Source organism: Dactylosporangium darangshiense (assembly GCF_039537565.1).
Classification (GTDB): domain Bacteria; phylum Actinomycetota; class Actinomycetes; order Mycobacteriales; family Micromonosporaceae; genus Dactylosporangium; species Dactylosporangium darangshiense.
In genome coordinates this window covers 56,665-102,497 of sequence record NZ_BAABAT010000039.1, presented here as the reverse complement: position 1 = coordinate 102,497, position 45,833 = coordinate 56,665, and the positions used below count along the sequence as shown (strand labels likewise).

46 protein-coding genes (1 of these 46 running past the window's edge) are annotated in these 45,833 nt (G+C 73.2%); 24 read left to right on the top strand and 22 right to left on the bottom strand.

The window, feature by feature from the left end; genetic code table 11:
• The coding region (locus tag ABD901_RS44105) for a ricin-type beta-trefoil lectin domain protein (RefSeq protein WP_345137214.1) at window positions 1–617 on the bottom strand (617 nt) is incomplete at its 3' end.
• Between the two features lie 194 nt (window positions 618–811).
• Here ABD901_RS44105 and ABD901_RS44100 point away from each other — a divergent pair.
• Entirely contained in the window at window positions 812–2,176 is a 1,365-nt protein-coding gene (locus ABD901_RS44100) for a TIGR03086 family metal-binding protein (RefSeq protein WP_345137212.1), read from the top strand.
• On the opposite strand, the gene ABD901_RS44095 is transcribed toward ABD901_RS44100, so the two are convergent.
• The 5 genes from ABD901_RS44095 to ABD901_RS44075 form a co-directional block, all read right to left on the bottom strand.
• On the bottom strand, window positions 2,154–3,743 hold the full coding sequence (locus ABD901_RS44095; RefSeq protein WP_345137210.1) for an ABC-F family ATP-binding cassette domain-containing protein: 1,590 nt from the start codon (window positions 3,741–3,743) through the stop codon (window positions 2,154–2,156). The genes ABD901_RS44100 and ABD901_RS44095 overlap by 23 nt on opposite strands.
• Before the next feature lie 125 nt (window positions 3,744–3,868).
• Entirely contained in the window at window positions 3,869–4,774 is a 906-nt protein-coding gene (locus tag ABD901_RS44090) for a septum formation family protein (RefSeq protein ID WP_345137208.1), read from the bottom strand.
• Between the two features lie 4 nt (window positions 4,775–4,778).
• The gene (locus ABD901_RS44085; protein WP_345137206.1) at window positions 4,779–5,669 is read right to left on the bottom strand and encodes a septum formation family protein; all 891 of its coding nucleotides are present in this window, start codon (window positions 5,667–5,669) and stop codon (window positions 4,779–4,781) included.
• Between the two features lie 81 nt (window positions 5,670–5,750).
• Window positions 5,751–6,704 (bottom strand): 2-dehydropantoate 2-reductase, encoded by a 954-nt coding sequence (locus tag ABD901_RS44080; protein WP_345137204.1) that lies wholly within the window; start codon window positions 6,702–6,704, stop codon window positions 5,751–5,753.
• Window positions 6,701–7,423 carry a tyrosine-protein phosphatase gene (locus ABD901_RS44075; protein WP_345137202.1) on the bottom strand — a complete coding sequence of 241 codons (723 nt, stop codon included), beginning with the start codon at window positions 7,421–7,423 and terminating at the stop codon, window positions 6,701–6,703. Before ABD901_RS44075 ends, ABD901_RS44080 begins: the two co-directional genes overlap by 4 nt.
• Window positions 7,424–7,574: 151 nt before the next feature.
• Here ABD901_RS44075 and ABD901_RS44070 point away from each other — a divergent pair, with 151 nt between their 5' ends.
• The gene (locus ABD901_RS44070) at window positions 7,575–7,913 is read left to right on the top strand and encodes an STAS domain-containing protein (RefSeq protein ID WP_345137200.1); all 339 of its coding nucleotides are present in this window, start codon (window positions 7,575–7,577) and stop codon (window positions 7,911–7,913) included.
• A 1-nt stretch (window position 7,914) separates the two neighbouring features.
• Here the strand turns inward: ABD901_RS44070 and ABD901_RS44065 are convergent, their stop codons facing one another.
• The 4 genes from ABD901_RS44065 to ABD901_RS44050 all read right to left on the bottom strand — a co-directional run bounded on the left by ABD901_RS44065 (window position 7,915) and on the right by ABD901_RS44050 (window position 11,686).
• Window positions 7,915–8,568, bottom strand: coding sequence for a DUF3159 domain-containing protein (locus ABD901_RS44065; protein WP_345137199.1), 654 nt, complete (start codon window positions 8,566–8,568; stop codon window positions 7,915–7,917).
• Window positions 8,569–8,623: 55 nt separating this feature from the next.
• Window positions 8,624–9,823, bottom strand: a complete 1,200-nt coding sequence (locus ABD901_RS44060) for a polysaccharide lyase family 7 protein (RefSeq protein ID WP_345137197.1) — start codon at window positions 9,821–9,823, stop codon at window positions 8,624–8,626.
• A gap of 143 nt (window positions 9,824–9,966) precedes the next feature.
• A complete protein-coding gene (locus ABD901_RS44055) occupies window positions 9,967–11,058 on the bottom strand; it encodes an FUSC family protein (protein ID WP_345137195.1) in 1,092 nt (363 codons plus the stop codon).
• A gap of 154 nt (window positions 11,059–11,212) precedes the next feature.
• A complete protein-coding gene (locus ABD901_RS44050; protein WP_345137194.1) occupies window positions 11,213–11,686 on the bottom strand; it encodes a type II toxin-antitoxin system PemK/MazF family toxin in 474 nt (157 codons plus the stop codon).
• A 62-nt stretch (window positions 11,687–11,748) separates the two neighbouring features.
• On the opposite strand from ABD901_RS44050, the gene sthA reads away from it, so the two are divergent.
• From sthA to yidD, 5 genes are all read left to right on the top strand, one after another.
• The gene (gene sthA, locus ABD901_RS44045; protein ID WP_345137193.1) at window positions 11,749–13,152 is read left to right on the top strand and encodes a Si-specific NAD(P)(+) transhydrogenase; all 1,404 of its coding nucleotides are present in this window, start codon (window positions 11,749–11,751) and stop codon (window positions 13,150–13,152) included.
• Window positions 13,153–13,172: 20 nt separating this feature from the next.
• Window positions 13,173–14,753 (top strand): NTF2-like N-terminal transpeptidase domain-containing protein, encoded by a 1,581-nt coding sequence (locus ABD901_RS44040; RefSeq protein ID WP_345137191.1) that lies wholly within the window; start codon window positions 13,173–13,175, stop codon window positions 14,751–14,753.
• Window positions 14,754–15,035: 282 nt separating this feature from the next.
• Window positions 15,036–18,083 (top strand): putative bifunctional diguanylate cyclase/phosphodiesterase, encoded by a 3,048-nt coding sequence (locus ABD901_RS44035; protein WP_345137189.1) that lies wholly within the window; start codon window positions 15,036–15,038, stop codon window positions 18,081–18,083.
• 15 nt (window positions 18,084–18,098) lie between these two features.
• Entirely contained in the window at window positions 18,099–19,352 is a 1,254-nt protein-coding gene (locus ABD901_RS44030; protein ID WP_345137187.1) for an aminotransferase class I/II-fold pyridoxal phosphate-dependent enzyme, read from the top strand.
• A gap of 68 nt (window positions 19,353–19,420) precedes the next feature.
• Entirely contained in the window at window positions 19,421–19,852 is a 432-nt protein-coding gene (gene yidD, locus ABD901_RS44025; protein ID WP_345137185.1) for a membrane protein insertion efficiency factor YidD, read from the top strand.
• Here yidD and ABD901_RS44020 read toward each other — a convergent pair.
• Entirely contained in the window at window positions 19,849–20,631 is a 783-nt protein-coding gene (locus ABD901_RS44020) for a universal stress protein (protein WP_345137183.1), read from the bottom strand. The genes yidD and ABD901_RS44020 overlap by 4 nt on opposite strands.
• A gap of 188 nt (window positions 20,632–20,819) precedes the next feature.
• Between ABD901_RS44020 and ABD901_RS44015 the strand changes: the two genes are divergently transcribed.
• The 4 genes from ABD901_RS44015 to ABD901_RS44000 all read left to right on the top strand — a co-directional run bounded on the left by ABD901_RS44015 (window position 20,820) and on the right by ABD901_RS44000 (window position 24,496).
• Complete coding sequence (locus tag ABD901_RS44015; protein WP_345137181.1) at window positions 20,820–22,007, top strand: ROK family transcriptional regulator; 1,188 nt, start codon at window positions 20,820–20,822, stop codon at window positions 22,005–22,007.
• Window positions 22,008–22,045: 38 nt separating this feature from the next.
• On the top strand, window positions 22,046–22,795 hold the full coding sequence (locus tag ABD901_RS44010; protein ID WP_345137179.1) for an SDR family NAD(P)-dependent oxidoreductase: 750 nt from the start codon (window positions 22,046–22,048) through the stop codon (window positions 22,793–22,795).
• A gap of 104 nt (window positions 22,796–22,899) precedes the next feature.
• On the top strand, window positions 22,900–23,253 hold the full coding sequence (locus tag ABD901_RS44005; RefSeq protein ID WP_345137177.1) for a GlsB/YeaQ/YmgE family stress response membrane protein: 354 nt from the start codon (window positions 22,900–22,902) through the stop codon (window positions 23,251–23,253).
• A 418-nt stretch (window positions 23,254–23,671) separates the two neighbouring features.
• Window positions 23,672–24,496: a class I SAM-dependent methyltransferase gene (locus ABD901_RS44000; RefSeq protein ID WP_345137174.1), complete on the top strand. Its 825-nt coding sequence runs from the start codon at window positions 23,672–23,674 to the stop codon at window positions 24,494–24,496.
• A gap of 190 nt (window positions 24,497–24,686) precedes the next feature.
• Here ABD901_RS44000 and ABD901_RS43995 read toward each other — a convergent pair whose 3' ends face one another.
• On the bottom strand, window positions 24,687–25,019 hold the full coding sequence (locus ABD901_RS43995; protein ID WP_345137172.1) for a VOC family protein: 333 nt from the start codon (window positions 25,017–25,019) through the stop codon (window positions 24,687–24,689).
• Window positions 25,016–25,294 (bottom strand): ArsR/SmtB family transcription factor, encoded by a 279-nt coding sequence (locus ABD901_RS43990; protein WP_345137170.1) that lies wholly within the window; start codon window positions 25,292–25,294, stop codon window positions 25,016–25,018. The genes ABD901_RS43995 and ABD901_RS43990 overlap by 4 nt, the downstream gene beginning before the upstream one ends.
• A gap of 734 nt (window positions 25,295–26,028) precedes the next feature.
• Here ABD901_RS43990 and ABD901_RS43985 point away from each other — a divergent pair.
• Window positions 26,029–28,716, top strand: a complete 2,688-nt coding sequence (locus ABD901_RS43985; RefSeq protein ID WP_345137169.1) for a DEAD/DEAH box helicase — start codon at window positions 26,029–26,031, stop codon at window positions 28,714–28,716.
• A gap of 65 nt (window positions 28,717–28,781) precedes the next feature.
• The gene (locus tag ABD901_RS43980) at window positions 28,782–29,072 is read left to right on the top strand and encodes a peptidoglycan-binding protein (RefSeq protein ID WP_345137168.1); all 291 of its coding nucleotides are present in this window, start codon (window positions 28,782–28,784) and stop codon (window positions 29,070–29,072) included.
• 122 nt (window positions 29,073–29,194) lie between these two features.
• On the opposite strand, the gene ABD901_RS43975 is transcribed toward ABD901_RS43980, so the two are convergent.
• Window positions 29,195–29,941, bottom strand: coding sequence for a hypothetical protein (locus ABD901_RS43975; RefSeq protein WP_345137166.1), 747 nt, complete (start codon window positions 29,939–29,941; stop codon window positions 29,195–29,197).
• Between the two features lie 183 nt (window positions 29,942–30,124).
• Between ABD901_RS43975 and ABD901_RS43970 the strand changes: the two genes are divergently transcribed.
• Both ABD901_RS43970 and ABD901_RS43965 read left to right on the top strand, forming a co-directional pair.
• Complete coding sequence (locus ABD901_RS43970) at window positions 30,125–30,658, top strand: DinB family protein (protein ID WP_345137164.1); 534 nt, start codon at window positions 30,125–30,127, stop codon at window positions 30,656–30,658.
• Window positions 30,659–30,727: 69 nt separating this feature from the next.
• Complete coding sequence (locus tag ABD901_RS43965; RefSeq protein ID WP_345137162.1) at window positions 30,728–31,093, top strand: effector-associated constant component EACC1; 366 nt, start codon at window positions 30,728–30,730, stop codon at window positions 31,091–31,093.
• 27 nt (window positions 31,094–31,120) lie between these two features.
• Here the strand turns inward: ABD901_RS43965 and ABD901_RS43960 are convergent, their stop codons facing one another.
• Window positions 31,121–31,708 carry a dihydrofolate reductase family protein gene (locus tag ABD901_RS43960; RefSeq protein WP_345137160.1) on the bottom strand — a complete coding sequence of 196 codons (588 nt, stop codon included), beginning with the start codon at window positions 31,706–31,708 and terminating at the stop codon, window positions 31,121–31,123.
• Between the two features lie 35 nt (window positions 31,709–31,743).
• On the opposite strand from ABD901_RS43960, the gene ABD901_RS43955 reads away from it, so the two are divergent.
• Genes ABD901_RS43955 through ABD901_RS43945 form a run of 3 tightly spaced genes read left to right on the top strand, consistent with a single transcriptional unit; the run spans window position 31,744 to window position 33,774 of the window.
• A complete protein-coding gene (locus ABD901_RS43955) occupies window positions 31,744–32,649 on the top strand; it encodes a sigma-70 family RNA polymerase sigma factor (RefSeq protein ID WP_345137158.1) in 906 nt (301 codons plus the stop codon).
• A 27-nt stretch (window positions 32,650–32,676) separates the two neighbouring features.
• Window positions 32,677–33,165, top strand: a complete 489-nt coding sequence (locus tag ABD901_RS43950) for a hypothetical protein (protein WP_345137156.1) — start codon at window positions 32,677–32,679, stop codon at window positions 33,163–33,165.
• A 42-nt stretch (window positions 33,166–33,207) separates the two neighbouring features.
• The gene (locus ABD901_RS43945) at window positions 33,208–33,774 is read left to right on the top strand and encodes a hypothetical protein (RefSeq protein WP_345137154.1); all 567 of its coding nucleotides are present in this window, start codon (window positions 33,208–33,210) and stop codon (window positions 33,772–33,774) included.
• An 18-nt stretch (window positions 33,775–33,792) separates the two neighbouring features.
• On the opposite strand, the gene ABD901_RS43940 is transcribed toward ABD901_RS43945, so the two are convergent.
• Both ABD901_RS43940 and ABD901_RS43935 read right to left on the bottom strand, forming a co-directional pair.
• Window positions 33,793–34,575, bottom strand: a complete 783-nt coding sequence (locus ABD901_RS43940; protein WP_345137152.1) for an alpha/beta hydrolase family protein — start codon at window positions 34,573–34,575, stop codon at window positions 33,793–33,795.
• A 44-nt stretch (window positions 34,576–34,619) separates the two neighbouring features.
• Window positions 34,620–34,952 carry a winged helix-turn-helix transcriptional regulator gene (locus ABD901_RS43935; RefSeq protein WP_345137150.1) on the bottom strand — a complete coding sequence of 111 codons (333 nt, stop codon included), beginning with the start codon at window positions 34,950–34,952 and terminating at the stop codon, window positions 34,620–34,622.
• A 69-nt stretch (window positions 34,953–35,021) separates the two neighbouring features.
• On the opposite strand from ABD901_RS43935, the gene ABD901_RS43930 reads away from it, so the two are divergent.
• Complete coding sequence (locus ABD901_RS43930; protein ID WP_345137148.1) at window positions 35,022–35,489, top strand: group II truncated hemoglobin; 468 nt, start codon at window positions 35,022–35,024, stop codon at window positions 35,487–35,489.
• A gap of 76 nt (window positions 35,490–35,565) precedes the next feature.
• Here the strand turns inward: ABD901_RS43930 and ABD901_RS43925 are convergent, their stop codons facing one another.
• Complete coding sequence (locus ABD901_RS43925; protein WP_345137146.1) at window positions 35,566–36,474, bottom strand: GNAT family N-acetyltransferase; 909 nt, start codon at window positions 36,472–36,474, stop codon at window positions 35,566–35,568.
• 482 nt (window positions 36,475–36,956) lie between these two features.
• Here ABD901_RS43925 and ABD901_RS43920 point away from each other — a divergent pair, with 482 nt between their 5' ends.
• Entirely contained in the window at window positions 36,957–38,036 is a 1,080-nt protein-coding gene (locus ABD901_RS43920) for an RNA ligase RtcB family protein (RefSeq protein ID WP_345137143.1), read from the top strand.
• Window positions 38,033–38,701 (top strand): peptide chain release factor H, encoded by a 669-nt coding sequence (gene prfH / locus ABD901_RS43915; protein ID WP_345137142.1) that lies wholly within the window; start codon window positions 38,033–38,035, stop codon window positions 38,699–38,701. The genes ABD901_RS43920 and prfH overlap by 4 nt, the downstream gene beginning before the upstream one ends.
• Here the strand turns inward: prfH and ABD901_RS43910 are convergent.
• The gene (locus ABD901_RS43910) at window positions 38,643–39,416 is read right to left on the bottom strand and encodes a winged helix-turn-helix transcriptional regulator (protein ID WP_380139422.1); all 774 of its coding nucleotides are present in this window, start codon (window positions 39,414–39,416) and stop codon (window positions 38,643–38,645) included. The genes prfH and ABD901_RS43910 overlap by 59 nt on opposite strands.
• Before the next feature lie 81 nt (window positions 39,417–39,497).
• Here ABD901_RS43910 and ABD901_RS43905 point away from each other — a divergent pair, with 81 nt between their 5' ends.
• On the top strand, window positions 39,498–40,781 hold the full coding sequence (locus ABD901_RS43905; protein ID WP_345137138.1) for an MFS transporter: 1,284 nt from the start codon (window positions 39,498–39,500) through the stop codon (window positions 40,779–40,781).
• Here ABD901_RS43905 and ABD901_RS43900 read toward each other — a convergent pair.
• A complete protein-coding gene (locus ABD901_RS43900; protein WP_345137136.1) occupies window positions 40,750–42,165 on the bottom strand; it encodes an alkaline phosphatase PhoX in 1,416 nt (471 codons plus the stop codon). The two genes, ABD901_RS43905 and ABD901_RS43900, sit on opposite strands and share 32 nt — an antisense overlap.
• Before the next feature lie 106 nt (window positions 42,166–42,271).
• Window positions 42,272–42,898 carry an HAD-IA family hydrolase gene (locus tag ABD901_RS43895; RefSeq protein ID WP_345137133.1) on the bottom strand — a complete coding sequence of 209 codons (627 nt, stop codon included), beginning with the start codon at window positions 42,896–42,898 and terminating at the stop codon, window positions 42,272–42,274.
• A gap of 69 nt (window positions 42,899–42,967) precedes the next feature.
• On the opposite strand from ABD901_RS43895, the gene ABD901_RS43890 reads away from it, so the two are divergent.
• A complete protein-coding gene (locus tag ABD901_RS43890; RefSeq protein WP_345137131.1) occupies window positions 42,968–44,125 on the top strand; it encodes an ROK family protein in 1,158 nt (385 codons plus the stop codon).
• Between the two features lie 103 nt (window positions 44,126–44,228).
• Window positions 44,229–45,386 carry a trans-sulfuration enzyme family protein gene (locus ABD901_RS43885; protein ID WP_345137130.1) on the top strand — a complete coding sequence of 386 codons (1,158 nt, stop codon included), beginning with the start codon at window positions 44,229–44,231 and terminating at the stop codon, window positions 45,384–45,386.
• A gap of 38 nt (window positions 45,387–45,424) precedes the next feature.
• Here ABD901_RS43885 and lysS read toward each other — a convergent pair whose 3' ends face one another.
• On the bottom strand, window positions 45,425–45,833 hold the final stretch of the coding sequence (gene lysS / locus ABD901_RS43880) for a lysine--tRNA ligase (protein ID WP_345137129.1). It continues 1,250 nt past the right edge of the window; only the last 409 of its 1,659 coding nucleotides appear in the window; its start codon lies off the right edge, out of view; it ends in the stop codon at window positions 45,425–45,427.

The following is a 45,833-nucleotide window of genomic DNA, read 5'->3' as shown; positions in this document are numbered from 1 at the left end:
GTGGCGAACGCGGGGTACTTCTTCATCGCGTCGGTCAGTCCGGCGTAGGTGTAGAACGAGTTCCGGCTCGGGAACATCTGGTTGAACTGGGCCTCGCTGACCACGAAGCCGCTCGTCGACCCGCCGCTGCCGCCGCCGGGGACCGTCCATTTCTGGTTGGCGCCACCGCCGCAGGACCAGATCTGCAGCGGCGTGCCGTCGGCCGAGCTGGGGCCGGTGGCGTCGAGGCACTTGTTGGCCTGGGGGTTGACGATGTCGCGGGCGGCGTTGGCAACCCACTGCTGGGCGCCGGTGCCGTTGCAGTCCCAGAGCTGGACCTTGGCCCCGTCGGCCGTTGAGCCGCCGGAGACGTCAAGGCACTTGCCGAGGGCCCGGATCGTGCCGTCGGTGCCGACGGTCCAGCTCTGCGCGTTGGTGCCGTTGCACGTCCACAGCTGGACCTTGGTGCCGTTCGCGGTGTTGGCGCCGGAGACGTCGACACACTTGCCGCCGTAGCCGGTGATCGCGCCGGTGCCCGCGGCTGCCGCGGTATCCGGGATGAGGATGAAGGCGCCGAGGACGGCAGCGGCTGCCGCGACGAGCACCCGGCGCAGGCGCGCCGATCGTGATCTGTCCATGGTGATGCTCCTGGGTGAGGGAGTGGGCGGGACATGGACCCTGATCTCTTTGGGGGCTTTTTTCATATCGCAAAGTTAGTTAACTGTAAAGAGTCTTTCTTTTATCGGGTCTGGGAGTGGGGTTGACTCTCCCATCGTGGGAGACCCGATGGTTGGCGACGTGCCCGCCGATGACGCCGTCCTGATGAGCATCGGTGAGCTGGCGGAGCGGAGTCGCCGACGTGGCCGCACTGCACGCGGACGCGCTGGAGGCGCAGATACGCGCTCTGCGGGTGCATTGTGCGGTGCTGCGTTCGGTCGCCAACCGTGGTTCCACGACCGAGGAGCTTGCTGTCATGACCAAGCTGGCACGGCTGTCCGCCGCGCAGCGCAATGCGATCATTCACCAGTTCATCTCCGACGTGCTGGGCGACCTGGAGGCCCCGGGGTACCGGGAGGGCCTGCTGGCCGCCACGCCGGACCTGCCCGACGAACGGACCAACGAGCAGGTCGACGCCTGGATCGAACTGGCCGACATGCTCGACGATCCGCGGTTGCGCACGGCGATGCGCCGAATGGGCGAATACGCCGCACGGCACGCCCCCGGCCCGTACGACGACCGCGACGTGCGAGCGGTCGAGCAGGTGACCGACTTCTGGGTGCAACGGGTCACCGCGGCCATCGACGCCGGCATTGCCGCGGACTCGCCGACGGCCGACTCGATCGTGGCCGATGTCGTCGGCGCCTGGCTGCCCATGCAGGACGGCGGCGACCCGCGGCCGGGCGGTGACGGCGAGCACGCGCGGAGCCGGCTGCTCGAGCAGCTGGAGATGGCCGCCGATCCGAGCGCCGAACGGTACTGGCAGCTGCTGTGCATCATCAACGGCTGGCCCGTGCGACCGAGCCTGGCCACGGCCGGGCAGTGGCTGATGACCGCGCTGCGCGCCAACCCCGCGCCGGGCGTCCGCGCCGCGAGCATCTCCGCCGCCCTCGGGGACGTCGGCCAGCCCGATCCGTCAGCGGTGCTGGATGCCTACGCCCGGGTCCTGGCCGAGGTGGACACGATCGTGGCCGCGGTCACCGCCGACCGTTTCGACGACCACACGCCCTGCGCCGACTGGAACGTTCGCGCCCTGCTCAACCACCTGGTCTACGAGAACCTGATGTGGACCAGCCTGGCCGGCGGCAACCCCCGCAACGACTTCGCCGCCGACCACCTCGGCGATGACCATGTGGCCGCATTCCGCGCCTCGGCCGAGGCGGCGCTGACCGCCTTCCGCCGGCCCGGCATGCTGGCGCAGCGGTACGGGCCGGCCCCGGGGTGGCGACTCGTCGAACAGGTCGTCATCGAGATGCTCGTCCACGGCTGGGACCTGGCCAAAGCGACCGGCCGCCCCACCGACCTCGCTCCCGGCGCCGCCGCGACGACGCTCGCCGCGGTCCGCAAGATGTACGCGGAGCTGCCGCGAACGCCCGGCGGCTCGTTCGCTCCTGCCCAGCCGGTCCCCGACCGGGCGAGTGCCGCCGACCACCTCGCCGCGTACCTGGGCCGAGACGTCAACTGGACTCCCCCCGGCTGAGTTCCAGGTGCAGGGTCCGGCCGGGCCAGCGGGAACGCAACCAGCGGTCGTGACTGGCGACCACGAACGCGCCGGGGCCCGTGGTCAGGGCCTCCTCCAACTCGTCGCACAGGGCGGGGGAGAGGTGGTTCGTCGGCTCGTCCAGCAGCAACAGGTCCGGAGGGTCGGCGATCAGCAGGGCCAGGGCGAGGCGGCGGCGCTGGCCCACCGACAGGTCGCCGACCGGCCGTGCGGCGTCGCGGGAGGCCAGCAGGCCGAGCGTGCGTAGCGGTACCGACTCCGCCAATGCCGAACCGAGCACGGCCTCGTAGGTCTCCAGCGCGGTCCGGTCAGGGCGGTCGAACGTGGTGTCCTGGGTCAAAAGGGAGACCCGCAACGCGGGGCGGTGGTTGACGCCCGGCGCCGGCAGGCGGCCCGACAGGACGGCGAGCAGCGTCGACTTGCCGGTGCCGTTCGCGCCCGTGACGAGCAGGCGGTCGCCCGACGGGATGTCCAGGCGGTCCAGCGCGAGGCGGCCCGGGACCGAGACGTCGCGCAGCGAGACCAGCAGGCCGTCGGAGTGGGCGGTCAGCGGGCCGGGGCGGAAACGCAGCGGCGGCGGGGGCTTGCGGACCTGGTCGCGGGTCAGGGTGTCCAGGCGGCGGGTGGCGTTGCGGACGCGCCGGGAGATCTGGTGCTCCACCCGGCCCGTCGTGCGGCCGTAGTTCATCTTCTCGTTGTCGCGCTTCGGGCGGTTGTGCGCCACCTGGTGCGCGGTGACCGAGGCCGCCTGGCGCAGCGATGCCAGCTCCTCCTGCTCCTCGGCGAAGCGGCGTTCCCACCGCTCCCGTTCTGCGCGGCGCTCGGCCTGGTACGCGGTGTACCCGCCGCCGTAGCGGATCGGGCCGTCCACCGCCGGGTCGAGGTCGACCAGGTCGGTGCAGACGGCGTCCAGGAACGCGCGGTCGTGGCTGGCCAGGACGACCACGCCGGGCAGGCCGCGCAGCTGGTCCTCGAGGAACGCCGCGGCGTCGTCGTCGAGGTGGTTCGTCGGCTCGTCCAGCAGCAGCGCTGCCGGGCGGCGCACCAGCAGGGCCGCGAGCGCCAGACGGCCGCGCTGCCCGCCCGACAGCGTCTGCAGGGGCCGATCATGTGGTACCGCCGAAAGCCCGAGACCTGCGAGCACGATCTCGGCCCGCCGGTCGGCGTCCCAGGCCTCGATCTCCTGGGCGCGCTCCAGCAGCACCGCGTAGTCGTCGAGGCGGTCCTCGGCCAGGGCGGCGTCCAGGGCCGCCAGGCACGTGCGGGCCTCGCGCAGTGCGCCGGCGATGACGTCGCGGACCGCCGCCGACGGGTCGAACGGCATCTCCTGGTGCAGGTAGCCGAGGTCGGGCGGGCGTACGACGGTGCCGCCGTCGGGCTCGTCGGCGCCGGCCAGCAGGCGCAGCAGCGTCGACTTGCCGGTGCCGTTCTCGCCGATCAGGCCGATGCGACGGCCGGGCGCGGCGGTGAGGGACACCCCGTCGAGCACGCGGCGGGTGCCGAACGTGCGCACGAGGTCATGGGCGAGCAGGGGTGCGAGAGACAAGGAAGACCACCGGCGGGTAGACGCTTCCGCCCGCCGGGCATGAAACCTCGGACGCGGGCGCGGGAAGGGTCGGTGATCACATCGCCTTCGACGATAGCGGGCCCGTCCCGCGCCCGGCAACGCTATTACAGTGTGGCGTCGCCGATACCCTTGACCGACTTGCTGAGCTTGCGGCCGTGCAGGAAGAAGAAGCAGCGCGACGAGTGGTCGCCGGCCTTCCAGCCGGTGGAGCCGGCCGTGCGCCACCAGATGTAGTAGACGTCGCGCTGGCGGTTGTAGGCGGTGCGGGACATGCCCGTGTACTCGAGCATCTTCGCCTCGCACGCCTTGCCGAACAACTTTTCGTTGGCGGCGGTGTCGTTCGGGAACGCGGCGTCGGCCGGTGCGGTGACGTAGCCGGCGTACTCCAAGTCGTGCGGCTGCGTGCACGCGACCGGGTCGGCCTGGGCGAACAGGGTGTCGTTCGTGGCGCCCGAGGTGAGCGAGCAGCCGTTGGCCAGGGGGCCGCCGGGCGCGACCGCACCCTTGAACGTCTTGTCGAACGACTCGATCTTGTGGCCGTCGGCGCCCATGACGGCGACGTCGCAGTGGTACGTGCGCAGGCCGCCGAGCCACTGGGCGTACGTGGGCGGCTGCAGGTACAGGTACAGCCGCCCGGCGTGCCAGTCGCCGCCGAGGTACTTCGCGGCGGCCTCCTCGCACTGCGCGTACAGCGCCGCGAACTTGTCGCGGTCCGGGCGCTTGGCCTCCTTGGCCAGCTCCGCCGGCACCTTGCCGACGGCCACGATCTCGACCTGGTGCGGTCCGTCGCAGGGCACGACCGGCGCGACGCCGTCCCACGAGGAGACGTCCTGGTCCTTGTACCCGCCGGAGTTGTGGCACTCGCCGAGCACCGGCTCGGGTACCTTCGCCGCGGGCAGCATGGCCCAGTCGTCGCCGAGGTCGCCGTCGGTGCCCGCGGGCTGCCCGGCGCAGCCGGACAGGGCGCCCAGCACCAGTACAGCAGTCAGGGCGATGAGACGTCGTCGCACGGCGTCAGACGGCCACGTCGCCGGCGCCCTTGAGCGACCGGTTGATCTTCTTCTTGTCGATCATGAGGTAGCAGCGGGCGGTGTGGTTGCCGGCCGTCCACTCGTCCTTGTCGGCGGTCATCCAGTAGCCGTAGTACAGCGACTTCTGCGAGCTCCAGCTCGAGCGGCTCATGCCGATGAAGGCGAGCATCTTCGCCTCGCAGGCCTTGCTGAAGGCGTCGTCGACGGCCTTGCTTCCGGTGGGGTAGTCGTTGGTCGGGCTGCTGACGAAGCCGACGTACTCCACGTCGTGCGGGTCGGTGCACTTGGCCGGCGTGATGTCGTCCCAGCTGTCGTTCGTCGTGCCCACCTGGGTCCCGCAGGTCAGCCGCAGCTCGCCGCCGGAGGCCAGGGTGCCCTTCATGGTCTCCTTGCGCGGGTCGAAGATGCCCGCCTCGGTGCGCAGGGAGGCCACGTCGCAGCGGTAGAACCGCGCGCCGCCGGTCCACTGCCGGCTCGTCGGCGGGGTGACCTGCACGTACACCCTGCCGGCCTGCCACTCGGCGCCGAGGTAGTCCGCGACGGCCTTGTCGCAGTCCGTCCACGCGTCGGCCAGCTGCGACGGCGACGGCGGCGAGCTCGAGTTGGCGGCGGTGCCGGAGAAGTGGCCCACCTTCGCCGTCTCGAACGTGTGCGTCAGGTCGCACGTCGTCTGGGTCACGTTCGACGGGGTGAGGTCGCTGACCTCGGTCGCGCTCGTGGTCCAGCACGAGCCGGTCTCGGGCTCGGGGACCTTGGGCGCGCTCATCATCGCCCAGTCGTCGGTCAGGTCGCCGTCGCCGGCCTTGACGGCGCAGCCGCTCAGCGCGCCGCCGATGAGGACGACGACACATGCCAGTGCCGCAATTCGCTTCATTGATGCCTCCCCCGCAAATGATGCGAGGGGCACTATGTCAACTTCTCGGCCCAATAGGTATCAACCGAACAGTTGACCTTGTCAATCATGAGCCTTCTGGTACAGCCCGCGCTGCTCGGCGGCGAGCCGGGTGAGGCCCAGCAGTGCGTCCAGCGACGGCGTCGGCACGTCGAGCGCGCCGGCGATCTCGCGGACCGCGGTGAGCATCGCGTCGATCTCGAGCGGCCGGCCGGCCTCGGCGTCCTGCAGCATCGACGTCTTGAACGCGCCCAGGCGGCGGGTGACCGCGTTGCGGTCGACCGGGCTCTGCTCGATCGGGCAGCCGATGCGCGCACCGATCGCGGCCGCCTCGCGCATGACCGCGTGCGCGAAGCCGTTGACGAGCGGGTCGTCGAGGATGCGGTCGGCGGTCGCGCCCGTCAGCGCCGAGATGGGATTGACGGTCATGTTGCCCCACAGCTTGTACCACACGTCGCGCCGGACGTCGGCCGACAGCGTGACGTCGAAGCCGGACAGCAGCTCGGCCACGGCGTCCAGGCGCGCGCTGCCGCCGCCGTCGGGCTCGCCGAGGATGAGGCCGTTGCCCGCGGCGAGCGCGGCCTCGCCGGGCGCGGTCACGGCGGCGCTGAGGTGCACGACGCAGCCGATGACCCGGGACCGGTCGATCGTCGCAGCGATCGTGCCGTCGGGGTCGACGCTGCGCAGCGCCCGGTCCGGGAAGAACCACCACGGCACGCCGTTGAGCGCCGGCACGACGACCGTGCCGGGCCCGAGCAGCGGCTCGAGCGCCGGGGCGAGGCCGGGCAGGGCGTGTGCCTTGACCGTCAGGATCACCACGTCCTGCTCGCCGAGGTCGGCCGGGTCGTCGCTGGCGGTCACCGGCCGGACGGCACCGTCCAGCGACCAGCCGCGCTCGCGCAGCGCGGTGAGGGTGGCGCCGCGGGCCAGCACCGACAGCGGCCCGTCGATGCGCGCACCGAAGACCGCGCCGACGGCACCGGCGCCGACGACGCAGACCCGCCGCGGACCGCTCATGCCTGCGGCTCGAGCAGGTTGTCCTCGAGGCGGGAGTACACCGGGTCGGGCAGGCCGAGGTAGTCGCGCACCGAGCCGTGCCGGGCTCGCAGGTCGGCGAGGAACAGCAGCATCGCCTCGGCGGGGGAGAGCAGCCAGCGCTTCGGCATCTTCTCGATCTCCGGGTTGAGTCCGCGCAGGTACGCCAGGGTCCGCTCGGTCGCGGCGCTGGTGAGCGCGTAGTCCTCGGCGATGACCTCGTCGGGCACGCCGAGCGCGCCGAGGGTCACGGCCGACACCACGCCGGTGCGGTCCTTGCCGGCCACGCAGTGCACGACCACGGGCGCGTTGCCGGAGTCGGCGATCACCTCGACCGCGGCCGTGATTGCGGCGTGGCCGTGCTCGGCGAGGTCGAGGTAGCGGTTGGCGAGCCACCGCGCATCGCTGGGCTCGTCGTGGTCGGTCGCCTCCTCCCACTCCGCGTGCATTGGGTTGATGTGGTGGTACGTCATCCCGTCGAACGCGTGCACCCGCCCGTCGCGCTCGACCTCGCGCGGCCGGCGCAGGTCGATGACGGTGCGCACGCCGAGCGAGGTGAACGACGTCGCGTCGGCGGGGTCGATGCGGCTGAGCGAGTCGGACCGGTACAGCCGCCGCCAGCGCGTCGTGTGCCCGGTGCCGGTGGCGTAGCCGCCCAGGTCGCGGAAGTTGAACAGGTTGGGGTGGTCGTAGTTCCGCACGCTGCGACCTTAGCGTGCGGCCCGTGCGCGGGGTCACGCACGAATTCGTCCGGGCCGGGATGTCGGGCCGGGCGGGTGCGGGCGGTAACATGCCGCGTGTCCGGACGGGAGAGGGATCACGATTGACGCGCAGCAGGTCTCAGGGGCAGGCATGACCGACGGCATCGCGACCGGGACGGTCGGCGGGTGTGTCGTGGTCTCGCCGGCCGGTGCGCTGGACGTGGCCACCGTGCCGGAGCTGCACACGCTGCTGCACCGGACCCTCGACGACGGCGCGACCCGGCTGGTGCTGGACCTGTCCGAGGTCGACTTCATCGACTCGACGGCGCTGCGCACGCTGGTATCGGTGCACAAGCGGCTGCGCGACAGCGGCGGCTTCGCCATCGTCTGCCCGCACGCGCGCATCCGGCGGATCTTCGACCTGACCGCGCTGGACCGGGTGCTGATCCTCACCGGCACCGTCGACGAGGCGCGCGCCGCCCTGGAGTAGGTCAGCCGCGCTGTTCCTGCGGCTGCAGGACCCGCGGGTGGCGGATGCCCGGGTGCGCCTCCGGCAGCGTCCGGCGCAGCACCCACCAGCTGACCGCCAGGCACGCCGCCACGAGCGGCCAGGTGAGGATCGTCTGCGCGGCGGCGAGCCACAGCACCTGCCCCGCCCACCAGAGCGGGACGAAGACGATCAGGCGGGCGACGTACTGCAGGACCCACACCCAGCTGGCGCGCTGGTAGGCCCGCAGGAGCTCCGGGTCGGCTCGCCAGCGGGACTTCTGCCCCAGCACGGTGCCGACCACGAGGCCGAGGAAGGGCCAGCGGACCAGGATGCTCGCCGCCCACGCCAGCGCGCTGGCCGCGTTGGTGAGCACCCGGACGCCGAAGAAGTCCTCGGCCCGGCCGGTGCGCAGCGCCACCAGCGCGCCGACGCAGACGACGAGCAGGCTGACCACGGTGCCGATGGGGCGGCGGCCGGCGGCGAGGCGCCACGCGGCCACGCCGGCGCCGGCGAGGACAGCGACGCCGGCGCCCAGCGGGATGGACCGCCCGCCGGCGAGCCAGCCGGCGGCGAAGGCCACGACGGGTACCGCCGTCTCCACCGCCGACTGCCAGCCGCCGAGCAGTTCCCTCAGCGACTCACCCTCGCGCGTCATCTGTCCCCCGCTCCCCGGCAAATGTAGGTAAGCCTGCCCTATGCCGGGGCTTCGCTCAACTGTGGCTGACGGTGAGTGAGTAGAACTTCACCTTCGCGCCGTTGGTCGTGCTGTCGGACGAGGACTGGTTGTAGGAGCCGGCCTTGAAGTACATGCCGTACTGGTTGAACGACGACGGGATCGCGTAGCTCGTGGTGCTGCCGTTCACGGTCAGCTTGATCGTGTTGCCGCCGGAGATGGCGATCACGTAGCTCCACTTGGTGCCGAGCGGGACGTTGCCGACCGTGTGCAGCGTCTGGCCGCCGTCGGGGGAGTTCTCGGTGCCGAGGATGATGTCGCCGTTGGGCCGGTAGTACAGCTCCAGCAGCGGCTTCGTCGACGTCCCGCCGGAGCCCAGGTGCACCTGGCCGACGCAGACGTTCTTGGTCACCGACGGGATGCGCAGCGTCGCCGAGAGCTTGTGCGAGCCGGCCAGCCGCCAGTCCGCGGCGCTGCCGTTGGCGTTCATCTCGCGCAGTTCCGAGCGCGCGTAGTTCGAGTTCGGCGTGGTCACGCCCTTCTCGGGCGCCCAGAAGGTCATGGATCCGTCGTTCTTGTCCGTGAAGAAGTACGCCGGGTTGGTGTACCCGTTGGGCCCCTTCAGCTGCGCGGGCTGGATGGTGGTCGGCGCGCCCGGGCTGCCGACGGGCAGTTGCAGCTGCCAGATCGACAGGTCGAAGTTGCCGCCCGGTGCGACGTTCGGGTTCAGGCCGGTGGACGGGGTGGTGGGTGTGGTGGTACCCCCGGGCAGCGTCCAGGCCTGGTTGGCCGCGCCGGTGCAGGTCCAGATCTGCAGGCGGGTGCCATTGGCCGAGCTCTGGCCTGTGGCGTCCAGGCACTTGCCGGAGCCGGTGTTGACCAGCGCCGCGCCGTTGCTCGTCCACTGCTGGGCCGCGGTGCCGTTGCAGTCGTAGAGCTGGATGGTGGTGCCGTTGGCGGTGCCGGCGGCGGTGACGTCGAGGCACTTGCCGAGGGCGCGGACGGTGTTGTCGCTCGAGCCGACGGTCCAGCTCTGCGCGGCGCTGCCGTTGCAGTCGTACAGCTGCACGGCGGTGCCGTTGGCCGAGCTCGCGCCGGCGACGTCGACGCACTTGCCGCCGATGCCGGTGATCGGCCCGGCGCTCGCGGCGCTGGCGGCGTGGATGCCGAGGACGCCGAGCGCGCCGGCGACGGCGGTGGCGGTGAAGGCGATGAGCAGCTTGGAGCGGCGTTTCATGGGCGGTCCTAGCCGGGTCGGAATCAGGCAGAGTGGCTGCCAATAAACGCTTCCGTCTATGTCTTGTCAACCGCCGAGTCGCCGCCTTAAATCGTATATGCGCAGCTCACCCCACTTGTTAGGAAACTTAAATTAAGTTTCGCTTATCCGCGTGTGAGCGCGTCCGTGTCGATCAGCGCCGCGGCCACTTCCCCGGCGATGTCCTGGCGCAACTGGTCGAGCCGCCCGAGCAGTGACACCGAGTCGAGCACGGCCAGCGCGGTCGGGAAGGCGGCGTGCACCCGCTCGACGGCGGCGATCAGCCCCGAGCGCAGCGACTCGTCGTTGATCGGCTCGCCGTGGCAGCGCCGCTCCATCAGGTCGGCCAGCGTCCGCAGCAGCGCCTGCAGCGTGTCGCGGTGGAGGGCCGGCGGTGGTCCCGACCGGTCGTAGAGCCGGTCGACCGCCAGCGAGATCGCCCTCACCTGCAGGGTGATGCGCACCAGCCAGCCCTGCCGGCGGCGCAGCTGCGCGATGTCCCGCCGCAGGTGCGGCGCGAACACGTTGAACAGCGAGATCTCCTCGATCCCCGCGATGGCCGCGGCGACCTCGGCGCTGACCTCGTTGAGCGCCCGCGAGTCGCTGATCCACCCGTGGTACTCGTCCGGCCCGAGCTGCCGTTGCCGCTCCAGTTCGTCGGCGATGGTTCGGATCACGGCGCTCGTCCCGCTCGTCCAGCCGTCCAGGGCCGTGCGGATCTGTGCCACCCGCGGCCGCTCCGGGACCGCCACGGCGATCGCGAGCCCGACGAACGACCCGATGGCCACGTCGATGAAGCGCCACTGCCCGTACCCCTTGGCGACCGGCGCCAGCACGAGCACGACGAGCGCGGAGATAGTGAGCTGGTTGCGCGCGAGCGGCGTGTTCGTGATCTGCCGGGCGACGGCGAGCGCCGCGAAGAGGGCGAGCGCGAGTGACCACCAGCTCAGTCCGAGCAGCTGCGTCCAGACAATCGCCAGCGCCGTGCCGATGAGGTTGGCGAACAGCAGCTGCAGCCCGGTGGCGATCGACCCGTACACGCTGGCCTGCAGCGTCAGCACCGCCACCACGGGCGCGAACAGGACGGCGACGTTCTCCCCGAGCTGGCGGGCGAGCATCCAGGCGATCGTCCCGGCGGCCGTGGTCTTGATGACGGTGAGCCAGCTGGGCTTGCTCTTGGGCACGCTGGCGAGCAGAGCCCCGAGCGGCTCGGTCACGACAGCGTGCGGTCTACGCGGCGCCACCCTCCAATACTGTCAAACCCTGCTTTCCGGATAAGTCGGGCACTGCGTGCCGCGACTTATCCGATTTATACCCGGACGGGGCATAAATCGGCTCCCCCAACGCGAGCGCAGCGAGCCGGAAGAACAGTCAGGACCAGCCGTAGTTGGCGCGGAGCTCGGCGGCGACGCGGTCGAAACGGGTGCGGTCCAGCACGGCGCCCTCGCGGCGGATGCCGTCGGCGTCGACCGTCAGGACGCGGTCCAGGCGCACCCAGCTCGGGCGCTTCTCCCGGTCCCACGAGCCGGGGCCCAGCGCGAACCAGTTGCGCTGCCCGTCGCGCTCCGACTGGCTCGACAGCATCAGGCCGAGCACCGCCGGGCCCTTGCGGCCCACGACCAGGACCGGGCGGTCCTTGCCCTGCGACGGGTCGTCCTCGTACGCGACCCAGGTCCACACGATCTCGCCGGGGTCGGCGTCGCCGTCCAGCTGCGGGGAGTACACCAGCAGCTTCTGGGTCTCGTGGCGGCGCGGCGGGCCGGGGACGGGGTGCGGGGTGCGCGCCGGTGCGGGGGCGCGGCGCATGCCCAGCCGTGTTGCCACTGCCTGAAGAAGTCGTTTCACGCCGACGACCATAACCGCACGCGTCTTTACGCGTCGTGGGCGCGCCCTTCAGACTGTGGCCCATGTACGACTTCGATGTCCTTGTGCTCGGCTCCGGGCCGGGTGGGCAGAAAGCCGCGATCGCGGCGGCGAAGCTCGACCGCCGGGTTGCCGTCATCGAACGGCGCAACATGATCGGCGGGGTCTGCATCAACACCGGCACCATTCCGAGCAAGACGCTGCGCGAGGCGGTCATGTACCTGACCGGGCTCAACCAGCGCGAGATGTACGGCCAGAGCTACCGCGTCAAAGAGGACATCACCGTCGGCGACCTCGGCGCCCGCACCCAGCACGTGATCGGGCGCGAGATCGAGGTCATCCGCAGCCAGCTGGCCCGCAACCGGGTGCGGCTGCTGCAGGGCACCGGCACGTTCGTCGACCCGCACACGATCGCGCTCGAGGACGAGCAGGGGCGCGAGTCGCATGTGTCGGCGGACAAGATCATCGTCGCGGCAGGGACACGCCCGGCGCGGCCCGACAGCGTGGACTTCGACGACGTGACGATCATCGACTCCGACGGGATCCTCAACCTCGACAAGGTGCCGGGGTCGATGGTCGTGGTCGGGGCCGGGGTGATCGGCATCGAGTACGCGTCGATGTTCGCGGCGCTGGGCACCAAGGTGACCGTCGTGGAGCGACGCGAGCGCATGCTCGACTTCTGCGACCTGGAGATCGTGGAGGCGCTGAAGTACCACCTGCGGGATCTTTCGGTCTCCTTCCGCTTCCGTGAGTCGGTCGCGGCCGTCCAGCGCCACGAGCGCGGGGCCGTGGCGGTGCTGGCCAGCGGCAAGCGGATCGCCGCCGACACCGTCATGTACTCCGCCGGCCGCCAGGGCGCCGCCGACCTGCTCGGGCTGGACAAGGCCGGGCTGAGCGCCGACGCGCGCGGTCGCATCACCGTCGACGAGCACTTCCGCACCGAGGTACCGCACATCTACGCCGTCGGCGACATCATCGGCTTCCCGGCGCTCGCATCGACGTCGATGGAGCAGGGGCGCCTGGCCGCGCACCACGCGTGCGAGGAGCCGGTGCGCGGCATGCACGCGCTGCAGCCGATCGGCATCTACACCATCCCCGAGATCAGCTTCGTCGGTCGCACCGAGGACGATCTCACCGACAACAACATTCCCTTCGAGGTCGGCATCTCCCGCTACCGGGAGCTGGCCCGCGGGCAGATCATCGGCGACTCCTACGGGATGCTCAAGATCATTGTGTCGCCGGAGGACCGCAAGATCCTGGGCGTGCACGTGTTCGGCACCGGCGCGACCGAACTCGTCCACATCGGACAGACGGTCATGGGTTGCGGCGGGACCGTGGACTACCTCGTGGACGCAGTGTTCAACTACCCGACGCTCGCGGAGTCCTACAAAGTTGCCGCGCTTGACGCAATGAACAAGATGCGATCGGTATCGCGCTTGACTGCATGAGCAGGGTTAGGGTCGGGGCCGTGAGGAAGCTTCGGGGGACACTGCTTCTGCTCGCGGCCCTGGTCCTGGCCGTGCCCGCGCTCGTCGCATGCGACGACGACGGGCCGCCGACGGTCGACGAGCGCTTCGCCGCCTTCCTGGCCGCCTGGCGCAAGGCGGACTTCGCGGGTGTACCGGACCTGCTCTCGCCGCAGGGTCGGGCGCTGGACGCCGCCGGCGCGGGCGCGGCCCTCGCCTCCGCCGAGGGCGAGCTCGCCGTCAACCGACCGACCCTCACGCCGCACGGCAAGGCGGCCGTCGACCACGCGGACGCCACGCTGAGCGTCGGGGTGTCGTGGACGCTGCCGGGCGGGCGGACCTGGGCCTACGACACCACGCTGCGTGCTCGGCTGCTCAGCCGGCGGTGGCACGTGTACCTCGGGCCGGAGACCGTCCACCCCGGCCTGCAGACCGGTCAGCGGATGACGCTGCGCACCACGTCGGCCAAGCGCGGCGTCGTCGTGGCCGGCGACGGGACGCCGATCGTCAGTGACACGCCCGTGGTGTACGTCGGCGTCGAGCCCCAGCGCGTCCCCGACGTCGACGCCCTGGTCCAGCGGCTCGACATCGTCTTCAAGTCGGTCCGCGTCGAGGTCGACGTGCAGGGCCTGCCCGCCCGGATCAAGGCAGCCAAGCCGGATGCGTTCGTCGACGTCGTCACCCTGCGCCGCAGCGACTTCAACGAGATCTCCGCCGACCTCGACGCCACCGCCGGCGTGCGCACCCGCACGGGCACGCTGTCGCTGGCGATGACCCGCTCGTTCGCCCGCGGGCTGCTCGGCACGTCCGGGCCGGCCACGAAGGAGCTCATCGACGCGAGCAAGGGCGCGCTGCGGGCCGGCGACATCGCCGGCCTGACCGGGCTGCAGCGCACGTACGACGCCCAGCTGCGCGGCCGGCCCGGGCTCTCGGTGGTGCCGGTCGAGGCGCCGCCCGCCGCGTCGCCGGGCCCCTCGGCGTCGCCGTCGGCGCCGGTGCCGGCCGCCGCGGGCAAGGCCGGCGACCCGCTCTTCACCGCGCCGCCGCAGGACGGCGCCACGATCGCCACGACCCTCGACGTGCGCGTCCAGCAGGCCGCCGACGCCGCCGTGGCCAAAACGGCGAAACAGTCGGCGCTGGTAGCGATCCGCATCAGCGACGGCGCCGTCCTCGCGGTGGCCAACGGCCCCGACGCCGCCGGCTACGACCTAGCGCTGCTGGGCGAGGTGGCCGGGCCGGCGTGGCCGGGCGACCCGGCCGCGCTCGGCGTCGGCGCGCCCTGGCGCCTCGGCGCCGAGGTCTTCGCCGGCCGGACCGGCCCGGGCGGGGTCGTCGCCGCCCCGATCGGCTACGCCGCGGCGGCCGCCGCGCTGGCCCGCGGCAAGTGGCAGCAGCCCGTCCTGGTGAAGAACCCGGCGCCGGGCGACCCGGCGCCGGCCGGCCCTGCGGTCTCGGGCGCGCTCAACGTGCCGGGCCTCAGTGTCGGGGTCCGCGGCGACATCGCCTACTGTGTCTACGTCACCGACGCCGGCGCGGACGTCACCGGGCCGATCGCCGAGACGTTCCTCAACGCCGTCAAGTAGGCCCTCGGGTGTCCGCATGATGAGCACGCAACCTGAAGAGTGCATGAATGAATCCTGAAATCGGTTGCCGTGCGTAAAACAAGGCGTTGCGCGCCGTAGATGTGTGACGCGATCGGCAGTACCATCTAAGCCGCCAAATGCGCAAATGGCGGTAAAAACCTCGTGCGGGCCGCTGGAACGTTCCTGCCAGGTACTCCTCATTCGGCAACGAACTGGGTAGCGTCTGCCTCGCCGCGGGCAAACGCGGACGCCACAACGGTTTCAGGGTAAGGGCAGCTGGGAGTGAACGGGTCGGCACGCGGGGTGCTGGCGGCGTACGTCGGCACGATGGTGGTCCTCGTGATCGCCAACTTCGCGCTGCCCGGACTGCACCTGGTGCTGTGGTCCGCGATCGGCTACGCCAGCGTCGCCGCGATCGTGGCCGGGGTGCTGCTGCACCGCCCGCGCCGGCGCGGGCCGTGGCTGCTGCTGGCCGCCGCCGTCGCCTGCTTCATCACCGGCGACCTCGCCGCCGACGTGCTGACGCGGCTGCTGCACCGGCCCGGCTTCCCGTCCGTCGCCGACGCGTTCTACCTCACGATGTACGTGCTCATCGCGGCCGCGTTCGGCTGGCTCTACCGGCTCGGCGTCGTGCGCCAGGACCCCGCGGGCCTGTTCGACGCCGTCACGCTCACCGCGGGTCTCGGCCTGCTGTCGTACATCTTCCTGATCCGCCCGTACGTGGACAACCCGAGCCTGTCGGCGCTGGATCGGACCATCTCCATCGCCTACCCGCTCGCCGACATCATCGTGCTGCTCGTCGGCGCCCGGCTCATCGCCTCCGTGCGGTTCGACACCGCCGTGGCGCTGCTGGCCGTCGGCACCGTCGGGCTGCTCAGCTCCGACGTGGGCTACGGGCTGCGCCAGCTGGCCGCCGACTGGGCGACCGGCGGCCCGGTCGACATCGGCTGGGCGGCGTTCTACGCGCTGTGGGGCGCCGCGGCGCTGCACCCGTCGATGCGCCAGCTCACCGAGCCGCAGGTGCAACGCGGCAGCGACGAGCGGCTCGGCCGCCTGCTGCTGCTCGGCCTGTCGCTGTTCATCGCACCGATCGTGCTGTTCGTCGAGATGCGGGGAGGCCGGGTGCGCGACGCTGCCGCCATTGCCGCCGTGTCGGCGCTGCTGTCCGGCCTGGTCCTGCTGCGGCTGGGCCGGGCGGTGCGCGCGCAACGGCTCACCGTGCAGCGCGAACGGCGGCTGCGCCGCGCGGGCGCCGCGCTGCTCATGGCCACCGACGCCGATGCGGTCACGCGCACGGTCCGCGAGGCCGTCGCCGAGCTGCTGCCGGCGGGCCGCGCGCACGCTGTCGCCCTCGGCCCGGTCCCCGGACTCGGCGGCAAGGTCTCCATGCCGTACACGTCCACATTGGACCCCTCCGTCGCCGCCGCTCTCGGCGACTTCGAGGTGACGCTGTGCTGCCCGCTCGCCCTCGCCGACGGCCGGGCCGCGGAGCGGGCGCTGTACGTGGCCGCGGACGAGGTCGTGCTCGTCGGGCTGCAGGAGGCCGCGCAGATCCTCGCCACCCAGGCCGCGATGGCGTTGGAGCGCATCGCCCTGGGCGACGAGATCGGGCGGCGCAACAGCGAGGCGTACTTCCGCACCCTGGTGCTCAACACCGCCGACGTCATCCTCATCCTCGGCGCCGACGACCTCGTCAACTACGCGAGCCCATCGGCGCAGGCGCTGTTCGGCTCCGACCTCGTCGGCACCGCCCTGCCGGCCGCGTTCGCCGAGGAAAGCGCCGTGGAGGTGGCCCGGCGCCTGGCCGACGTGCGCGCCGGCGCGCCCGACCGCCCCGGCGACGACCTGCAGGTCACCGGCTCCGACGGCCGCCCGGCCCTCATCGAGGCGGCGTTTCGCGACCTGCGCGACGAGCCGACCGTGCGCGGCGTCGTGGTGACCCTGCGCGATGTCACCGAGCGCAGCCGGCTGCAGGCCGAGCTGTACCAGCGGGCCACGTTCGACGCGCTGACCAACCTGCCCAACCGCGAGGTGTTCCTGACCCGGGTCCAGGAGGCCGTCGCCTCCGGCGCGGAGACCGGCGCGACCGTCGGCGTGCTCATCGTCGAGCTCGACGACTTCAAGGTCGTCAACGACACCTTCGGGCACGGCGCCGGCGACGCGCTGCTGGTCGCGGTCGGGCAGCGACTCACCGAGGCGCTGCGGGCCGTCGACGGCTCCTACGGCGCGGCCGGCACCGTCGCCCGCCTCGGCGGCGACGAGTTCGCGGCGCTGGTGCGCCGGGCCGGCACCCCCACCGACGTGGAGCGGGTCGCCGACCGTGTCCTCGCGAGCTTCAAGGCGCCCTTCGAGCTGGCGCACGGCACCGTCACCGCGACCGCCAGCATCGGCGTGGCCACCACCGCCGAGGCCGGCACCGCGCAGGAGCTGCTGCGCCACGCCGACCTCGCCGTGTACGTGGCCAAGGACGCCGGCCGCGACCGCTGGCGCCGCTACGAGTCCTCGCTGCACAGCGCCGTCGTCGAGCGGCACAAGCTGCGCGCGGACCTGGACCGGGCCATCGGCGACGAGGCGTTCCTGCTGCACTTCCAGCCGATCGTCACGCTCGCCGACGACCGCACCCGCGGGTTCGAGGCCCTGGTGCGCTGGAACCACCCGACCCGCGGCATGGTCCCGCCGGAGGAGTTCATCTCCGTCGCCGAGGAGAGCGGGCTCATCGTGCCGCTCGGCGCCTGGGTGCTCAGCAGCGCCATCACCGCCGCCGCGCAGTGGCGCATCGCCTACCCCGCCGAGGAGGTCTACGTCTCGGTGAACGTCTCGGCGCGGCAGTTCCGCTCGCCGGACTTCGCGCAGTGGGTGCTCGCCGAGATCGACCGGATGGGCCTGCCGCCCGGCGCCCTGCTGCTGGAGATGACCGAGAGCCTGCTGCTGCACGACGACGGCGAGGTCGCCGCCGAGCTGCTCGCGCTGCGACAGGCCGGCGTGCGCATCGCCATCGACGACTTCGGCACCGGCTTCTCGTCGCTGTCCTACCTGCGCCGGCTCCCCGTCGACGTGCTCAAACTGGACAAGAGCTTCATCGACACCGTGGTCTCCTCCAGCGAGCAGCATGCGGTCGTCAACATGATCGTCCAGCTCGCCCGGCTACTGAAACTGCAGGTCGTGGCCGAGGGGATCGAGACCACGGCGGAGCGGGAGCTGCTGGTGGCGATGGGCTGCGACCACGGGCAGGGGTACTTGTACTCGCGCCCGTTGAGTTACGGTGACGCGAGCCAATGGTTGTCTGACGATTCGTCGGGGCCTCAACGGGGAGGTCGCAACGCGGCCTGAGCCACCGGAGGATTTGTGCGCGCCGAGCAACTCGCCACCGAAGTTGACCTTGACCCGCGGTACAGCGGCATAGCCCGCCTCCGCACCGAGACCCGCTACTACGACGCGGTCATCGACGAGATCGACGGGCGGCGGATCCGCGTCGGCGATCACTGGCTCACCGACTGGGCCTCCTGCAACTACCTCGGCTTCGACCTGGAGCCGCAGATCATCGGCGCCGTCGAGGAGCAGCTGCGCCGGTGGGGCACCCACCCGTCGTGGTCGCGGATGCTGGGCAACCCGAGGGTGTACCCGCAGATCGAGGAGCGCCTCGCCGAGCTGCTCGGCGCGCCCGACACGCTCGTGCTGCCGACCATCACGCAGATCCACCTGTCGGTGATCCCGGTGCTCGCGCACCAGGGCACGGTGCTCGTCGACGCCCGCGCGCACAAGACGATCTGGGACGGCTGCGTGTTCGCCCGGGCGCAGGGCGCGACGATGGCCCGGTTCAAGAGCCTCGACGAGCTGGCCGAGCGGCTGCGCTCCGCCACCGCCGGGCCGGTGCTGGTGTGCATGGACGGTGTCAACAGCATGACGGGCAACATTCCCGATGTCCGGCGCTACGCCGAGCTGTGCCGCGAGCACGGCGCGGTGCTCTACGTCGACGACGCGCACGGCTTCGGCGTCATCGGCGAGCGCGGCGACGACGAGACGAGCCCCTATGGCTCCAGGGGCAACAGCATCATGCGGTACTTCGACCAGCCCTATGACAACGTCGTGCTCGTCGGCGGCTTCTCCAAGGCCTACTCGTCGCTGCTGGCGTTCCTGGCGGTGCCCACCGTGCTCAAGAACCGGCTCAAGGCCTCCGCGGCGCCCTACCTCTACTCCGGTCCATCGCCGACCGCGTCGCTGGCCACGGTACTGGCCGGCTTCGACGTCAACGCGGAGCGCGGCGACAAGCTGCGCGCCGAACTGCACCGCATGTCGATGCGGGTCCTGAACCACGTGCGCGACCTGGGCGTGTTCACGCCGAACACGGACAACACCCCGATCATCGAGCTGCCGATCGCCCTGGACCGCGACCTCGTCGACGTCTCCGAGCTGCTGTGGCAGCGGGGCCTGTTCGTGACCCTGGCGCCCTACCCGGGCGTGCCGCGCGACCAGGTCGGCTTCCGGGTGCAGGTCACCGCGGCCAACACCGACGACCAGGTCGACGAGCTCAACGCCGTCATCGCCGAGCTGGCCGCCGCGGGCGTGTTCCAGGAGGCACGCGAGGGCAGCGCGAGCTGAGGCAGGATAGCGCGCCCCGGCAATCGGGGAGACCCCTACTGGTGGCGCCGGAGCTGTATCACGGACTCATGCGCGAACGATGGTTCGGCCGGCGTCACCACCGGCACCACCACCACGGTTACCAGGGCGGGGGCGGCAACAGCTGCCTGCGCGACGCCTGCCTGCTCGAGGCCGGCTGCTGCATCGGAGAGGCGATCGACGGCAGCTGCCTGATGCTCGGCCTGCTGTCCCTGCCGAGCATGCTCTTCACGGTGGCGAGGGCGCCCCGGGCCGCCGCGTCCGCGGACGGACCGCTGGTGGGTGCGATCCGGCGGTACCAGACGGAAATCAGCTCGAAGCGGGAGACTCCCTGCTGCCGGTTCACGCCCAGCTGCTCCCACTACGCCGCCGAGGCCATCCAGACGCACGGCGCGGCGCGCGGCCTGTGGCTGGCCACACGTCGCCTCGCGCGCTGCCGGCCCGGCGGCGCGTACGGTCCCGACCCGGTGCCGGCGGTCTAGACGCTCCTGGTCACCAGGACCGGCGACGCGGCGTGGTGCACGACCATCTGGGTCACCGGGTTGGGGCGGGGCTGCTCGTACCACCCGACCCGGTGCGCACCGACGATGAGCATGAGCGCGCTGCGCGCGGCCTCGGTGAGCGTCTCCAGCACGCCGGTGTCGCGGCTGTCGAAGCGGGTCTCGACCTCGGGGTGCCGCCGCAGCCACGGCTCCATCTCGGCCGCCACCACCTCGTGCGGGCGCGCCCGGCCGGCGTGCACGGCGACGAGGGGCACGTGCCGGGAGGCGGCCTCGGTGTACCCGTAGGCGAGGGCCCGCTGGCTCGACGGCGAGCCGTCCACGCCGACCACCACCGGCGCGTGCGCCGGCAGCGCCGACATCGGGTCGGCCCAGCGCCACCCGTTGTTGACCACCAGCACCGGGCAGTGCGCGAACCCGGCCAGGTGCGCGCCGACCGACGCGTCGAGCAGGCCGCCGTCGTGCACCCGCCCGCCGATGACGACCAGCGCGGCCGTCCGGGACTGCTCGCGCAGCACCCGCGCGGGCGCCCCGCCGAGTGTCATCGTCTCCACCGCGATGCCCGGCTGCCAGGCGCGGGCCTCGGCGGCCGCGTCGAGCACAACGCCCTGCCCGTCGGCCGGGCCCTCCCAGGACATCGCGTGCACCACCCGCAGGACCCGGTCGTGCCGGGCGGCCTCGTCCGCGGCCCACCGCACGGCGCCGAGGGCGGCGGTCGAACCGTCGACGCCGACGACGATGGGACTGTGTTCCAGCAGCATGACGCACCCCCTTCTCATCCACCGTCCCTCTCGCGGCGCGGTGGGGCAAGGCTCCTCACCTGTGCGTTCGCTGCCGAACGTCCCTGGCGGGCGCGGCGTGCTCTGCCGTCCCATTTCATCCGGTACGACGGTTAAGGGCGTGTCCGTAATTGACACATGCCTGGGGCGCCCATACGGTTCGAGCCACCATGACGCACGTCGGCGGATCATCGAAGCTGCTCAGGGCCATGAACGACGCGGCCGCGCTGAGCCACGTGCTCGAACGCGGGCCACTGACCCGCGGCGAGCTGCGCGACCTCACGGGGCTGTCCAAGCCGACGATCTCGGAGGCGCTGCGCCGCCTGACCGAGGCGCGGCTGGTGAGCGTCGTCGGCTACGTGAGCGCCGGACCGGGGCCCAACGCCGAGGTGTACGCCGTGAACCCCGACGCCGCCTACGCCGTGGCCCTGTCGGTGCGCGACCGCGGCGCCAGCGACACGCCCACGGTGACCGCCGCCGTCACCGACCTCGCCGGCACCGTGCGCGGGCGGCTCGAGTCGGCCGTGGACTTCTCCCGCACCGACCCGGTCGCCGGGGTCGTCGACACCGTGGAGGCCGTCTGCAAGGAGGCCGGAGTCGCCCGCGAGCCGGTCGCGCAGGTGCAGATCGCCGTGGCTGGCTCGTACGACCCGCGCGGCGACGTGCTGCACCACGTCGAGGTGCCCGGCTGGGGCCGCCCCGGCCTGATCGAGGAGCTGCGCCGGCGGCTGGGCGTGCCGGTGGGCGTGGACAACGACGTCAACCTGGCCGCGGTCGCCGAGCGGGCCCACGGCGCCGGTCGGCACGCGGAGAGCTTCGCGCTGCTGTGGCTCGGCGAGGCGGGCCTGGGCCTGGCCATCGACCTCGGCGGCGGCCTGCTGCGGGGCGCCCGCGGCGGGGCGGGCGAGATCGGCTACATGCCGATGAACGTCGCCGCCCGGCGGGTCGCCTTCCAGGACCTCGTCGGCGGCGGCGCGCTGCAGGAGCTGGCGGCGGCGCACGGCCTGCCCGTCGCGCCGACCGCGGCCGGGACGATGGCCGCCGCGGCCGAGCGCGCCGCCGAGGACGACCCGGCGGCCAACGCGTTCGTCAACGAGCTCGCCGGCCGGATCGCGATCGGCCTGTCGGCCGTCGTCGCGGTGCTCGACCCGCCGCTGGTCGTCATCGGCGGCGAGGTCGGTCAGGCGGGCGGCGAACTGCTCGGCTCGGCGGTCGCGACCGCGCTGGCCGAGGCGGCGCCGCTGGACACCACGATCGCCACCACGCTGGTCCAGGACGACGCCGCTCTGCTCGGCGCGCAGGAGGCCGGCCGCGCCTCGGTCCGCGAGACGATCCTGTCCACCCTCGGGCGCCCCTGATACCGCTTGGACGGCGGCGGCCGGGGCAGTTCTCGGTCATGAACTCACCAGTCGTACTCATTACCGGAGCGCTCACCGGGATCGGCCGGGCCACGGCGCTCGCCTACGCCGAGCAGCACGCCACCGTCGTCGCCGCCGGGCGGCACGACGACGCCGGCGCGGAGCTGGCCGATGACATGCGCAATGCCGGGGCCCGCTCGGCGTACGTGCACACCGACGTGCGGCACGACGACGAGATCGGCGCGCTCGTCGACGAGGTCGTCGAGCGCTACGGCCACATCGACGTGGCCGTGAACAACGCCGGGACCGAGGGCGTCGCCGGGCCGATCGAGGAGCAGACGGCGGACACGTACGCCCGTACCTTCGAGACCAACGTCCTGGGCACCGTGCTCAGCCTCAAGCACGAGCTGCGCGTCATGGTGCCCCGCCGCTCCGGCAGCATCGTGAACATGTCCTCGGTCCTCGGCCACGTCGGCGAGGCCGGCGAGGCGCTGTACGCCGCGAGCAAGCACGCCGTGGAGGGCCTGACCCGCTCGGCGGCGCTGGAGGTCGCCGGGTCCGGCGTGCGCGTCAACGCCATCGCGCCCGGCCCGATCTCGACCGCGATGCTGCAGCGCTATCTCGGCGACGCCGGCCGGGCGGAGGCCGAAATGGTCGCGCACGTCCCGATGGGCCACGTCGGCACCCCCGACGAGATCGCCGACGCGGTCCTGTTCCTCGGCTCCGACCGCGCCAGCTTCATCACCGGCCAGGTGCTGACCGTCGACGGGGGCATGACCGCCCGCTGACAGACACCCGTCTCTGCCCCGCCGGACTGATCGTGTACGGTCCCGTTCGACCTTCGTCTTCGTAGAGCGAGGTCGAAGCGAACGCGAGGGGAGCGCGCGGGACCATGCACATCAACGACTTCTGGGTCGCGATTCCGGTCGGCCTGCTCATCGGCGTGCTCGGGCGCCTCGTGCTCCCCGGCAAGCAGTCGATCGGCGTGTTCATCACGTTCCTGATCGGGGTGGGCGCGGCGCTGCTGGGCACGCTCGTGGCGGGCCTGGTCGGCCTGGACGACAAGGCGGTCGTCAAGGTCTGGAAGATCCAGTGGAGCTGGTGGGAGCTGGCCATCCAGGTCGTCTTCGCCGCGATCGGCATCGGCCTGGCGAACATGCTCACGTACACGAAGCTGGCCTCCGGCGCTCCGCGTCCCCGCAAGCGCACGACGCGCAAGCGCCGCACCAAGCCCGCCGAGGACTGACCACCCGCGCCCTGCCCGGCCTAGGGACGCGGCGCCGGTCCTGTGCGGCGCCGGTCCTGTGCGGCGCCGGTCCTCTGCGGCGCCGGTCCTGTGCGGCGGCATCCCCGGTGCCGTGCTGGCTCCCGTGCCGTGCTGGCCTCCGTGCCGTGCTGGCCCTTCCGCGGCGCCGGGCCTCTCAACGGTGCTGGCCGCGCCGTTGCGCTGCGGCCTAGCTGCGGCGCGCCCGGCGGCGGGATCCGTGCGCAGCGGGCGGCGAGGCGCCATGTGCGGAGGGCGCTGAGGCACGGCCTGTGCCGCGCATCGTGAGGCGTGTGAGGCCCGCCCGGCGCGGGATTGGGGCGGCGGGCGGAGGCCCGGGCGCGGATTCGGACGGTTGGCGGACGGCCGGGCGGTGAGACGCGGATCTATGCTGCACGGCATGGCCGACGAGGCTTTGGACGGGCACACGCCGCTGCTCGGCGCCGTGCAGGAGACGATGCTCGTCACGCTGCACGCGCGGGCCACGGCCGGGGACGCCGACGCCGCGCGGCTGGTGGCGGCGATCGACTACGACTTCGCGCGTTTCGAGCGGCACGCCGGGCCGACGGCGGTGTTCCACGTGCTGCGCTCCAACGCGATGGACGAGTGGACGCGGCGGTTCCTCGCCGAGCGTCCACACGGGACGGTGGTGGAGCTCGGGGCGGGGCTGTCGACGCGGGGCGACCGCCTCGACAACGGTACGGCGCACTGGTGCTACGTCGACCTGCCCGACGCCGCCGAGTTCCGCCGAGCACTGCTGCCCGACGGCGAACGCCGCCGCACCATCACCGGGTCGGTGCTCGACCCGGGCTGGGCGGATGAGGTCGCCGCCGAGCCCGGGCCGTACCTGTTCCTCGCCGAGGGTGTGCTGGTCTACCTGGACCCGGTCGACGTGCGCCGCGCGCTGTCGATCGTCGCGACCCGCTTCCCGGGCTGCCGGATCGCGCTGGACACGTACGGTGAGTGGATTATCGCCAAGCCTCGCGGCCCGCTCGCCGGGATGGCCGCCGACCTGGTGTGGTCGTGCGAGGACCCGAAGGCGCTGGAGGAGTGGGACCTCGGACTCACGCTGCGCGAGTCGTGGCCGCTGAGCCGTCCGGACTGGGCGGTGCGCCGGGGTCTGTCCCGCCGCACCCGGGCCGTGCTGGCGGGGATCAACACCTTCGTACCGCGGAAGATGACCAACACCCGCGTCAACCTCTTCTCGGTCGACGCCGCCGACTGAGCCGCCCGGCCACCCACGTCGACCTCTTCTCGGTCGACGCCGGCGACTGAGCCGCCCGACCACCCGCGTCGACCTCTTCTCGGTCGACGCCGCCGACTGAGCCGCCCGGCCACCGGCGGCGACCGACGCGCCCGGCTAGCGCTGGATGAGACCGGCCCGGCCGGTTAGCGCTGGATGAGACCGACACGCGTTAGCGCTGGATGAGCGTCACCGGGTTGCCGGCCGGGTCGGTGACCTGGGCCTTCACGACCCAGCCGTTGTCGGTCGGCGGCATGACCACCGTGCCGCCCAGTGCTGTGGCCCGCTCGACCGCGGCGGTGAGGTCGTCCACGGCCACGCCCAGTGAGATGCCGGGCGCGTCGGCGTCGACGAGCGCGCCGTCGGGCCCGCCGTCCGGCGTGTGCACCAGTGCGTAGCCGGGCCCCTTGACGTCGACGGTCCAGCCGAACAGGTCCGCGTAGAAGCGATGCTGGGCGCTCTCCGGGCTGCCGAGCACGTCGAAGTGCACGATCTGCGGTGTCATGAAATATCCCCCAAGTCCGAGATGAAGCCGCCGAGCCAGGCGTGCAGTGTGGTGAGTTGGGCGGGATCCGTGCGGTACCAGCGAAATGTGCCCTGTTTTTCCAGAATCAGCAGTCCGGTCTTGCGCAGCACTTTGAGGTGCTCGGACGTGCTGGCCGGCGCGAGCCCCAGCGCATCGGCCAGCGCACCCGCGGCCTGTGGCGCCGACCCGCAGCGTCGCAGGATCTCGCGCCGCGCGGGGTGCCCGAGCGCCCGAAGCAGCTCGTCGACGTCCACCACCTCACTATTTCGCCAGTACCCGAAATAGTCAAGGCGGGGAACTCCATCCATGCCCGCCCCGGCTGGGCGCCGCTACGGTGCGGCGGTCGCCGAGGACAGTGCTGCGATCACGACGCCGCGCAACTGCCCGCGCGAACGCCGCTCGGGGATCCACGTGGTCACCATGTGACTGCCCGCGGGCGCCGCGTGGCCACCGTGCGGCTGCCTGCGGCCTGCGGGGGCGCGGCGTGTTCGCCGTGCGGCTGCCTGCGCGGGGTGCGGCGTGGCCACCGTGCGGCTGCCTGCGCAGGGTGCGGCGTGTTCGCCGTGCGGCTGCAGCGGGCGCGGGGCGCCGCGTGGCCACCGTGCGGCTGCCCGCGCGGGCGCCGCGTGGCCACCGTGCGGCTGCCTGCGCGGGGTGCGGCGTGTTCGCCGTGCGGCTGCAGCGGGCGCGGGGCGCCGCGTGGCCACCGTGCGGCTGCCTGCGCGGGGTGCGGCGTGGTCAATGTGGCTGCCTGCGCAGGGTGCGGCGTGTTCGCCGTGCGGCTGCAGCGGGCGCGGGGCGCCCCGTGGCACCCTGCGCGGGGCGCGGCGTGGTCAATGTGCGGATGCCGGGGTTGAGATGATCTTGTGTGGTATCGGGCGATAATTTTTGAATTACGATTATTGGATTGCAGGTAATCGATAATCCGCAATCGGGGCCATAGACGGGGCGCCGAGGGCGGGCGCCGCGGTGACAGAATCGGCAGCCTATGGAACCAAGCAGCGTGCTCGCCGCGCTCGCCGACCTCGCACCGGCCGGGCGGGACCGGGTGCTCGACGTGGCCAAGGGGGACCAGCCGCTCGTCTGGCTCGCCGATCCGGACCGGGCGCCGCGTGGGTGGGCGGCGGATCGGCTTGCCGCGCTGGATGCGCTGCACCGCGATGAGCGGATTCTAAGGCGCGGGTGGGCGTGGCTGCTCGGCACCGCCGAGGTCGACGGGTCCGTGCGCAAGCTGCGCATGCCGCTGGTTGCCGAGCCGGTGCGGCTGGAGGGGTCCGCCGGGCTGCGCGGGCGGCGGGTCGTGCCGGCGGGTGACCTCGAGGTCACGCCGCTGATCGCCGATGCCGAGCTGGCCGCGGTGCTCGAGTCCGCGCCGGGGCTCGGGACCGCCGCGTGGCTGGGCGCGACCGGCACCCCCGGCTGGGTCGAGACCGCCGCCGAGGCCGCGGGGCTCAAGCCGGACCGGATTGCCGCCGACGACACCCCGATCGCGCGGCTGCCGGACGGGGAGCTGGTCGGGCAGGCCGCGGCCGCGCTGTACGTGGTCCGCGACGTGTCCTCCGCGGGGCTGCGCGACACGCTGCGGGCCTGGTCCGCGCGGGCCGGGCTGGAGGACACCGCGCTTGCCGTCGTGTACGGCGGCGCCGAGCCGGTGGGGGAGTTCGATACGGCCGGGGAGTCGGTGGAGCCCGGCGAGGTGTACTCGCCGCTGCCGCTCAACGCAGCCCAGCGCGACGTCGTGCGGCGGGTCAGGCGCGAGCGGATCGTCGTGGTGTCCGGGCCGCCGGGCAACGGGAAGAGCCACGCCCTGGTGGCGGCGGCGCTCGACACCGTGTACCGGGGCGGGTCCGTCCTGGTCGCCACGCAGGCGCCGCACGCCGCCGAGGTGCTCGGTGAGCTGCTGAGCCGGTATCCGGGCGCCGAGCCGGTGCTGTTCGGCGATGCCGAGCGGCGCGACCGGTTCGCGCAGGCGCTCGCCGCCGGGCGGCCCGCCGGGGTGCAGGGCCGTGAGCTGCAGCGGCGGCGGGACGAGGTGGATGCCGCCGCGGCCGCCGTCGGGGCGCTCGAAGCCGGCGTCGGTGCCGCGCTGGAGTTGGAGCGGAAGGCGGCGACCATGGCTGTCTGGGAGCCGCTGCTGGCGGGGCTGCGGGCCGAGGCGCCTCGGGTGTTCGGCGGAGATTTTGACGTACCAAAGGCGAAAAGGCTTTTGGCTTCTCGGTTTTTCCGCGAGATGCGGGTCCGGCGGATGGCCGGGGTCGGTGCCGAACGGCTGCCGGCGCTGCTCGAGGCGCTCGAGGCCGACCGCGCGGCGGCGACCCTGGCCGTTAACGGCGGCACCGATCTCGGTGGGGTCTGGCCGGCGTTGCTGGCCGCCGACGAGCGGCTGCGCGATGCGGTCGGCGCGGCGATGCGCGACGCCGCGGCGGCGGCTGCCCGGTGGGGCGGTGACGCGTTGCGCACCGCCCGTGATCTCGGGACCGCGCTGCGCACCGGGCGCAACCGGCGCCGTGAGGCCCTCGCGGAGCTCGACGGGCCCGCGCTCGTGCGCGCGCTGCCGCTGTGGGTGGGCACCGTCGCCGACGTCGAGGACCTGCTGCCGCCGACGCCAGGGCTGTTCGACCTGGTGATTCTGGACGAGGCCGCGCACATCGACCAGATCCGGGCCGCGCCGGTGCCGGCGCGGGCCCGTCGCGCGCTCGTCGCCGGCGACCCGAGCCAGCTGCGGTTCGTGTCGTTCGTCGCCGACGTCGACGTGGCGGCGACGCTGCAGCGGCACGGGCTGCCGGACCGCATCGACGTGCGGCGGTCCAGCGCCTACGACGTGGCGGTGGGCGCGGCGCCGGCGACCTGGCTGGGCGAGCACTACCGGTGCGCGCCGCACCTGATCGGGTTCGCCGCCCGCCGGTTCTACGACGGGCGGCTGACGCTCATGACCCGGACGCCGGTGACCGAGCGCGAGGCCGCCATCGACGTCGTCCGTGTTTCCGATGCCACCGTACGTGACGGTGTGAACCGGGCGGAGGTCGACGCCGTGATCGATACCGTCCGTAGTCTGGCCGGCACGGGCGACACGGGCATCGGGGTCGTCACGCCGTTTCGCGCGCAGGCCGACGCGATCGAGGCGGGGCTGCTGCGCGCGTTCACGGTCGAGGACATCGAGCGGCTGGCGCTGCGCTCGGGCACCGTGCACGCGTTCCAGGGCGGCGAGGCCGACACGGTGATCGTCTCGCTGGGGCTCACCGGCGCCGACACGCCCGCGCGGCTGCGCTTCGCCGCCGATCCGAACCTGTTCAACGTCATGACGACCCGGGCGCGGCGGCGGATGATCGTGGTCACGTCGCTGGACGGCGGGACCGGGCTGATCGCGGAGTTCCTGGCGCACGCCTCGGCGCCGCCGGCGGCGCCGGGACCCGCTGCGGCGCCCGTGCAGTGGGCGGAGCGGCTCGCTCGCGAGCTGACGGCGGCCGGGCGCGATGCCCGCCTGGCGTACCCGGTCGGCGACTGGACGGTGGACCTGGTCGTCGACAACGTCGGGTACGTGTGCGCACCGCATCCGGACGGCAACGCGGCGCACCTGGACCGGCAGCGCGAGCTGCTGCGGGCCGGCTGGACGCTGCGTGAGGCATTCGCGAGCCGCTGGGGTGCCGATGCGGTACGCGCCGCGCTCGAGCTGTGATTTCAGGGTGGGTTGACAGGGTTTCCCCTGACGCCGCCTTTATGTTCGCACAGCACACTCGACGTATGACCGTTCGTGCAATCTTCAACGTCGTCGGTGCCGCACTCGCCGGTGCCGTCAGCGCCTCCGACGAGGCCGTGCCGCCGGCCGATCCGCGGGAGGTGCGGGCGCTGCTCGCCGACCTGGGGCTGCTGCGGCCAGGGGCGTTCGAGGCCGAGGTGCCGCAGGCGCTGCGCCGCTTCCAGGCCCGGGCGGGCCTGGTCGTCGACGGGGTGGCCGGCCCGCGCACCACGCAGGCCCTGGCCCGCTCGGCCCGGGAGGCGCGCCACCTGCGCGCCCTGGGCATGGCCGCCTGAACGACACTTCAAGCAGTCGGCGTGAGTTGGCCGCCTGAACGACGCTTCAAGCGGGCGGCGTGCGCTGGCCGCCTGAACGACACTTCAAGCGGGCGGCGTGCGCTGGCCGCCTGAACGCCGCCTCAGGCCGGCAGTGCGCCCAGGAGCCGTTCGAGGCCCTCGTTGGTGCCGATCACACCGCGGTCCTCGGGGTGGTTGAGGTAGTGGTTGACCGCGTCGTGCAGGAACTCGCGGTGCACCGCCGATCGCTGCAGCTGCAGCTGAATGCGCTGCAGGTTGCGCCGGCGCAGCGGGCCGCGGCTTTTCACCAGTTCCGGCCACAGGATGCCGAGGCGGCCGATGCCGAAGACCGTGGGCAGCGGGCCGGTCATGATGGCCTCCCACGGCACGTCGTAGGTGACGAACGCGTCGACCACGCACAGGCCGTCGGGGCGCAGGACCAGCAGGCCCGTGCCGCGCACCAGCATGACGAACGACAGCACCATGAAGTAGGCGCATCCGAGCGTCACGGCGAACAGCATCCAGCTGAACACGCCCCAGTCGTCGTCGTCGAAAAGGGTGGCGAGCAGGATGCCGACCACCGCCGGCCAACTCGCCGCAGTGGTCGCGAGTCCGAAGTACGACGGCGGCGCGATGAACTCGCCCGCGCGCACGACGAGCAGCCGCGGTTTCGGGCGCCGGTTGCCCATCACGAACGCGATGCTGCCGGGCACGATGAGCAGCAGGACCTCGGCCAACTGCGGCCACAGCTGATCGTGCAACACCACCGTGAACGGCAGCAACACAATGGCCGCACCACCCACGAGCAGGTAGTACAGCCAGGCGTTGCGCCGGCCTAAACCCTCTTCCCCGTTCGCACTCTGTGACACCGTGCCCCACCTCCAATGCACGGAAATGTATCGGGTCGCCGTGACATCCCGCCGCCACGAATTCGACATAGCCTAAGGGCAACCCGACACGTGGCATGCACGACCCTCCACATGTCCTGATGAATGGCATGCCAACTCCTAATCGAGTGGCATTTGTTGCCCCGGTATTGGCAGGATCGTCGGATGTATGACGACGGGCCGTGGCGGCAGCTTGCACACGATCTGGTGAAGAGCATCGAGCGCGACGTGACCGCCGTTCTGGACGGCATCGACCCGGCGCTGCTCGACGCGCCCGCCGAGGACGGCACCAACCGCATCGGCTGGCTCGTGTGGCACCTGACCCGCAGCCACGACCGCAACGGCAGCGAGTTGCTGGGCCTGCCGCAGCTGTGGACGCACGACGGCTGGCACGCCCGGTTCGGCCGCGCTGCCGACCCCGACGAAACAGGTTACCGGCACGCGACGGCCGAGATGGCCGCTTTCCGCAGCCCGGCGCCCGAGGTCCTCGCCGCCTACCACCGGGCCGCGACGCAGCGCCTGCTGTCCATCGTGGGCTCCGAGCCCGACCTGCGCCGCCCCGCGCCCAGCCCGACCCTCGGCGACACCGTGACCGCCCGTGAACGCCTCGCCGGCGTGCTGGTCGAGGGCCTCGAACACGCCGGCCAGGCCGCGCTGCTGCGCGGGCTGCTGGAGCGGAGGGCCGCGGCCCGGCGCTGATGCCGCGGCGCCGCGCTCCCATGTGCACGGGCATTGTTTCCGTCGATGGCGAGGGCTTAGCGTGCAGCCATGCCGAGGAGCGGTGGCGTGGTCATCGAAGCGGTGAACGATCCGGCCGGGGATGCGCTCGAAGACCTGCGAGCGTGGCTGCGCGTCGACGTGCCGCGCCTGCGGGTCGAGGCCGTCCGCGCGGCGACCGGGCGCGGCGAGATGAGCGGCGGCGTGGTGGCCGCGCTCGAGACCGCGGTGCTGTCCAAGGAGCTGCTCGGCATGGTGGTCACCGGTGTGGCCGGCTGGCTGTCGGCGCGGGCGACGACCCGGCGCACGAGGATCCGGGTGAAGTGCGGCGATCGCGAGGTGGAGATCGACACCGCGGACATCGACAAGGCGGACGAGATCGCCCACCGGTTGGGCCGTGCGCTCGGCGCCTCGTGACGGCGCGCGCCCGACCCACCCGCGGCGCTACGCGCACGAGTACGTGATGTGCGTGGCGAACGGGGTGTCGACGGTCTCCAGGTGCGTGAGCCGGGCCGGCGGTGCGCCGTTGAACAATGGCGTGCCGGCGCCCAGCAGCATCGGGGCCACGTGCAGGCGCAGGCGGGTGGCCAGGCCGGCGGACAGGACCTGCCGCGCGATCGACGCCCCGCCCATCACGTGCACGTCCTTGCCCGCGGCCGCGGCGATCGCGGCCGAGATCGCCGCCGGCACACCCTCGACGAACGTGAAGGTCGTGTCGCCCTTGCGCACCGTGGGGGACGGGCGGTGCGTGACCACGAAGACCGGCATGCGGTAGAGGCCGTCGGCGCCCCAGCCGCCCGTCAGGTCGTACACCGTCCGGCTCGTCACCACCGCGCCCGCCGCGGCGAACGTGGCGGCGGACAGGCGGCGGCCCTCGTCGTGGGACAGCCAGTCGTGCAGCGGCTCGCCGCCGGCGCCCAGGCCCTGCGCGGGGCCCGGGTCGGGGCCGGTGACGAAGCCGTCGACGGACACGGTGATGTTCACCTCGACATCGCTCATGACCGTGCCGACGAGGGCGGAGGAGGAACTCACCGGTGATTTTCCAAAAAATCCGCGTCGGTACCTGTATGACAGTGATGGTGGACGCCGACACGTTCGCGGATCTCTCCCGGCGCTACCGCCGGGAGCTGCAGGTGCACTGCTACCGGATGCTCGGCTCGGTGGACCTGGCCGAGGAGCACGTCCAGGAGGTGTTCCTGCGCGCGTGGCGGGGGCGCGGGGCGTTCGAGGAGCGCGCGAGCCCGCGCACGTGGCTGTACCGGATCGCCACCAACGCCTGCCTGGACACGCTGCGGCGGCATGAGCCGAGCCTGCAGCCGTACCCGGACCAGCTCCTCGACGACGGTCCCGAGCCCGAGGCGGTGGCGGTCGGGCGGGAGACGGTCTCGCTGGCGTTCATGGCCGCGATCCGGCTGCTGCCGCCGCGGCAGCGGGCCGTGTTCGTGCTGCGCGACGTGCTCGCGTTCTCCGCCGCCGAGGCGGCCGGGCTGCTCGGGATCGGGGTCACCGCGGCGAACAGCGCGCTGCAGCGGGCCCGGGAGACGCTGCGCGGGCGGTGGCCGGGCGGGCGGCTCGACTGGCCGGCGCGCGGGGGCGACGCCGCCGAGCGGGAGCTGGTGCGCCGCTACATCGAGGCGCACGAGACCGCCGACCCGGAGAAGGTCATCGCGCTGCTGCACGAGGACGTGCGACTGGGCATCGAGCCGAGCGTCGGGGTGTGGGACGGTCGCGCGGCGGTGTCACGGGGGCTGCGGTCGGGCATGAACCGGCCGGGGCGCTGGCGGATGGTGGCGACGGCCGCGAACCGGCAGCCGGCCGTGGCCGCGTACGTGCGGGCGGCGGGGGAGAGCGCCTACCGCGCGTTCGCGATCATCGTGCTGCGCGTCGAGGACGGGCGGCTCGCCGGGATCGACGTCTGGGAGGAGCCGGGGATGTTCGCGCGGTTCGGGCTGCCGGATTCGTCACAGCCCTGACCGGCCGGGCGGGCATACCCTGGCCGCGTGCAGACCCTGCCGAGCACCGACGACCTGTTGCGGGCCATGACCATCCTGGGGATTCCGGGCGATCCGCTGTACATCATGAAGGACCACGACGACGAGCGCCGCCGCGCGGAGCTGCTCGCGCACATCAGCGCCGCGCTCGTGGACCGCCTCGAGACGCTGGAGACCCTCGCCGGCCTCGGTGTCGACGACCGCGCGGACCTGCACTGGCAGGCCGACCGGGACGCCGCCGGCCCGGGGCGGGCCGACCGGCTGCAGGCGGCGCGCCTGGCGTGGGTGCAGCAGAGCGTCGCCCGGCAGCGCGGGCGGCGGCCCGACGCGCACGCCGACGCCGTCGCCACCACGCTCGGCGTGCTCATCCAGCTGCTGGCCGCCCGGGACACCCCGGACGCGGCCGGGCCGATGGTCGCCGACGCGGTCGCCGGGCTGTGCGGCGCCGCCGACCACCTCGGCACGGTGCTGCGCGGAGCGCCGCGCGAGTGCGTCTGAGCGGGGCTGCGTCGGGTTGCCGACAGGTGCCACCATCGATACGTGGACGGCTTACAGCCCAACGAGTACTCGCTGGTCCTCCTTGCCCTACTGCCCCCGGCGGCCGGCGCCGCGTTCGTGCGCGCCCTGTGGATCTCCGACGACGTCGCCAACGGTCGGCTGCTGCTGCCGGTCTTCCTCGCCGCGGGCGCGGTGGCCGGGCTGCTGCTCGCGCCGTGGCTGCGCACCCGGCCGATGCTGGTGCGCAACCTCCCGCCCGGGCTCATCGTCGTCTGCCTGGCCGCGTTCGGCCTGCAGTTCCAGGGCGGGCCGGACGTGCCACCGGCGCTGGCGCTGCCGATCACCGCGGGCATCGCCGGCCTGACGGTCGCCGCCGTGGTGGTCGCGGTGCTGTGGATCGCCGGGCGATACACCATCGAGATCCGCCACCGCGCCGGGGTCCGGCTGACCTCGGCGCACGACACCGAGTTCTACCAGGCGCACTGCGACTGCGGCTGGCGCAGCGCCCGGTTCGCGCTCGCCCCGGACGACGACGCCGAGCGGGAGGCGTTCGATGCCGCGCGCGAGCACACCCCGACCGTCCGCCAGGGCGTCGACCTGCAGTGGTGACGCCCCGGCGGGCGGCGCTCACGGCTTCGGCGGTGCGGCGGACTTGAGGAAGTCGCCGACGGCCTTGGCCGCCTGGTCGGCGCCGTCGGCGGTGACGGTCAGCAGCCCGGTGCCGTGCAGCTGGCCGGGGACGATCGCGAGGGTGCGCTTCTCGCCCGGTGTGGCGGCGTACATCTGCTGCGCGGCGCTGGCGAACGCGCTGTCGCCGGTCGCCGCGACGTACAGCACCGGCGCGGTCAGCTTCGGCACCGACTCGAGGGCGCTCTCGCCGGCGTAGTCGCCCGGCCCGGACAGGCTGATCACCGCGGTCGCCGGCGGCTCGAGCCGCGACGCCGCGATCAGCGTGGCCGTGGCGCCGCGCGACGCCCCGATGAGGACAACGTCGCGCCCGCCCTTGGCCCGTGCGTAGGCGATGGCGGCGGAAACGTCGCCGGAGAGCTTGCCGGTGTCGGCGCGCTGCGAGCGCCCCTCGCTGTTGAAGTCGAACGCCAGCACCCGGTATCCGGCCGCGGCCTGCTGCTTCGCCCACGCGAGCCACGAGCACCCGGTGGCGCTGGCCTGTGCCGCGAGCACGAGGGTCACCGAGCCGCTGCCGAGCACGTAGCCGGCCAGGTACGCCCCGGCCTGCCCGGCGAAGCTGACCTGCTTGTCGTTGAGCTCCGGGTCGCCGCAGAGCCGGTCGGTCGGGCTCGGCGCGGCCCTTGCCGTCGTCGCGGCCGGCTGGGCCGTCGCGCCGGCCTCGGCGCCGTCGGCGCCGTTCGAACAGGCCGCCAGGAGCAGTACGCAGAGAATCCCCGTCATGATGCGCATACCGGTGCGACCAACGAGCCCCCCGTCCGGTTGCATCAATCGGCGATCGAGATTCCGGAGCGCTCGGCGCGGGCCGCGCCCCAGTCGTAGAGGGCCTGCAGCACCGGTGCGAGGCTGCGGCCCTCGGCGGTGAGCTCGTACTCCACGTGCGGCGGGTTGGTGCCCAGGTCGCGCCGCGCGACGAGCCCGTCGGCCTCCAGCTCCCGCAGCCGCTGCACCAGCATCTTCTCGCTCACGTGCGGCATCCGCCGGCGCAGCTCGCCGTAGCGGTGCACGCCCTCCTTCAGGTGCGCGAGGATCACCGGGCGCCACTTGCCGCCGACGATGTCGACGGCCAGTTCGACCGGGCAGTGGTACCGCTTGACCATGCTCGCCTCCGCTACTCACCGAAAGGTGCGTACTTGTGGCGCCGCACCGGCCGTGATCGTGTGCTTCGTGTGGACCAACCGGATACACCCAGTTTGTATGCCTGGGCCGGCGGCACGGACGCCTTCGTGCGCCTGTGCGAGGCCTTCTACGACCGCGCCCGCGCCGACGACCTGCTCGCCCCGATGTTCGCCGAGATGGACCCCGGGCACGCACGCTACGTGGCCCTGTGGCTGGCCGAGGTCTTCGGCGGCCCGCCGGTCTACACCGAGCAGCACGGCGGCTACGCGCACATGCTGAGCCTGCACATCGGCCGGGGGATCACCGAACCGCAGCGGCGGCGCTGGCTGAACCTCATGATGGACGCCGCCGACGACGCCGGACTGCCGGCCGACCCGGAGTTCCGGGCCGCGTTCGTCGGCTACCTGGAGTGGGGCACCCGGCTGGCGGCGAGCAACTCGCAGCCGGGCGCCGACCCGGTCCGCCGGGCCCCGGTCCCGCGCTGGGGCTGGGGCGTCGCGCCGCCCTACCTCGGCTGAGCCCGGGCCCGGTGCCGGTGCGCCGGCGCGGCGGGCCAGCACCGTGGCCTCGCCGCGCGTCGGCGCCCCGCTGCGGCTACCAGGTCATATTGAGCTCATTCTGGTAGTTGTCGTAGCCGGCCCGGGCGAACGCACGCGCCATCGGCACGTTGCCGACGTCGGTCGTGGCGCGGATCCGCGGCGCGTCCTGTCCGGCGAGCACGCGGGTGCCCTCGGCGAGCACGTCGTCGATGTAGCCGTGGCCGCGGTGCTGGGGCAGCACGCCGATGTACGCAATGATCGGCCCGTAGTCGTTGCGGGCGGGGAACACGAACCCGACCGGCTCACCGTTCGGCAGGGTCGCCACGCGCCACCAGTCGTGCGGGCTCGGGTACTTGACCAGTTCTCCGTGCAGGTGCTCCTCGGCGACCGCGCGCGGCGGGAGCCGCTCGAGGTCGGTCCGGTGGTGGGCGTCGAGCGTGCCCTGCACGGCTTGGGTCATGAGATCCAAGGCTTCTGTGGTACCGCTGAACTCCCGGAACCGCAGACGGCCGGAAGCGGCGGGAACGCCCGCACCGGGCCGCCACTCCAGCCGGCGCCGCTCGACGAGGGGCCGGGCGCCGAGGCGCTCCAGCACCGCCATGCGCGATTGCACGGCCCCCGGGTCGTCGTGCCAGTCCGGCGGGATGAAGCGGATGTACTCCGGCGGCGTCGCGCCGTCGTGGACCAGGGCGTCGAGCGCGGCGCGCAGCAGTTCCTCGCCCGCCTCGACTTCGCCGTCGGCGAAGTCGAAGAAGTCCATGAGGAACGGCTCGGCCGACCCGGCGCGAGCCCACCAGCCGGCCCGGGCCACGACCCGGTCGCCGTCCAGCGCCACCCACAGCCATTCGGCCCGCCGCCGCCCGGCGGTCAGGTCGCCGTCGAGCTCACTATTGAGCACATACGGCAGCCGGCGGAACAGATCGAGCTCGTCACGCCCCGAGATGGGACGCAAGGTGCGTTGCATGTGAGGCTCCAGTTGTGTTCGTAACGCGAGAACGTCCTGCGGACATGGCTGGCTCCTCCCTTCTGGCGATCATTCGCCGCCGGCGGATGTTGTACTCGCCACCCGGCGTCCCGCGCAACGCGTTTTACGGCTCTGCTTCGCCGTGCCATACCGGGTGCTGACGGACCGCGTAGAGTCCGGCCGGTGACCGTGTACGACGTTGTCGCGCAGCTGCCGGACGTCCGCGTCGTCGGGAATCCGGGCGCGTGAACCTTCGGGAGGACCGGTGCTCCAGGTGCGGGGCGCGGATCGTGCCGGAGGTGTCCGAGAGTGTCCAGGACGGGCGGCACGTCTGGTGGGTCGAGAGCACGTTGCGAGGTCAGCCGGGACCGGTAAAGCGTTTGACGGAGGCGAACAAGGTTCGGGATCGTTAAGGCATGACGCGCTGACGGTGCTCCTACGGTCTTCCGAATTCCGACTCACTTCCGAAGGAAGCCGCGTCCTTGCCTGCGCACGTCTCCGTCTTTGCCTCCGAAGGCAGCTGGATCGAGTCCGACGCCGTTGACCAGTGTCACCAGGTCGCGGCGCTGGACGGGATGGTCCACGTCGCCGGGATGCCCGATCTGCATCCCGGCAAAGGGGCGCCGATCGGCGCCGCCATGTCCTCCACCGTGCTGTATCCGCACCTCGTCGGCTCCGACATCGGGTGCGGCATCGCCGTGTTCCCCTTCGCGCTCAAGCGGGCCGATCCCGAGAAGCTGGCCGCGAAGTTCCCCGACCTCGACGTCCCCGTCGGCCCGGAGTGGGCCGATGCCGAGGACGTCCCGGCGGGGTACCTCGACGGGCTCGGGACCGTGGGGCGCGGCAACCACTTCGCCGAGCTGGCCCGCGTGCACGAGGTGCTCGACGCCGGGCACGCGCAGCGGCTCGGGCTCGCCGCCGGCGACCTCGTGCTGATCGTGCACAGCGGGTCGCGCGGGCTCGGCGAGCGCATCCTGCGCTCGCACACCGAGGTGCACGGCGCCGGGCCGGCCGCCGACCCGGCGGACTACCTCGCTCGGCACGACGCCGCCGTGCGCTGGGGGTCGCTCAACCGGCGCGTCATCGCGGCGCGGGTCGCGGAGGCGCTCGGTGCGAAGCCGGTCGAGCCGATCGTCGACCAGTGCCACAACCTCGTCGAGGTCCGCGACGGGGTGTACCTGCACCGCAAGGGCGCGGCACCCGGCGACGGGCGCGACGTGCTCATCGCCGGCACCCGCGGGACGCCGTCGTACCTCGTGGCCGCGCACGCCGGCGACGAGGCCGGGCGGTCCGTCGCGCACGGCGCCGGGCGCAAGATGTCGCGGGCCGACGCGCTGGTGCGCAACAAGGCCAAGCACACCGTCGAGGCGCTGCGCCGGCCGCCGACCGGGTCGGTGGTCGTGTGCGGGGACCGGCAGCTGCTGTTCGAGGAGGCGCCCGGCGCCTACAAGCGCATCGAGCAGGTGGTCGCCGACCTCGTCGCGCACGGCCTCGCCACGCCCGTGGTGAGCACGGTCCCGGTGGTTACGTACAAGACTGCCGAGCGGCAGGGGCGGCGATGAGCGGGGCGCACCTGCTCATGTCGGCCGGACGCGGGCCGCAGGAGTGCGCGTGGGCCGTCGCCGAGCTCGCCGCCCGGCTGGAGGCCGAGGCCGCCGGGCTCGGGCTGGTCACCGAGCGGGTCGAGACGGTGCCGGGGGACCGCGCCGGCACCTTCCGGTCCGTGGTGCTGCGCATCGACGGAGAGGCGACCGGGCGGCTCGTCGCGGCGTGGACGGGGACGCTGTGCTGGCAGGCGCCGAGCCCGTACCGCGCCGGCGCCGGGCGCAAGAACTGGTACGTCATCGCCGGGCCCTGCCGGCTCGACGCCCCGCGCACCGAGCTCGCCGAGGCCGACGTCGACATCGTGCCGTGCCGCACCGGCGGGCCCGGCGGGCAGCACCGCAACAAGGTCAGCACCGCGGTGCGGGCCACGCACCGGCCCACCGGCATCGTGGTCGTGGCCGACACCGAGCGGCAGTTCGGCCTCAACCGGCGCATCGCGCTGGACCAGCTGCGCCGCCGGCTGCAGGAGCGCGACGAGGCGGCCGGCGCGGCGCTGGAGACGGCGCGGTGGCGGGTGCACGACGAACTGGTGCGCGGCGACCCGGTCCGGGTCGAGCGGCCCGCTAGGCCCGTGCGCGCAGCAGCGCCAGCATCTCGTCGACGGAGCCGGCCGGGTCGGTGACCGGGAACTGCACGGCCCGGATCGCCGCACCCGGGTCGAGCAGCAGGCTCAGCCGCTTGAACCGGTCCGCGCCGGCGACCCGGAACGTCGGCAGGCGCAGCGCCGCGGCCAGCCGGCCCTCGGCGTCGGACAGCAGCGGGAACGGCAGACGGGCGTGCTCGGCGAAGGCACCGAGCTGGTCGGGGCGCTGCATGCTGATGCCGCGGATGCGGGCGCCGAGCTCGCGGAAGGCCGGCTCGCGGGCCGCGTACGTCATCGACTCCAGCGTGCAGCCGATGGCGCCCGGTATCTCGCCCCAGCCGGGCGGGTGGCCGTTGGGCCCGGGCGCGAAGGCGCCGGGGAAGAAGTACAGCACCGTCCACTCGGGACCTTCCATCCCTGCCACGGTGTGCCCCTCGAGGGCGTGCACCCGCCGGGCCTCCGCCTCGGTGCCGACCGCGTCGAGCGTGCCGTCGCCCATGACGTGCCGGGAGCCCCAGTCCTGCAGGGCGATCAGCGCGGGCAGCAGCCCCTCGCCCTTCGCGGTGAGCACGTAGTCGTAGCGGGGCGGGTGCGCGGAGTACTCCCGGCGCCGCAGCACGCCGTGCTCGACCAGGCTCGCCAGGCGCTCGGCCAGGGCGCGGCGGCTCACGCCGAGCTCGCGCTGCAGCGCGTCGAAGCGCGTGGTGCCGCCGGCGACGTCCCGCACGATCAGGAACGTCCACCAGTCACCCATCACGCCGAACGCCTGCGCGATCCCGCAGTCGGCATCGGCCAGTTCCTCGCGCCGCACCCATGCATTATAGTGAGTTCCAAAATGGAATGCACAGAATCGGGGGCGGGCATGACGGCGTTCTGGCGCTGGTGGACGGCCGGAGCCGTCAGCTCGGCGGGCACGGCGGTCAGTGCGGTGGCGCTGCCCCTCACCGCACTGACCGTGCTCGACGCGACCCCGGTCGAGATGGGGCTCATCGCCGCCGCGAGCTACGTGGCGTGGCTGCTCATCGGCATGCCGGCCGGGGTCATCGTGCAACGGCTGCCGCTGCGGGCCGCCCAGGTCGGCGCCGACCTCGTGCGTGCGGCGGCTGTCGCATCGATTCCCGTGTGCTGGTACTTCGGGGTGCTCACCGTCGCGCAGCTCATCGCCGTCGCGCTGCTGGTGAGCCTGGCCAACGTGATCTTCGTCGTGGCCAATGCGACGTTCTTCCCGATGATCGTGCCGCCGGAGCGGCTGCACGCCCGCAACAGCCTCACCTCGGCCACGGAGGCCTCCACCCAGCTCGGCGGCCCCTCCGTCGGCGGGCTGCTGGTGCAGGCGCTCGGGCCGGTGCCGACGCTGCTCGTCGACGCGGTGAGCTACCTCGCCTCGGCGGCCATGCTGCGCACCCTGCCGCCCCGCCGCGCGGGCGCGCCCGACGCCGCCGCCCCGCCGATGCGGGCGATGATCCGCGAGGGCTGGCGGTTCGTCACCCGCCACCCGATCATGGGGCCGGGCATGTGGACGGCGACCGCCGTGAACTTCGTGTGCGGGGCGCAGCTGGCGCTGTTCCCGCTGTACCTGGTCCGCGACCTGCACACCCCGCCGGGCTGGGCCGGCGCCCTGCTGGCCGTCGAAGGCGCCGGCACCCTCGTCGGCGCCGCCCTGACCCCGCGGTTCACGGCCCGGGCCGGCACCGCGCGCGCCCTGGTCGTGGCAGCCTTCGTCGCCCTGCTGGGAGCAATGATCATTCCCGTCGGTACCGCGGGTGCCGCCTACGCCACCTTCGTGCTGGGCAACGTCGTCTTCGCCGGCGGCGTGGTCGTGCTGAGCGTGACCACGCGCACCTACCGGCAGCTCGCCAGCCCGCCGGAGCTGCTGCCGCGGGTCGTGGCCACGGTCCGGTTCGTCTCCTGGGGCGCGATCCCGGTCGGCGGCGTCCTCGCCGGCCTCATCGCCGACGCCGCCGGCGCCCGGGTCGCGCTGTTCGCCTTCGCCGCGGCGACCGCGCTCGCGCCGCTGGCGCTGCTGCGCTCGCCGATCCGCCGGCTGCGCGACCTCGACGACTACCGCGTCCCCGACGGGTTCGCGCTCAGCGGTGCCCGCCCCGCCACGGTCCCGTGATGACGCAGGTGACGCCGGGGTACTGCACGTTGACGAACAGGTGCTGCCCGTCCGCGGTGAAGCAGGCCCCGGCCAGCTCGCTCGCCCCGACCGGCCCCGGCTGCGGGAAGTCCTCGGGATTCCAGTAGTGCAGGTCCAGCGGGGCGATCACCCGGGCCAGGTCGACGATGCCGCCCGCCGGGGTGAGCACCTTGAGCCAGTTGTCGCCGCCGTCGTCCTCGCCGTCGCCGTCCTCGGCGAGCAGGATCGTGCCGTCGGGCGCGACGCCGACGGTGTCGGGCTGGTTGAGCGTGCGCGCGTTCGGCGACTCGAACAGCAGCTGCAGCGTGCCGCCGTCGGGCCCGGTCGGCACGTACCGCCAGACCTGCCCGTTCTCCCCGTCGCCGGCCTCGCTGGCCACGAACGTCACGCCGCCGTTCGTCCACGCCGAGCCCTCGAGGCCGAGGAAGCGGCAGCCGCCCTTGGCGCGGCCCTGGGAGTACACCGCGCCGGGGTTGTCCTCGGCGTCGGACGGGTCCGGCTCGTCGATGTCGACCCAGTGGGTCTCGAGGACCTCGCCGACGCGCTGCCCGGTGGCGGTGTCGTAGGTGCGGTCGCCGGTGACGGCGAGCATCTGCAGCCGCCCGCCCGCGGCCAGCTGCCCGGGGCGGCGCGGCAGGAAGCGGTAGAAGCCGTCGCCGGGGTCGCCGTTGTCCTCGGTCATGTAGACGATGCCGGTGCGCGGGTCGATCGGCGCCGTCTCGTGCTCGAAGCGGCCCATCGCCTTCAGCGGTACCGGATCCTCGGGACCGCGGGCATCGGAGGGCACCTCGAAGACGTAGCCGTGCGGCTTGTCGAACCCGGCCTTGACCCCGTCCGTGGTCTCCTCGCAGGACAGCCACGAACCCCACGGCGTCGGGGCGCCGCTGCAGTTGGACAGCGTGCCGTTGAGCACGAGGAAGCTCTCGAGAAGCTTTCCGGAGCCGATGTCGTACAGCGACGACGTGCACCCGGCCGGCGCCGAGCGGTCGTAGGCGTTGCGGGGCCCGAGGGCGCGCTGCCGGGCGCCCGGGATGTCCAGGTCGATCTCGTGGTTGCGGATCAGGCGCACCCGGCCGCGCCCCGCGGCGAACACCGCCTGCCCGTCGTGGCACCCCGGCGTCGCGAGGCCGTCGCTCATCCGGGTCCCGGCCGCCCCGAAGGTGCGGTAGGTGAACCCGGCGGGCAGCGCCAGCTCCGCACCGGCGGGCGACAGCGGCCCGTACCCGTCGACCGCCGGCTTCCCGTACCCGCCGCCGGCCGGTGCCGCGCCGGCGGTCCCGCCGCCGAGGAACGCCCCGCCGAGCCCGCCGCCGACCAGCCCGAGGCCGGTGACGGCCAGGACGTCGCGCCTGTTCAGTGCCATGAGACGAGAGCGTCGACCTCGATCGGTACGCCACGGCATGCATCCGGTGAACATCCCGCGAAGCCCGAACGTAGATCGCCGCTGACCCGCCGGGCCCGCGGGCGTGCTACGCCCGTGGCGAACCCGCGGCCAGGAGCAGTTCGGCGAGGTCGCCGAGGTCGGCGATGCGCAGGTCGCCGTCGAGGCCGCGCAGTGCGGCGACCGCGGCGCCGGCCGCCCGGCCCGCGTCGATGCCCGGCTGCGAGTCCTCGACCACGAGGCAGTCGCCCGGTGCGATGCCGAGGCGGGCGGCGGCCTCGAGGTAGGGGTCCGGTGCCGGCTTGCCGCGCGGCGTGTCCTCGAACGTGACCAGCAGGGGAGGGTCGATGCCGGCCGCACCGAGGCGGGCCGCGGCGAGGCGCCGGTCCGCGCTGGTCACCACCGCCCAGGGCAGGTCCAGCTCCTTGAGCGCGACCAGCAGGCGGCCCGCGCCCGGGGTCGGCACGACGTCGTCGAGGTCCGTGTACTGCAGCTCGAGCTGCCGGGCCGCCGCCCGCTCCACGCCGGGCCCGTCGAGGCCGGGCAGGACCGCGCGGATCGTGGTTGGCGCCGGGTTGCCGTGCATGATCGGTATGATCAGCTCGGCCGGCACCGCGGCCTCGGCCGCCCACGCGAGCCAGGCGCGCTCCACGGCGGCGTCGGAGTCCACGAGGGTGCCGTCCATGTCCAGCAGTACCGCACCGAAGCGCCGCATTGCCCGTACCCCCTCGGATGAATAAACTCGTAGGGCGAGCATATTCCCGGAGGGCGGGTAGTGGCAACGATGCGGGCCGAGGCACTGCGGGTGCAGGGCGCCCTCGCGCTGCTGCGCCACGCGCACGCCCACCCCGGCGTGACCCGCGCGGAGGCGGCCGCGAGCCTGGGGCTCAGCAGCGGCTCGGCGACCGAGATCATGGGCCGGCTGCGCGCCGCCCGGCTGCTGGGGGAGCGGCCGGTCGCGGCGACGGGCGGGCGGGGGCGGCCGAGCACCGAGCTGGTCGCGCACCCGGACGGCCCGCTCGTCGCGGTCGTCGAGCTCACGCACGCCACCTGGCGCGTGACCACGGCCGGCATCGGCGGCGAGCTCGCGCCCGCGCCGGTGCACCGCCACCGCGGCGGCCCGCCCGAGGCGGTGCTCGCCGAGGTCCGCGCCGCGGTCGAACAGGCCCGGGCCCGGGCCGGCGGCCGGCTCGCCGCCGTCGGGGTCGCGCTGCCGGGCACGGTGCGCGGCACCACGGCGGTGCAGGCGGCGACGCTGCGCTGGCGCGACGTCGACCTCGCATCGCTCGGCGGCGGGCTGCCGCTGACCGTCGGCAACGACGCGTCCCTGGCCGGCGTGGCCGAGGCGCTGCGGGGCGCGGCCCGTGGGGTACCGGTGGCGCTGCACTTGACCGTCGAGGTCGGCGTCGGCGGGGTGCTGCTCGTCGAGGGCCGCCCCGTGCTCGGCGCGACCGGCGCGGGCGGCGAGTTCGGGCACGTGCCCTTCGGCGAGCCCGGCCTGGCCTGCCCGTGCGGGGCCACCGGCTGCTGGGACGTGACCGTCGACGGCCGCGCGATGGCCCGCCGCCTGGGCCGCCCCGCGCCCGACGACCCGCGGGGCTTCGCCGCCGAGGTCCTCGCCGCGGCCGCCGGCGGCGACGGTGCGGCCCGCGCCGCCGTGACCGAGGCCGCGACGGCGCTCGGGCGGGGCGTCGGCGCCCTGCTCAACGCGCTGGACCCGGCGATCGTGACCCTGGGCGGGCTCGGCGCCGACCTGCTCGACGCGGCCGGCGACGCGCTCCTCGCCGCCGTGCGCCCGGCCGCGATGGCCTGGCGCCGCGCCGCGCTCCCGCCGATCGTCCCGGCGGCGCTGGGCTCCCGCGGCCCATCCATCGGCGCCGCCGAGTCCGCCCTCGGCGCCGTCCTCGACGGCCTCGCTCAGGACCTGCTCACACGCCGGTGAGGCGCACGGAGGCGTGTCCGTTATTGATCACCTGGTCGCCGGGCCCGAGGTGCGCGGTGTCGTCGCGGATGATCAGCGCCTGACCGGCGACGATACTGGTGCGATGGCGATCGAAGAGGCCCCCCGTCCCAGCATGACCCGCCTGCTGCACCCGCACGTCGAGCAGCGCCCCGGCGGCGTCCCCGTGACGACGCCGGTCTACCAGACGAGCACGTACGAGCTGCCCCGCACGCCCGAGGCGGCACACATCGCCTCGGCGGTGGCGCCCAGCGGGTACTACACGCGCTACGGCTCCCCGAACAACGCCGAGGCCGAGGCGATGCTGGCCGGCCTCGACGGCGCCGAGCGCGCCCTGCTGCTGGGCAGCGGGATGGCCGCCGTGAGCGCCGCGCTGCTGTCCAACGTCCGCGCCGGCGCCCGCGTCGTCGCGCAGACCAACCACTACACGGCCGCGCTCACGCTCCTGCGCGACGTCCTGCCTTCGTTCGGCGTGGATGTCGCATTGGTACCGCAGGAGTCGCTCCAGGACGCCGTCGACGACTCGGTCGACGTCGTCTACGCCGAGACGCCCGTCAACCCGGCCATGGTCCTCACCGACCTGGCGGCGGTCCGCTCGGCCGCGCCGCGGGCGCTGCTCGTCGTCGACAACACGTTCGCGACCCCGTACAACACCCGCCCCCTCGACCTGGGCGCCGACCTGGTGGTGCAGTCGGCGACGAAGTACCTCAACGGCCACAGCGACGTGACCGCCGGCGTCGTCACCGGCCGCGCCGAGCTGATCGACCGCGCCTGGGAGACCGCCCGCGTCCTCGGCCCCACCTGCCACCCGTTCGAGGCCTGGCTGCTGGCCCGCGGCCTGCGCACGTTCCCCCTGCGCATGGCCCGGCACAACGCCAGCGGCCACGCGGTCGCCGAGGCCCTGGCCGCACACCCGCGCGTCGCCGCCGTGCACTACCCCGGCCTGCCCACGCACCCCCAGCACGACCTGGCCCGCCGCCAGATGAGCGGCTTCGGCGGCATGCTGGCCTTCACCGTCGAGTCCCCGGAGGCGGCCCTGTCCGTCCTGCAGCACACGACCCTGGCCCGCAACGCCGTCAGCCTGGGCGGCACCGAAACCCTGATCACCCACCCGGCGTCGCTGATCTTCGCGCACGGCGGCACCGCCGACACCGTCGACGCCGCCCTGCTGCGCGTCTCGGTCGGCCTCGAGGAGCCCGAGGACATCATCGCCGACCTGACCCAGGCCCTCGACCACCGGTAGGCGCCGTACCGAAGCTCGCTGCGCTCGCGCAGCGAGCCCTACGCCGCGCCGACGAGGGCGCGGACGTGCTGTGCGCCGAGGGAGAGCAGCAGGGTCGGCAGGCGCGGGCCGGACTCGCGGCCGACGAGCAGGCGGTAGAGCAGCGCGAAGAACTGCCGCTGGGCGACCTTGAGCTCCTGCGTCGGCGCGGTGTCCAGGGGCAGGCCCAGGCGGATCTTCGGCACGCCGTACACGAGGGTGGTCAGGCCCTCGAGCGACCACCGGTCCTCCAGGCGCTCGGCCAGCAGCGCCAGCGACGCGCGCTGCTCGTCGTCGAGGCTCGCCAGCAGCTCCTCGTCCGGGGTGGACCGCACGTGGGTTCGCGACTCCTCCGGCACGTAGGTGGTGACCCACCGCACCGCGCAGTCCAGCCGCGGCCGGGTGTCGTCGAGGGTGACGATCGGGTCG

Coding starts and splice junctions, on each gene's coding strand:
- ABD901_RS44005 (WP_345137177.1), top strand. CDS start 22,900: ATGCACATCAACGACTTCTGGGTCGCGATTCCGGTCGGCCTGCTCATC.
- ABD901_RS43955 (WP_345137158.1), top strand. CDS start 31,744: ATGACAGTGATGGTGGACGCCGACACGTTCGCGGATCTCTCCCGGCGC.
- ABD901_RS43995 (WP_345137172.1), bottom strand. CDS start 25,019: ATGACACCGCAGATCGTGCACTTCGACGTGCTCGGCAGCCCGGAGAGC.
- yidD (WP_345137185.1), top strand. CDS start 19,421: ATGCGCGAACGATGGTTCGGCCGGCGTCACCACCGGCACCACCACCAC.
- ABD901_RS43895 (WP_345137133.1), bottom strand. CDS start 42,898: ATGCGGCGCTTCGGTGCGGTACTGCTGGACATGGACGGCACCCTCGTG.
- ABD901_RS44085 (WP_345137206.1), bottom strand. CDS start 5,669: ATGAAGCGAATTGCGGCACTGGCATGTGTCGTCGTCCTCATCGGCGGC.
- ABD901_RS43900 (WP_345137136.1), bottom strand. CDS start 42,165: ATGGCACTGAACAGGCGCGACGTCCTGGCCGTCACCGGCCTCGGGCTG.
- ABD901_RS43940 (WP_345137152.1), bottom strand. CDS start 34,575: ATGACGGGGATTCTCTGCGTACTGCTCCTGGCGGCCTGTTCGAACGGC.
- ABD901_RS43885 (WP_345137130.1), top strand. CDS start 44,229: ATGGCGATCGAAGAGGCCCCCCGTCCCAGCATGACCCGCCTGCTGCAC.
- ABD901_RS44070 (WP_345137200.1), top strand. CDS start 7,575: ATGACCGACGGCATCGCGACCGGGACGGTCGGCGGGTGTGTCGTGGTC.
- ABD901_RS43910 (WP_380139422.1), bottom strand. CDS start 39,416: ATGGGTGACTGGTGGACGTTCCTGATCGTGCGGGACGTCGCCGGCGGC.
- sthA (WP_345137193.1), top strand. CDS start 11,749: ATGTACGACTTCGATGTCCTTGTGCTCGGCTCCGGGCCGGGTGGGCAG.
- prfH (WP_345137142.1), top strand. CDS start 38,033: ATGAGCGGGGCGCACCTGCTCATGTCGGCCGGACGCGGGCCGCAGGAG.
- ABD901_RS44060 (WP_345137197.1), bottom strand. CDS start 9,823: ATGAAACGCCGCTCCAAGCTGCTCATCGCCTTCACCGCCACCGCCGTC.
- ABD901_RS44065 (WP_345137199.1), bottom strand. CDS start 8,568: ATGACGCGCGAGGGTGAGTCGCTGAGGGAACTGCTCGGCGGCTGGCAG.
- ABD901_RS44020 (WP_345137183.1), bottom strand. CDS start 20,631: ATGCTGCTGGAACACAGTCCCATCGTCGTCGGCGTCGACGGTTCGACC.
- ABD901_RS44015 (WP_345137181.1), top strand. CDS start 20,820: ATGACGCACGTCGGCGGATCATCGAAGCTGCTCAGGGCCATGAACGAC.
- ABD901_RS44000 (WP_345137174.1), top strand. CDS start 23,672: ATGGCCGACGAGGCTTTGGACGGGCACACGCCGCTGCTCGGCGCCGTG.
- ABD901_RS44080 (WP_345137204.1), bottom strand. CDS start 6,704: ATGAGCGGTCCGCGGCGGGTCTGCGTCGTCGGCGCCGGTGCCGTCGGC.
- ABD901_RS44010 (WP_345137179.1), top strand. CDS start 22,046: ATGAACTCACCAGTCGTACTCATTACCGGAGCGCTCACCGGGATCGGC.
- ABD901_RS43925 (WP_345137146.1), bottom strand. CDS start 36,474: ATGCAACGCACCTTGCGTCCCATCTCGGGGCGTGACGAGCTCGATCTG.
- ABD901_RS43965 (WP_345137162.1), top strand. CDS start 30,728: ATGCCGAGGAGCGGTGGCGTGGTCATCGAAGCGGTGAACGATCCGGCC.
- ABD901_RS43980 (WP_345137168.1), top strand. CDS start 28,782: ATGACCGTTCGTGCAATCTTCAACGTCGTCGGTGCCGCACTCGCCGGT.
- ABD901_RS43905 (WP_345137138.1), top strand. CDS start 39,498: ATGGAATGCACAGAATCGGGGGCGGGCATGACGGCGTTCTGGCGCTGG.
- ABD901_RS43890 (WP_345137131.1), top strand. CDS start 42,968: ATGCGGGCCGAGGCACTGCGGGTGCAGGGCGCCCTCGCGCTGCTGCGC.
- ABD901_RS43970 (WP_345137164.1), top strand. CDS start 30,125: ATGTATGACGACGGGCCGTGGCGGCAGCTTGCACACGATCTGGTGAAG.
- ABD901_RS43935 (WP_345137150.1), bottom strand. CDS start 34,952: ATGGTCAAGCGGTACCACTGCCCGGTCGAACTGGCCGTCGACATCGTC.
- ABD901_RS43985 (WP_345137169.1), top strand. CDS start 26,029: ATGGAACCAAGCAGCGTGCTCGCCGCGCTCGCCGACCTCGCACCGGCC.